Annotated in this window: 34 protein-coding genes and 1 riboswitch (1 of these 35 only partly in view); of the genes, 15 read left to right on the plus strand and 19 right to left on the minus strand. The window is 35.5% G+C overall.

Annotation, left to right across the window (positions count from 1 at the left end; translation table 11 throughout):
• On the plus strand, positions 1–1,187 hold the 3' portion of the coding sequence (locus tag C1X07_RS22075; RefSeq protein ID WP_103072220.1) for a glutamate synthase subunit beta. 277 nt of this gene lie to the left of the window's left edge; 1,187 of the gene's 1,464 nt are visible here — the last part of the coding sequence; the start codon falls outside the window, past its left edge; it ends in the stop codon at positions 1,185–1,187.
• Between the two features lie 115 nt (positions 1,188–1,302).
• Here the strand turns inward: C1X07_RS22075 and C1X07_RS22080 are convergent, their stop codons facing one another.
• The 15 genes from C1X07_RS22080 to C1X07_RS22150 form a co-directional block, all read right to left on the minus strand.
• Entirely contained in the window at positions 1,303–2,238 is a 936-nt protein-coding gene (locus C1X07_RS22080) for a threonine ammonia-lyase (protein ID WP_103072221.1), read from the minus strand.
• 71 nt (positions 2,239–2,309) lie between these two features.
• On the minus strand, positions 2,310–2,960 hold the full coding sequence (locus C1X07_RS22085; RefSeq protein WP_103072222.1) for a spermine/spermidine synthase domain-containing protein: 651 nt from the start codon (positions 2,958–2,960) through the stop codon (positions 2,310–2,312).
• A gap of 20 nt (positions 2,961–2,980) precedes the next feature.
• Complete coding sequence (locus C1X07_RS22090) at positions 2,981–3,940, minus strand: aldo/keto reductase (RefSeq protein WP_103072223.1); 960 nt, start codon at positions 3,938–3,940, stop codon at positions 2,981–2,983.
• Positions 3,941–3,961: 21 nt separating this feature from the next.
• A complete protein-coding gene (locus C1X07_RS22095; protein ID WP_103072224.1) occupies positions 3,962–4,810 on the minus strand; it encodes an alpha/beta hydrolase family protein in 849 nt (282 codons plus the stop codon).
• Between the two features lie 26 nt (positions 4,811–4,836).
• On the minus strand, positions 4,837–6,354 hold the full coding sequence (locus tag C1X07_RS22100) for a M20/M25/M40 family metallo-hydrolase (RefSeq protein WP_103072225.1): 1,518 nt from the start codon (positions 6,352–6,354) through the stop codon (positions 4,837–4,839).
• A gap of 109 nt (positions 6,355–6,463) precedes the next feature.
• Complete coding sequence (locus C1X07_RS22105) at positions 6,464–7,687, minus strand: pentapeptide repeat-containing protein (RefSeq protein WP_103072226.1); 1,224 nt, start codon at positions 7,685–7,687, stop codon at positions 6,464–6,466.
• A 165-nt stretch (positions 7,688–7,852) separates the two neighbouring features.
• Positions 7,853–8,971, minus strand: a complete 1,119-nt coding sequence (gene dnaN / locus C1X07_RS22110; protein ID WP_103072227.1) for a DNA polymerase III subunit beta — start codon at positions 8,969–8,971, stop codon at positions 7,853–7,855.
• Positions 8,972–9,102: 131 nt separating this feature from the next.
• Positions 9,103–9,678, minus strand: a complete 576-nt coding sequence (locus C1X07_RS22115; RefSeq protein WP_103072228.1) for a DUF1572 family protein — start codon at positions 9,676–9,678, stop codon at positions 9,103–9,105.
• Positions 9,679–9,774: 96 nt separating this feature from the next.
• Complete coding sequence (locus C1X07_RS22120; RefSeq protein WP_103072229.1) at positions 9,775–10,806, minus strand: FecCD family ABC transporter permease; 1,032 nt, start codon at positions 10,804–10,806, stop codon at positions 9,775–9,777.
• Entirely contained in the window at positions 10,807–11,946 is a 1,140-nt protein-coding gene (locus C1X07_RS22125; RefSeq protein WP_103072230.1) for an ABC transporter substrate-binding protein, read from the minus strand.
• Positions 11,947–12,356: 410 nt separating this feature from the next.
• Positions 12,357–12,875 (minus strand): alpha-ribazole phosphatase, encoded by a 519-nt coding sequence (gene cobC, locus C1X07_RS22130; protein ID WP_103072231.1) that lies wholly within the window; start codon positions 12,873–12,875, stop codon positions 12,357–12,359.
• Positions 12,857–13,621 (minus strand): adenosylcobinamide-GDP ribazoletransferase, encoded by a 765-nt coding sequence (locus C1X07_RS22135; protein ID WP_103072232.1) that lies wholly within the window; start codon positions 13,619–13,621, stop codon positions 12,857–12,859. The genes cobC and C1X07_RS22135 overlap by 19 nt, the downstream gene beginning before the upstream one ends.
• A gap of 3 nt (positions 13,622–13,624) precedes the next feature.
• Complete coding sequence (locus tag C1X07_RS22140) at positions 13,625–13,963, minus strand: hypothetical protein (RefSeq protein ID WP_103072233.1); 339 nt, start codon at positions 13,961–13,963, stop codon at positions 13,625–13,627.
• 9 nt (positions 13,964–13,972) lie between these two features.
• The gene (gene cobT / locus C1X07_RS22145) at positions 13,973–15,010 is read right to left on the minus strand and encodes a nicotinate-nucleotide--dimethylbenzimidazole phosphoribosyltransferase (RefSeq protein ID WP_103072234.1); all 1,038 of its coding nucleotides are present in this window, start codon (positions 15,008–15,010) and stop codon (positions 13,973–13,975) included.
• A gap of 11 nt (positions 15,011–15,021) precedes the next feature.
• Complete coding sequence (locus C1X07_RS22150; RefSeq protein WP_103072235.1) at positions 15,022–15,534, minus strand: bifunctional adenosylcobinamide kinase/adenosylcobinamide-phosphate guanylyltransferase; 513 nt, start codon at positions 15,532–15,534, stop codon at positions 15,022–15,024.
• A gap of 84 nt (positions 15,535–15,618) precedes the next feature.
• A riboswitch (cobalamin riboswitch) is annotated at positions 15,619–15,927 on the plus strand.
• 78 nt (positions 15,928–16,005) lie between these two features.
• Between C1X07_RS22150 and C1X07_RS22155 the strand changes: the two genes are divergently transcribed.
• Positions 16,006–17,949: a TonB-dependent receptor plug domain-containing protein gene (locus C1X07_RS22155; RefSeq protein ID WP_103072236.1), complete on the plus strand. Its 1,944-nt coding sequence runs from the start codon at positions 16,006–16,008 to the stop codon at positions 17,947–17,949.
• A gap of 97 nt (positions 17,950–18,046) precedes the next feature.
• Here C1X07_RS22155 and C1X07_RS22160 read toward each other — a convergent pair whose 3' ends face one another.
• The gene (locus tag C1X07_RS22160; protein WP_103072237.1) at positions 18,047–19,495 is read right to left on the minus strand and encodes a S41 family peptidase; all 1,449 of its coding nucleotides are present in this window, start codon (positions 19,493–19,495) and stop codon (positions 18,047–18,049) included.
• A 215-nt stretch (positions 19,496–19,710) separates the two neighbouring features.
• Between C1X07_RS22160 and C1X07_RS22165 the strand changes: the two genes are divergently transcribed.
• The 4 genes from C1X07_RS22165 (at position 19,711) to C1X07_RS22180 (ending at position 21,901) form a co-directional block, all read left to right on the plus strand.
• Positions 19,711–20,220, plus strand: coding sequence for an RNA polymerase sigma factor (locus tag C1X07_RS22165; protein ID WP_103072238.1), 510 nt, complete (start codon positions 19,711–19,713; stop codon positions 20,218–20,220).
• Positions 20,207–20,638, plus strand: a complete 432-nt coding sequence (locus C1X07_RS22170) for a hypothetical protein (RefSeq protein ID WP_103072239.1) — start codon at positions 20,207–20,209, stop codon at positions 20,636–20,638. The genes C1X07_RS22165 and C1X07_RS22170 overlap by 14 nt, the downstream gene beginning before the upstream one ends.
• 68 nt (positions 20,639–20,706) lie before the next feature.
• A complete protein-coding gene (locus C1X07_RS22175) occupies positions 20,707–21,249 on the plus strand; it encodes a DUF4252 domain-containing protein (protein ID WP_103072240.1) in 543 nt (180 codons plus the stop codon).
• Positions 21,250–21,358: 109 nt separating this feature from the next.
• Positions 21,359–21,901, plus strand: a complete 543-nt coding sequence (locus tag C1X07_RS22180; protein ID WP_164914232.1) for a DUF4252 domain-containing protein — start codon at positions 21,359–21,361, stop codon at positions 21,899–21,901.
• Positions 21,902–21,991: 90 nt separating this feature from the next.
• Here C1X07_RS22180 and purB read toward each other — a convergent pair whose 3' ends face one another.
• The 3 genes from purB to C1X07_RS22200 form a co-directional block, all read right to left on the minus strand.
• Positions 21,992–23,335, minus strand: coding sequence for an adenylosuccinate lyase (gene purB / locus C1X07_RS22185; protein WP_103072242.1), 1,344 nt, complete (start codon positions 23,333–23,335; stop codon positions 21,992–21,994).
• 651 nt (positions 23,336–23,986) lie between these two features.
• Entirely contained in the window at positions 23,987–24,541 is a 555-nt protein-coding gene (locus C1X07_RS22195; RefSeq protein WP_103072243.1) for an adenylosuccinate lyase, read from the minus strand.
• A 16-nt stretch (positions 24,542–24,557) separates the two neighbouring features.
• Positions 24,558–25,244, minus strand: coding sequence for an SIR2 family NAD-dependent protein deacylase (locus tag C1X07_RS22200; protein ID WP_103072244.1), 687 nt, complete (start codon positions 25,242–25,244; stop codon positions 24,558–24,560).
• An 800-nt stretch (positions 25,245–26,044) separates the two neighbouring features.
• On the opposite strand from C1X07_RS22200, the gene C1X07_RS22205 reads away from it, so the two are divergent.
• From C1X07_RS22205 to C1X07_RS22235, 9 genes are all read left to right on the plus strand, one after another.
• Positions 26,045–26,782: a LytR/AlgR family response regulator transcription factor gene (locus C1X07_RS22205; RefSeq protein WP_164914233.1), complete on the plus strand. Its 738-nt coding sequence runs from the start codon at positions 26,045–26,047 to the stop codon at positions 26,780–26,782.
• Positions 26,783–27,213: 431 nt separating this feature from the next.
• A complete protein-coding gene (locus C1X07_RS24805) occupies positions 27,214–27,423 on the plus strand; it encodes a hypothetical protein (RefSeq protein ID WP_128755360.1) in 210 nt (69 codons plus the stop codon).
• A 72-nt stretch (positions 27,424–27,495) separates the two neighbouring features.
• Positions 27,496–27,645, plus strand: a complete 150-nt coding sequence (locus C1X07_RS25135; RefSeq protein WP_164914234.1) for a hypothetical protein — start codon at positions 27,496–27,498, stop codon at positions 27,643–27,645.
• 131 nt (positions 27,646–27,776) lie between these two features.
• On the plus strand, positions 27,777–29,852 hold the full coding sequence (locus C1X07_RS22210) for a tetratricopeptide repeat-containing sensor histidine kinase (protein ID WP_103072246.1): 2,076 nt from the start codon (positions 27,777–27,779) through the stop codon (positions 29,850–29,852).
• 90 nt (positions 29,853–29,942) lie between these two features.
• On the plus strand, positions 29,943–30,614 hold the full coding sequence (locus C1X07_RS22215) for a response regulator (RefSeq protein WP_103072247.1): 672 nt from the start codon (positions 29,943–29,945) through the stop codon (positions 30,612–30,614).
• Positions 30,615–30,891: 277 nt separating this feature from the next.
• Positions 30,892–31,167: a hypothetical protein gene (locus C1X07_RS22220; protein ID WP_128755361.1), complete on the plus strand. Its 276-nt coding sequence runs from the start codon at positions 30,892–30,894 to the stop codon at positions 31,165–31,167.
• A 770-nt stretch (positions 31,168–31,937) separates the two neighbouring features.
• Positions 31,938–35,000, plus strand: a complete 3,063-nt coding sequence (locus C1X07_RS22225; protein WP_103072249.1) for a sulfatase-like hydrolase/transferase — start codon at positions 31,938–31,940, stop codon at positions 34,998–35,000.
• A 756-nt stretch (positions 35,001–35,756) separates the two neighbouring features.
• Positions 35,757–36,263 carry a hypothetical protein gene (locus C1X07_RS22230; protein WP_103072250.1) on the plus strand — a complete coding sequence of 169 codons (507 nt, stop codon included), beginning with the start codon at positions 35,757–35,759 and terminating at the stop codon, positions 36,261–36,263.
• 6 nt (positions 36,264–36,269) lie between these two features.
• Positions 36,270–42,190: DUF6923 family protein (locus C1X07_RS22235; protein ID WP_103072251.1), on the plus strand; the 5,921-nt coding region annotated here is incomplete at its 3' end.

A 42,190-nucleotide genomic window follows, 5' to 3' on the forward strand; every position in this document is an offset into this window, starting at 1 on the left:
CAGGGAGATTATGCCCTGCTCCTTGTGAAGAAGCCTGTGTGTTAGGAATAAATGAAAACCCTATTACCATTGAGAATATAGAAAAAAATATAGTAGAGCAAGCTTTTAAGAATGGTTGGATAACTGCAAATCCACCAAAAGAAAGAACGGGAAAAACAGTAGCAATTATAGGATCAGGACCAGCAGGTTTAGCCACAGCACAACAATTAAATCGTGTAGGGCATTTGGTAACTGTTTTTGAGAGAGATGAAAAAGTAGGTGGGTTACTGCGTTATGGGATACCTGATTTTAAGTTAGAAAAACAAGTAATCGACCGTAGAGTTGCAGTTTTAGAGGAAGAAGGAATCATATTTAAGACTAAAACAGCAATAGGTAAAGATATTAAAGCAGACCAACTCAAAGCTGATTTTGATGCGGTAGTATTGTGTACAGGAGCCACGGTTCGTCGTAATTTACCGGTTAAAGGATCCGATCTCAAAGGTGTAGTACAAGCCATGGATTTTTTACCTCAAAATAATAGGAGAGTTGATGGAGTCAAGGATTTAGGAGAAGAAATACTAGCGACTAACAAGGATGTTATAGTTATTGGTGGAGGAGATACAGGATCTGATTGTATAGGGACTTCCGTTCGTCATGGAGCAACTTCTGTCACTAATTTTGAAATTATGGGCAAAGGAACCCTAGCACGTCCTGCGCATCAACCTTGGCCATTCTGGCCAATGAGATTACGTACAAGTTCATCTCATCAAGAAGGAGTAGATCGTAATTGGAGTATCTCTACCAAAGAATTTTTGGGAGACAAAAATGGTAATCTTATAGGATTGATAACTATAGAAGTAGAATGGGTCAAAGAAAATGGTCGTTTTACTTTAAAAGAAATAGAAGGTACCGAGAAAGAATGGAAATGTGAGTTGGCATTATTGGCATTAGGGTTTACGGGATCAGAAACTACCATTGCAGAGCAACTTGGTATTGATATGGACGCCAGAACAAATATAAAAGCAACAGAAGAAAACTATAAGACCAATATCAAAGGTGTTTTTGCTGCGGGAGATACTCGTAGAGGACAGTCTCTAATTGTTTGGGCTATAGCAGAAGGTAGGCAAGCGGCACACCATGTGGATACTTACTTAATGGGAGCTTCTAATTTGCCACTTAAAGGAGAAGGAGATTTGCCAAGAATATAAAAACATACTACCAAGGTTATGCTGTAAGTGATTTCAGCATCTAAAATCTTGTGAGTTTTTTTGTTAGGAAGAGAGAGCTACTTTTTTAAGTGGCTCTTTCGATTATTGATCGTCTTTAAAAAGGTAGTTTTTTTAAATCTACATTTCCTCCTGAAATAACAATCCCAACTTTTTTATTTTTAAATTGTTCTTTATCTTTTAACAAAGCGGCAAAGGCTACTGCAGATGAGGGTTCTATAACTATTTTCAAGCGTTCCCAAACTAACTGCATTGCAGCAATAATTTCTTGCTCTTCTACTCTAATGATTTGATAAATATGTTTTTGTATGATAGGAAAATTAATATCGCCTAATTGTGTTTTTAATCCATCCGCAATAGTGTTAGCGGTTTTATTAGTTTCTATAACTCCACTGCGTAATGAGCGATATGCATCATCAGCCTCATAGGGTTCTCCTCCTATAACTTTACAGTCATTTCCATAAAAATGAGCAGCTAGTGCCGTTCCGGCTATAAGCCCGCCGCCTCCAACAGGAGTAAAAATATAGTCAAGGGCTGTATAATCCTGAAGTAACTCAATGGCAGCGGTTCCTTGTCCAAGAATAACATCAAGATCGTTTGATGGATGTATAAAAGTAGCTCCTTTTTCTTTTTGAATGAGAGTAGCGGTTTGTACTCGATCTTTTAGAGTTGGGGGGCATTCAATAATTTCTCCCTCATATTCTTTTACCGCTTCTTTTTTAACTTGTGGAGCATCAGAAGGCATTACGATATACGCTTTTACTCCTAAGCTTTTGGCAGCCAAAGATAATGCCTGAGCAAAATTACCCGAAGAGTGTGTAACCACACCTTTAGATTTCTGAATTTCGGATAGTTTCAAGATAGCGCTAGTGGCTCCTCTCATTTTAAACGCGCCCATTCGCTGAAAGTTTTCGCACTTAAAAAAAAGTTGAGCCCCAGAAATTTTGTTAAGTAAATTAGAAGTTAGTATAGGAGTTCTGTGTATGTATGGTATGATACTTTGATGACAATTTTGAAGCTCTTGAATAGTCATTATTGGAGAGGTATTAATGAGTGATTAAAAATAAATAGAAAATAGATGTACTGAAAGATATGCTAGTTTTTTTAACTTTCACTACCTTTTTTTCCTATCAATAATGTATTTGTACCCTGAACGTTATTGTATTGTGTAAATTCAACATTAGGATTATCCATAGATTTTATGAGTTCTATATTTGTATTTTCTTTTAGGTTGATACCAGCATTAAATAGTACATATCCCGTAGGACGTATGAGAGACATGATTTTTGCCCAGAATGTTAGGTCATAAAACTGCTGTGGTACCTTATTATCTATAAAGATATCTATGATGATAATATCGAATTGGGTAATGCATTGATCTATAAAACCATACGCATCATCACAGATGATTCTTAGATCACTTGTGTTTTTGATACCAAATTCATTCTTTGCAATCTCAATAATTATTTCATCGATTTCTACAGCAGTAATACTTCCAGAAAAACTAGTACTATTCCGAAGCGTCTGTATTATACTTCCTCCTCCCAGACCTAATAATAATATTTCTCCTTTAGGGGGAATACGTATTTGAGAGAGACCATAGTTGAGCAATTTTTGTAATGTCCCGTACGAATGATTAGCATTCTGACTATCTAATACTTTTTTACCATTCATCCAGGTAAGCTCTAATGTTCCATTAATTTTGGAAGGAATCTCTTTGGTAAATGGCCATAGATAACTTAGCAATTTTTTCATAAATTATTTAGGGTACTATTTTAATTCCAGCCTAATTTTTTTCGCTCCTCCCAATACTCAGAGGGTTTTGATCTGAAAGATTTTAGGATTTCAATTTCATTAGTGTTTAATGTAAAATTTGATACTTTAAGATTATCAGTTATATGATCAGAGTTTGCTGCCCCACTGAGAACTTTGTAGGGTTGTATACTATCTATACAGAATCGTAAAGCAATTGCATCGATACCCACTTTATATTTGTCTGCTAGCTTTTGTAAAATTTGGTAAAGGGGTTGGTAGGTAAGGTAGTTATCATTAGGAAATAAACGTCCATTAGCAAGAGCCTCTTTAATGATTACTTTATTGTGTTGCTCCTTTAGTGTATCCATTATATCGTTTAGGCTCTGATCAAGGACGTTATAAGTAACCTGAAATGCATCAAATAGTGAATTACCTTCTATAACAATATTTAATGTTTTTTTTATGACTTCTATTTGATTATCCCCTGTTGTGGTTATTCCCATAATCAAATTGTGTTTTGATTTTAATTCGTATAATCGTTTTAAGATTTCTTCATTTTCTAAAATACCAGAATCAAAGGTGGCAGAATGAACCTGATAGATCTTCAAATAAGGTAATAATTTTTGTGACTGTAACCATTGCTCATTAAGTTTAGTGAGGCTATGTTCTTTTATTTCATGAGTGGTGGCAGTTGGATCAAAATTTGCCACATACGTATATCCCCACTTTGTTGCCACTTCAATATCAGGGTCTTGTTTTGTTTTTACCCAATCTAGCAGCAATTCCTCTGCCAGACCATATCCAGGGGCAGTATCAAAATAACGAATACCATTTTGATATGCATATTCTAAAGTATCTCTGCCCTTATTACGAAACTCTTCAAGAGAAATTGATGCTCCTTCTTCTTGCCTAACATTAATATACTGAGGGCGTCCTATGGCTGCTGTACCTAATCCAATCAGAGGTTTTACTGTATTCATATTATCTTGTAGTGTCCAGTTTTATATAGTATCGTACCAAGTTAATGTTTTTGCCCAAAGAGTATGCTTAAACTTTCTGCTAAAAAAACCAAAATGCCCAATTTTTGTAGTTTCTACTTCACTTAGTTGTATTATTTTAAATTCCTTATCTGATTTCTTAAACAAATCATGAATTCTCATGATAGCTGGTTTTGTTCCGATTGGATCATCTTCAACCCCAAGTGTAAGAAGTTTTGACTCACATACATCATAATAAAAGGTAATACCAATAGCTTCCATCTGTTTTTGCATATTAGCATGTTTTCTTCTATTGTTCCATTGTTTGATTACACCTTTGGGAACATCTTCTAGTAATCCTAATCTTTTACCGGGGAAATAGCCAAATAGATTCGTTATCATAGGAAATACAATATGCCACAAAATATAGATTTTTGTTCTTTGTTCTTTTGCCCAGTCCTTATAATAGGCTGTTTGTGCACCAATATTGATAATACCACTGATTTCTGTGCTTTTTGGTGTCATTCCAATAATGGTTCCGCCAATACTATGACCTAGTATCACTATTTTATGATTAGGAAATTTACTTTTTGTATAACTGATAACTCCTGAAAAATCTTTTTGTCCCCAATCCGTAAATGATGCTTTAAAGCCTCTGAGTTTTTTGGGTCGTGAATCTGCGATACCTCTATAATCATAAGTCACCACATTATATCCATTTTCAGCCATATAGGACGCATAATGATGATACAATTTTTTTTCTACTGCTGTTGCGGAATTAATGATCAGGACCTTGTTTTTATCAATAGATTTATCACACGGATAAATTTTTCCTGATAAAAGAAAGCTATCTATAGCCGGGATATTTACCATGTAGAGATTTGTTTTGGATATAAATTCTATAATTCTTGAGTTAATATGGCAGTAATCGTTTTTATCCCTTCAATATAATTTCCAAGTCTTATGTTTTCATTGGGGCTATGTTGATTATTATCCTTGTTAACTGTAGGAACAATAACCGCCGGAATGTTTAGGGTATTCACAAAAGGCGAGATTGGAATTGATCCTCCACCAGTTCTTATCTGTATTGGAGTTTTACCAAAGGCTCTTATCATTGCCTTGCGAAGCCATTTGCCAATTTCAGTATCAAAATCAGTTCTAAAAGCATCATATGCAATCTGGTAATTAAACCGAATGATCTTTGGGTATTTCAAACGCTCTTCTTCAGTAGGAGTCTTATCTACAATATGGTATCCTTGCTCTATAATATGTTGCTTTACCAGATTAACCATATGTTCTGCATTGGTTTCTTTTACTAATCTAATATTCATTTCGGCAATGGCACTGGATGGTATTATTGTTCTTGTTTTGGTACCTGTCCATCCAGATTGGATGCCTAAAATTCCTAAAGAAGGGTACTGTATTGCTTCTTGGTAGGTGTCTGCGATATTATCTATAGATGCAATGCCTAGTTTTTTTCTCATTGTTATTTCATCATCAGGAACTTCATTTAAAATCTTTTTGGTCTCATCGGATAGCTTGATGCCATCATACCAACCAGGAATCGCTACTTTACCATCATCTTGCATCATAGAACTTAATAGTTGCGAGAGACGTAATGCAGGGTTAGGAATATAATTACCATAATGTCCGCTGTGCTGTGGTGCTCTTGGTCCAAAAACTTCTAATGACAAAGTGGTTATTCCTCTGGCTCCATATGCCAGAGTTGGTTGATTAGAAATATGTCGCGGACCATCAAAAATGACAAGCATATCTGATGCCAATTCTTCTTTATAATCTATTACGGCTTTGGGTAAGCGAGGTGAGCTAATTTCTTCTTCAAAATCCATGATAACTTTGATATTATAGTTAGGTTCATAGTTGTTGTCGATGATAATATCAATTGCTTTTAAAAACATAACGACAGGTCCTTTTGCATCAGAGGCAGATCTGGCAAAAAACCTCCAGTCAGGATTAATTTCACCCGTTAATTTATCTAAGGATATTGTATTCCACTGTCCGGTATTGTCTTTTTCTTTTAAAGTAGTTTGGTATGGGTTTTTCTGAAACCATTTTGTTGTATCTACTGGTTGCCCATCTATTTGAAGATAAATTAAAACTGTTTTCTTTGCGTTTTTATGTGTTCTGCTGGCTAATAATAAAGGTATTTTTTCAGTTTTGAGGTGTTTGGTAGTAAACCCACGATTTTTAAAAGCTTTTTCACACCACTCTATATTCTTTTTGATATCCTTAGGGAAATGAGCATCATTAGGTAAGCTTAAGAGGTCAATTAATTCATTAAATGAAGCTTTGGCATAGGTGAGTGAAAGATGATCAAGATTAGTGTCTTGTATTTTTTGAGCAGAAGAAAAGAATGTAAAAAGAAGAGAAGCAACTAGAGTTATATATCTATTCATAATTCAATATGTTGATGATTGTATAGTGTGAAATATGGTAAATGTATATAAAAGATTAAAAATGAATTTTTTATTTTGAAAAACCTTAACAGGTTTAAGAGTAAAGAGGTCATTGTTTTTTTAGGATCATTGGCATTTTTATTATAGATTTTTTTGAATAGTATACACTGTCAATTCTATATGCATTAAAAATTTGATCAGCTCCTTTTAGTTGTAAGCTGTCTTTTATGTAATCGATCCAGTCATATCGGTGTACTTTTGCACTGTCTAGTGATTTGATATTAGTTAAATCAGCAAAAGTCAATATGGTATGATGAAGATTGGCACGACTAAGATTAGCATAATTTAAATTTGTATCGTCCAAATTGGTGCCTTCTAAATTGGCGTTACTTAAATTAGTATAAGCCAAATTTGCATGATTTAGATCTGACCCGCTTAGATCTGCATTTCTTAAACTAGCTCCTCCCAGGCTTGCATTCTCTAAGTTAACACGTTCTAATTCGGCAGAAGCAAAATAGGAGTCTGATAAAATTTCTTCTTCCAAAAAAGTTCCATCTATTTTACTTTTTAGTAGAGAAATAAGTAATTGCCCTCTTTCTGGGCTTGAAGGTAAATCTATTAGAGTATCATTTACCAAATACCGATAAGGTTTCATCGCTCGACTAAGACTAATAATACGACCAGTGAGGGTACTGGATAGTACTTTTTTTTTGTTTTTAGAGTCTTTGAGTTCGGCATTAAGATCACTTAGCACTTCTCCCATGATAAACATTTGCGAAGATCGTCTTGAAGCTTCTGCAAGATGGGTTTGTTGTTCTATTCGTTTATTTTGATCTTGTATTTTTTGATTTTGCGTTTCGAATAATTTGTTTTGATTTAATACCAATATTGTGGTTACAATACCACCCAGACCCAAAACAAAGGAGCTCATTATTTTTAAGCCCCAATTTCTAAAATTAGACCAAAGAATATAATTTACTAATCGAGGACCAAAGAATTTGATTTTCTCTTTCTTATCATTTTCTATTGGCAATTGATCCGTAGCATGTTCTGCAACAAGCTGAATGGTTTGTTGTGTTTCTTTAAGCAGGGTTTCGAATTCTATTTCTTTCCCAAAGAAGCGTTTTATAATTCGTTTTCTAAACCACACTAGAATTACAAAAATTAGCGCTATTACTACTGCAACGGTAACCAGAATAAGAAATATAGTTTCAGAAAAGCCGCTAATTATGTCTAATGACCAGTATATAAGAAAACCAACTATAGCTCCAATGACAAGACCTAAGATTAATTTTTCATTATTACTTTTTACCCCTTTATTTTTGTGTGTCATTACTGTAGTATAGTTTTACTCTAAAATACACAAAATTGGTTAAGGATTATACAATTTCTATACGTGTAAAGTCTTTATATAGAAAGAAATGTAAGTTTAAGGAGAAAAAAAATCCCACTACAGATAAATGTAGTGGGATTTTTTATAAAAGTATTGTTGTATCGTCTAGTTATTGAGCATTACCGGCATTACTAACATCGTTACGTGTTCTCCTTCATCTAATCCATCAATAGGAGTAAGGATTCCTGCTCTGTTTGGCAGTGACATCTCTAGCTGTACATCATCTGCATTGAGATTGTTTAGCATCTCACTTAAGAAACGAGAGTTAAACCCAATTTGCATATCGTCTCCTTGATAATCACAAGTTAATCGCTCTTCTGCTTTGTTAGAGTAGTCAATATCTTCGGCAGAAATATTAAGTTCTGCTCCTGCAATTTTTAATCTAATCTGATGAGTAGTTTTGTTAGAGAATATAGATACTCGACGAACAGAGTTTAAAAACTGTGTACGGGCAATGGTTAACTTATTGGGGTTCTCTTTAGGGATTACCGCTTCATAGTTAGGATATTTACCATCGATTAGCCTACAGATTAATTGTGTCTCATCAAAAGTAAACTTGGCATTAGATTCATTATATTCAATCAATACTTCACTATCGCTTCCTGCCAAAATCCCTTTGAGTAAGTTCAACGGTTTTTTGGGCATAATAAATTCTGCTGATTGCGAAGCTTTAATATCTTCTCTGGTATATTTAACCAGTTTATGTGCATCTGTAGCAACAAATGTTAATCCTTCTGTAGAGAACTGAAAAAAGACTCCGCTCATTACTGGTCTAAGATCATCATTACCAGTTGCAAAAATTGTTTTGCTTACTGCGGTAGCAAGAACATCTCCCAATATGTTGGTGGCACTGGGATCTTCTAGTTCTACAGCTTTAGGAAACTCTTCACCATCGGCATATGCTAGGGCATATTTACCGTGATTAGAGCTTATCTCTACTGTGTTGTTGTCTGCTGCAACAAATGTTAATGGTTGTTCTGGAAAGGTTTTAAGGGTTTCTAACAATAATTTGGCAGGTACAGCGATTGTACCTTGATCAGAAGATTCTACTTCTAGTTTTGCAGACATGGTAGTTTCTAGATCAGATGCAGAAACAGCCAATGTGTTATTGTCTAATTCGAATAAAAAGTTATCTAAAATCGGGAGGGTGTTACTATTACTGATTACCCCGCCTAATACCTGTAGCTGCTTAAGTAAGTAAGAACTGGATACTATAAATTTCATATATACGTGTGACTAGTTATGTACAGTTTTACGCAAATATAATTGTAATCTTACTGGATTACGGTATCCTGAAAACCATAGTTATTAACAAACCAAGGGGAGTTATTGACTATTTTGTCAACTACTAATTCTTAATTGGTTTTATCTTTCATAAGCTTATCGGTGTAATGTGCTTTGTGTTTGGGTGTAGCAAATCGTTTTTTGTTGTAAGCAGATGATTCTCCTTTTGGGATCGACAAGCTTTTCCATTCATTACTTGCGATCATTTTTCCAAGAAATACTATTTGTCCAATATGATAGGAGTAATGTGCTAATTGACGATTGATAGCCTCTGTAATACTGTGCTCTATATTTCTAATGTAAATAGGTTGGTCAAAATTGTCTTCATCAACACTGTTTAGTGCATCAAAGAGGCATTGCCACCCTTCATCCCATTTGGATAAAAGCTCTTCTTTACTTTTGATATCATTCTCAAATTCTGCATCGCGTTGTCTCCATTCTTTTTCGCCATCTGTAGTTAAGAAGTCTGTCCATCGGGATTTCATATTTCCCCAAAGATGTTTTACAATAATAGCTATACTATTACTAGTTTCATTGTATTGCCACCAAAATTGATCCTCTGGGATTTGAGAAATTGTCTTTTCTCCAAGCGATTTATAGTATTTGAATTGTTTTTGAATTCCTTCGAGATATCCTGATGAGTTCATGATAATGTGCTTTTCTTCTAAAGATAAGATTTTTATGTTATTATAAAAGAAAGAACAATAGATGTGCTATTCCGTTTTATGAATATATGGATAGCATTAGAACAACATTTTTCGCTTTCTAACTAATAACCAAATAACCACAGGAGCACCTATTAACGAAGTAATAGCATTGATAGGAAGGGTGTATTCACTAGATGGTAATTGGGCTATACCATCGCATATTAGCATAATGATGCTTCCTAGAAGTATCACGGCAGGGATTAATGTTTTATGATCAGAAGTATGAAATAGTTGTCTGGTGAGATGAGGCACTGCTAATCCGATAAAGGCAATGGGACCGGCAAAGGCAGTACTACTACCAGCCAATAACCCTGTAGCGGTGATAATCAAAATACGACTGGTTTTTATATTAAGCCCTAGGCTTCGAGCATAGTTTTCTCCTAGAAGTAATGTGTTAAGTGGTTTTATAGAAAGAATTGCCATTAATAATCCTACTACGGATACCCCTGAGAAAACAATAACATCGAACCAAGACAGATTGCCTAAGCTGCCAAACTCCCAAAAGATATATTGCTGTAATTGATGGGCAGGAGCAAAGTAAGAAAGTACACTAACTATGGCTGTAGTGATACTACCAAACATAAGTCCAATAATAAGAATTGCCATGGTATCTCTTACTCGTATGGATACAATCATAACGGCAAATAGAACCAATACACTACCTAAGCTGGCAGCAATTACTAATCCCCATTTTGAAATCAAAAATGTAGAAACTGCCGCTACGGTAAATGTGCTGCTTAATATTAGTATTGCCACACCAAGTGTTGCCCCAGAGCTAATTCCTAACACAAAAGGCCCGGCCAGAGGGTTTCTAAACAATGTTTGCATTAGTAGACCTGCCACTCCCAAACCACTACCTACAATTATAGCGGTAACGGCTTTTGGTAATCGGTAATCTATAATGATATGTCTCCAGGATTCTTTTTCTACAGAGCCACCTACTAAGCTGTTAAGGGTGTCTAGCCAAGGGATAAATACCGAGCCTAAGCTAATGTTTGCTATAAAACAAATCACTAATACTATGGTGATACTTATAAAAACACGTTTGTATGATTTATTTGGGGTCAATCAGTTGAGTTTTTTAAAAAAATAAGGTTCGTAATTGGTTAATAGTTCGGGATGAGCAATTTTGATGATATCTTTTAGAATTAAATCGGGCCGCATAGGTCCTAATTCATAATAGATTAATCCTCCTTCGCTACCCGTCTTTAACGATGAAGAATATACGGCTTTATTTTTAAATGCGCTAAAAAGTGGATATTGATGGTTGTTTTCTTTGAGCTCACTTAATGATTTAGAAGAGCCAGAATCTATCCATAACTCTGCATTTTTTGCTTTTTCTAAAACACTTTCAAAGCTTAGTGCCATACTGCCTGCTTTTTTTGTGTCTGCCCATAGGTAAGTAGTATGTGCATCCTTTAAAAATCTTGCAATAAAACTATCACCTCCAGGAACATGCCATACATCTTTAAACATACTACCTGATAATACAGTGGGAGATGTGGTTGTATTTTGAGCAAGAGTGGTCGCTTCAAGGTATTCTTTTTTGATATTCTGAAATACATCTTCAGCTATTTTTTCTTTACCAAAAAATGCAGCAATAAATTTTATCCATTCTGCTCTTCCCAGAGGATGTTTTTCCATCCATGAACCATTCATAACAACAGGTATTCCTGTTTTTTGAATGAGATCAAATGCTTTGGTATCACCATTGGGAGTGAACCCTATTACAAGCTCTGGAGAAAGTTCAAGAACCACTTCTGTATTCAGGTTATATTCTTTTCCAAGTTCTTTGATAGCCCCATTATCAATTAGCGCACGAGTTTTTTCTGAAGAAATATAGCCTGTATTCGGAAACCCAACCAATTTTTGTTCAAGATTCATATACTCCAGCATAGGGATATCTGTGGTAGAAGTAACAACAACTCTTTCTATTGGTACTTCTATAAAAATAGCATTAGAGGATACGGCAGGTTTTGGGGTTCCTTTAGGGTGTAGTATGTAAACAAGCTCTTCTTTTGCATCTGGCCATGGGGTAGTAACCTTAATTTCTTTATACTCTCTTTTATTCTGAATCGTAAATCCAGATGCGTATTCAATCTTTTGAGGAGCAAGATACATTACCGTAAGTGGTGTGGTATCTTTTGAAGCTTTTTTGCATGAAATACTTATTAAGAGAATAAATAAAACGATAAGGGGACTACGCATAGCTATTTTTTTTTGTAAAAATAGTAAATCGAGGTAAGTTTAATGATTATAACTTTTGTTAAGTATGTCTTGTCCTGAAATAGGTTTACACTAACAGTGTAAACCTATTTCAGGACAAGACAGGGGGTAGAGCCCTCTTAGGAGGGGGGTAGCCCCCTTAGTTAGGTAGTTCGAACTGGTTAGATACCCTTTTGATCTGGTTCGTTACCGCTTCGAAGTGGTAGTTTAGCCCCTTGTTTCTGGTTATTTAGCCTTTCGATGTGGTTGATTACCGCTTCGAAATGGTATTTTGGGTGGTACTGGGGCTAAGAATGGAGGTTGGTATCGGTTATTTACCACTTCGTATCACCTCAGAACCGCTTCGAATAGTTATTTGAGTAGAAACTGTGGGTTTATAGGTAAGTTATCCTCTAGATTGTAAACACTTCTCCATACGAAACCTTGATATCAAAAGAATCTTTGAGATCGACTTGCTGTATATGTGCAAGCAATGCTCTTATGGGACCAGCATGAGTTACAATGATAATTTTTTCTTCAGAGGGATGATCTAGAGAGTTGTAGAAATCCAGAATTCTTTGTTGTAACATAATATATGACTCTCCATTAGGAACTTGTATTGTAACAAAGTCTTCCATCCAGGGATCGAGTTCTTTCTGATCTATCTCATTCCAGGCTCTTAACTCCCAGTCTCCAAAATCCATTTCTTTAAGCCTACGATCAAATATAACAGGCATGTCAAATGTTTTGGCTAATAGTTTACATCGTTGCAATGGGCTGCTATACACCTTAGAGATTTCAGAAACGGGGATATGTTGATGTATTTTTTTTACTTCATCAGAAAAAGTGTCTGTTATACCTATATCGCTTTGCCCATAGCAGATTCCTTTTTCGATATTGGGAGTTGTATGTCTTACCAGATATATTTCCATAGGGCTACCATTGATAGATAAAATATAACTTCACTTAGTTGTTGTACTGCTCCAGCACAATCCCCTGTTTGCCCGCCAATCCATTTTTTAAATTTAACTCCCAAGAATATTTTTGACAAATACATAGGGATCAAGGTAATGAATATCCAGGGGTTTTTGAAAAATAGTAAAGGGGCAATGCCTAACACCCCACTTATTAGTAACGAGTAGATACTCATACTTTTTGCAGCAGGTTTGGCTTTGCTATCATCTGTATCTCTTACATAAGGATGGGTATAGATTAATGTAGTGGCTATAAAACGACTTAGGCTATGTCCAGAGATTAATACTAAAGGAATATAAGATATTTCAGTTTCTCTTAGAGATGCAAACTTAATAGCTAATAGTAGTACTAACCCGATGGTACCATAGGTACCTAATCGAGAATCTTTCATGATAAGAAGTATTTTTTCTTTGGTCCATCCTCCTCCAAAACCATCACATACATCGGCAAAGCCATCTTCGTGAAATGCTCCTGTGATATAAATTGTAGCAGCCATGGATAACAAAAGAGAGAGCTCTACAGAAAACACAAAAGAAGCTCCGTAAAAAACAAGTGCCCCAATACCACCAACAAGAATACCAACAAGAGAGAAATATCTAGTACTAAGTTTTAAATATTCGGGATCATGATCTACCCATTTTGGACAAGGGATACGGGTAAAAAACATCAATGCTGTAAAAAAGATATGGATTTCTCTTTTCATGAGTTACTTAAAATTAATGTCTAGGGCAGAATCCTCAACGAGATACTGCCACCACGGAATCAAAGAACCTATAATAAGTATAATTGCCAGAATTATCCCGATACCTCCGACTTTATTCTTTTTTAGAAATGAAATAATTCCAAAATACAGGCTTAGTAGCCCAATACAAACTGAAACCATTCTAAAGGTTTTGGCAATTGTAAAGATATACGAATTTAATTCTGAAATGTTTTTTGACAATTCGTTTGATGCTTGGTATTGCCTGGATAAATCTATACTAAACCAATACACAAAGTATATTCCGATTATAGCGATAACAATAGATAAGATCCCTTTTTGCATGGTAGTATATTATTTATTACCAGAGACTCCGGCACTTTCAAAACTAGCCATATTATTTAAGAACGCCACTGCAGATTCTATAATTGGATACGCTACAGCTATTCCTGTTCCTTCTCCTAGGCGCATGCCGAGGTTAATCAGCGGCTTTTTGCCTAGGAAATCATGCATCTTATGATGTCCTTGTTCTTCAGAGGTATGTGCAAAAATGCAATAATCTAATACATTTTTGTTTATAGCATGTGCAGCTAATAGAGCGGCAGTAACGATAAACCCATCGATAACAATTGTCATCCTAAGTTCAGCAGCTTTTAGGATAGCTCCGGTAATCATAGCAATCTCAAACCCACCATATGTTGCTAATGCTTCAAGTGGCGAGGCAGGATTATAGTTTTGATACACCTCTGATAAGATATGTTGCTTAGTTTTAATTGCTTCGGTATCAAGTCCTGTCCCAGAACCTACACATTCTGTTATTGGTGTATTCGTATAGTAACTCATCAGTAAAGACGCAGAAGAAGTATTACCTATTCCCATTTCACCAAAGCCTATAATATTGCTGCCTTTTTGATACGTTTTGACAACAAGATTAGCCCCTTGATCAATAGCCTTGTTACACTGTGCTATGGTCATAGCGGGTTGTTCCTGATAATTTTGTGTTCCATAATCAATTTTGGCATCAATTATGCCCGATATACCTTCAAAATTATGATTTACTCCGGCATCTACAATGGTAAGCCCAATATTGTGTTGTTTGCAAAAAACATTGATCGCTGCACCCTGATTTACAAAATTGTATACCATCTGCGCTGTAACTTCTTGAGGATAAGGGTTGACTTCTCCTTTTTTTGCAATACCGTGATCACCCGCAAAAACAAAAATCGTAGGTTGTTGCAGGCTAGGTTGATCTGTATTTTGAATCATACCTATTTGCAAAGCTATTTTTTCTAGAGTGCCCAATGCACCAATGGGCTTGGTTTTATTATCAATCTTGGATTGAATGGTTTCTTTTAGGGTTTTGTCTAAAACAGCTTGTATAGTAAAGTTCATCGGGTTGTTAGTTATTTTGTGTTTTTGATTTCTACCGGAATACCAGAAACCATGAGAGTTGCTCTATCCGCATGTTTGGCAATATGCTGATTCATCCACCCTTGTAGTTCTGTGAATTTTCTACCTACTTCAGTAGTGGCATGAACTCCCATTCCTATTTCATTAGAAATGATAATTAATGTAGCATTAATGGTAAGTAGTTTGTCAAATTCTTCTTTAGCTTGTGATAATGAAGCTTTAATATCATTTTTGGTATCTACAAAATAATTAGTAAGCCAAAGGGTAACACAATCTATAACCACTACAGTATGATCAGGGATTACTTTTGAAATTTCTTTTTCTTCTTCAATAGAAGTCCATCTCTTATCGCGTTCGGCAATATGCCTGTCAATACGTTGCCGGTGATTATCATCCCATACGCGAGAAGTTGCCAAATAATAAGGTGAGTCAGAAAGCTGCAATGCCAGATCCTGAGCATAGCTACTTTTACCAGACCGTTCTCCTCCTGTTATATAATACAACATCCAAATTGTTTTTTAAAAGAAGACAAAGGTAATTGTATAAATCTTTTTTTTGTTAAAGTAAACTCAAATTACTTAAAATATAATACATTCGCGCTGAATTTTGGTTTTGATATTCCCCTCAGGGAGTAGAGGATTAAAAGGGAATCAGGTGAAATGAAGTGTAATAGTAAAGATTTAGATTTTTTCTTTTATAAGGTGCTTTAATATTCCTGAGCTGTTCCCGCAACTGTAAGCTTAGCTTATTCTGTATTGATGTGTAAGAACATTAGTATTATAAGTGTTTGCCGTTACTACTTTAATAAACCACTATACGATAGAAACAAGAATTTTATCTTATGGGAAGGTAAACGACAAGACGCAAGCCAGGAGACCTGCCATTATTCGATGAAGTCAAACTTTCGGGACAAGGGTTTGGGTATGGGTAAACTACATACTTTTTTCCGGTAACTGTAAAAAATAAGTATTTAAGTAATGAACAAAAAAGTATTTTTTGGAGCAACATTTTTGATGTTGGGGTCTTCTTTTGTATTTGGACAGGAAATTCAAATAGACGAGAAGGTTAATGAACTTGATGAAGTGGTTATATCTGATTCTAAGTTTAAACTAAAACGTGAGCAAAGCGGTAAGGTAATTACCAAAATTACTGCCGAAGAACTAGAACGTAGCCAGGGATTATCAGTGGCAACGGTATTAACAAGGTCGGCAGGACTATTTATCAATGGTAGTGGTAGTGCTGCAGGACAGAACCTTGGTGTTTATGTACGTGGGGGGCGCAATCGCCAGGTAGTAATTAGAATAGATGGGGTAACTGTTAGTGATCCTTCGTCTTCTGCCGGGGATTTTGATTTAAGATTATTATCAGTAAATCAAATAAAGGAAATCGAAATCCTTAAAGGAGCATCGAGTACCTTATATGGATCTGGAGCCGCCGCTGCCGTAATTAACATTACGACAAAGGCAGAGAGTAAAAACAAAATATCAGCCAATTTTCAATCGAGTATCGGAACTAACCAGTCTCAGGAAGATCAAGATTATGATGTGAACGAGTTTGTAAACCTGGCTTCTATAAATGGAACCCTGGGTAAAGTAAGTTACCTGGCTAGTGTTGGAAATCAATTTAGTGACGGGTTGTCGGCAGCAGAAGCTGAAGGAGCAGAGAGTGACGCGTTTTCAAAATTTAATGTATACGCCAAGCTTGGGTATAAATGGAATTCGAATTTTAAGTTTCATGTTTTTGGAAATATAGATCAGTTTAAAAATGACTTTGATGCAGGAGCAGGAGTAGATGGTGATAATCAATTCGACAGCCAACAACTTCGGGTTGGATCTTTCTGGGAAATGAAATATCCTAATGGTAGTTTTATATTTACCAATAGTTATGCATCTATAGAAAGAGATCTTACTCAGTCTAGTTTTCCTTCAAAATATGAAGGAAAGGTACATACCTTTGATGCGTATAATAAATACACGTTTAATAATACATTGCATACTGTTATAGGGGCTAATGGCTCGTATAGTGATTTTAGCCTTCAAAATATTCCTTTTGGTGGTATTCGTTTGCAAGAAGCTATTAGTGATAATGATGCAGAGTTTGATATTATAGATCCTTATGTAAATCTTGTATATGCTTCAGACTTTGGGTTAAATATTAATGCCGGTGCGAGATTAAACATTCATAGTGTTTATGATAATCAAATGGTATATAACATAAACCCATCTTATACCTATACCTTTGATAATAGTTATATTAAGGGGTTAGCTTCTTATAGTACAGCCTATATTACTCCATCTTTGTTCCAATTGTATGACACAGCCTTCTTTTCTGGTAATCCTGATTTGGAGCCAGAAGAAAGTACTACTATAGAAGGAGGAGTTGAATTCTCACATCAAAAGAACGCAACAGTAAGTATAGTATATTTTAACAGGAAATCAGAAAACTTCATCACCTTTGATCCTACTACTTTTGTAAATGTAAATTCAATCAATGATATCGAAGTAGATGGAGTAGAACTAGAGGCTTCTGCAAAACTATTAGATGACAAACTATCGGTTAGCGGAAACTATACCTATACTAATATTCATAAATTAGATGATAATATTAGAATTCCGGAGCATATGATTAATGCTAGTGTAGGATATCAATTAGGAGAAAAAACATATACATCTGTAAGTTATCAGTATAATACAGAGCGAGGAGATAATGATTTTTCAAACCTCGATCCTGTTACTTTTGCCCCAACCAGAGTTTCTTTGGATGGTTATGGATTACTTGATTTTTATATTAGCCATCAGCTATTAAAAAATCTTAGCGTTTATGCTTCAATGAATAATATTACTAACGAAGATTATCAGGAGATCTTTGGATTTAGTACCAGAGGAAGAAATGCTCGAATAGGGTTTAACTTAGAGTTCTAATAATTAAAACATATTACCTCTTACTAATACGTAAAAGAGGCTATCTAAAAATCAATTTTTTAGATAGCCTCTTTTTGTTTTAAAGAACGTATTTTATTTATTGTATAGAAAGATCTGTATCCTGATCATGATACATGCGCTCATAATTAGGATTAAACATTTTACTGTTTCCTATACTTTCAAGTTGTACTGTGTTATAATTTTTAGAAGTTCTGGTTCCTAGTATATTATCTAAGGCAGCTTTGAGGACAGGTTCGTTCTCATCTCCAAGTGTTCCTAGATTAGAGTAGTCTTCTTCAATTTCTATATCTGGAGCAAATCCATCAAAATAATCTGTAGCACCAGCAGAGTTTATTGATTTTAATACTAATGGCTGCATAGCATATGTATGTCCGGGATCAGCATTTTGTCTTCCAAAATTGTCAGAATCATATAACGTAATAGATGCCTGAAATTTTCCTCTTGTTGTAGAACCTACCTGTATGATGTTTATATAAGGATCGAGCCCGCTAATAACTAATTCACTGGCAGAAGCAGAACTTCTCGTAGTTAAAATATACACTCTGGTTAAATTTAGATTATTGATAGCTTCACCTGTTCTTATTTTATCATCAAAATGATTGGTTCCTCCAAATTGTTCCTGTCGATCAGCATTCCATTGTTCTGTAGTAAACACTTGCCCATTATATTGTCCTGTTATCATACTGGATAGATCAATTGCAGTAGTAACAGATCCACCACCATTATATCGCACATCCAATACCAGATCGGTTACACCATCAGATTTAAATTTTGCGAAAGCTGCATTAAGTTGTGCATCAAAATCAGCAGTAAAAGAGTTATACATTAAGTACCCAACAGGGCTACCTCCCACATCAATAGTCTTTGATACAAAAACAGGGTTTTCTGTATATTGTACTTTGGTAAGCGCTACAGAAGATCCCGTAGCCGTAACATTGGTGCCATCAAAAGTGGCTAGTCCTATTGTATAACTATCAGGAGCCAAGAGTTGACTAAAGTTTTGATCTGTGATCTGTGTGCCATCAATTGTACTAAAAATATCACCTCTTTTGATCCCTTTGGAGGCTGCATCTGTATTTGGCAGTACATATCTCACATATCCAAATACCAAAGATTCGTTATTAGGATAGCGTACTAGACCATACTCCATACCATTATTTCTGGTAATCCCATCAAAGGCTTGTTCTAATGCGATGTAATCATCTACTATCCAGCTAAACTGATCAACTTTGACTGTCCCCGATCCCGAAGAAACAGTCTCTTGGGTCAGTAATTTGTTAAACATATCTTCTGGTGTAGCCGAGGCATTAAGAAAATTGGTGAAGTCCTGATTTGTTGCAAAACGATTATCTGCCAGGTCAGGAACATCAGCTTTATACAAGTAGAAAGTATTTAATCCTTTCCATATAAAGTCATTAATCTCGGTAGTGCCAGAAACACGTACAACATCATCGCTATCATCAAAACAAGAGGTGAACATACCACCAACAAAAAGGAATAATGCAAAATACTTTAGGTATTTCATAGGCTTAATTTTTTTTGTATTTATGTGTTATTATGAAATGCACCAATAATCATTCCAGTTACAATTAATATAATATTATTGGGTTACTCCGTTAGTATAAAGCGATAAATGTAACTACTTTATTATAATTTTAAAAAAGAATGTAACAAATTATATAGGTAGTCGTCTCCCTTATATAAAGCTGACATAAAGTTTTATAAAACCACCAATCAAAAATGAAAGAACGAGCATTTATAACGCTTACAAACGGATTTAAAGATAAGCTTTTTAGACTAGCCAAACGTTTGCTTGTAAGTAATGAAGAAGCAGAAGACGCTACACAAGAGGTGTTGTTGAAACTGTGGAGGAATAAAAAGAAAATGGCAGAATACAAAAACGTAGAGGCTTTTGCCATGACAATGACCAAAAATTATTGTTATGATAAGCTTAAAGCAAAGGATTCTGGAAACCTAAAAATTGTACATAGCAATTATAAGGATGAGCGACCTTCGCTACAAAGAGAAGTAGAAGCCAAAGATAGTTTGGATTGGGTAGGCAAGATTATGAATGATCTGCCAGAACAACAACGAACAGTTATCCAGCTTAGGGATATCGAACAATATAACAACGCAGAGATTGCTGATATGCTCGGACTTAATGAAACATCAGTTAGAGTAGCATTATCAAGAGGAAGAAAAAAAATTAGAGAAGAATTATTAAAAAAACACAATTATGGAATTGTCTAATATTGAAAAATTACTAGAAAAGTATTTCGAAGGCGAAACGACCATTTCTGAAGAAAAAGAATTAAAGGTTTATTTTACCAGAGAAACTGTGCCGGCACACCTAGAGAGATACAAAAGTCTGTTTGAGTATTTTTCTGAAGAAAGTACCATAACAGCTACCAGAGATCTAAAGTTAGAAACCAAAAGAAAACCTAGACTAGCCTGGATTGGTGTTGCTGCATCAGTTGCTTTGATCGCAGGAATATTCTTAACAAGAACCACTCCGGCTGAACCTAAAGACACTTTTGAAGATCCCGAAATAGCACTTCAGGAAACCAAAAAAATCCTCAATATGGTTTCTCAATTAATGAACGGAGGTAAAAAAGAGTTGAAATACTTGAACGAGTTCGAGAATACAACCAATAGATTATTAAAATAAAAAATTAACAACAAACTCTGAAAAACTGTTTCTAAAACAGGTCTAGTAGGGTATTAAATTTAAATATCATGAAAAAAATAGCATTTATTTTAGCCTTTGCAGTATTACCATATGTATCAATGGCACAAAGTAACTTTGATAAGTATGAAAACATGAAAGATGTGTCTTCTGTAGTGGTAACGAGCAAAATGTTTAAGCTATTAAGCAAATTAGAATTAGATAGTGATGATGCCGAAGTAAAAGAATATATGAATCTTGTAGAAAATATAAAGAACATTAAAGTATTTGCTACAGAAAATAAAGGAGTAGGACAAAAGATGAAAGCAGATGTAACTGCTTATCTTAAGAAAAATTCTTCTATGGAAGAGCTAATGAGAATAAATAGCGATGGGAAAAATGTTAGATTTTATTCTAAGCCCGGTAGAGATGATGATCATGTAAGCGAGTTGTTTATGTTTCTGGATGGAGTAAAAGAACGTGGTGATGGTCCAAACACAGTAGTGCTTACCATTACAGGAGATATTGATCTAAAGCAAGTTTCTAAAATCGCTGACCACCTTAATGTACCAGGAGGCGAAGAACTAAAAAATGTAAAGAAGAAAGGAAACTAATATCATATTAGTAGACCCGAAAACAAACATCTTCTTGCTAATCAACAAGAAGATGTTTGTTACAAATCATCAATCAAAATCAATCAAAATCAACCAAAAAATAAAAGAAATGAAAAATGTATTTAAAATTATAGGTATACTCTGTATATCATTATTGATAAGCTGTAATAGCGAACCCTCATTACAACAATATTTTGTAGATCATCAGGGAGATGCCGATTTTATAGCCGTAGATGTACCTTCCAGTCTTCTGGATAAAGAAACCATAGAGCTTAATAAAGAAGAACAAGAAGCATTAGAAAGTGTTAAGAAAGTTAATTTTCTGGCGTTACAGCTTAAAGAAGATAATAAAAGTAGATTTGAAGAAGAGCGGACAGCTATAAAAAAGATCTTGGACTCTGATAAGTATGAAACTTTATTACGATTTGGAACCAACGGAACCAGAGCTGTTCTAAAATATCAAGGAGAAGATGACGATATCGATGAGGTAATTGTTTTTGCCACCAATGAAGAAAAAGGGCTAGCACTGGTACGTGTACTTGGTGATAATATGAGACCAGAAAAAATGGCAGTTTTAATGCAATCTGTAGAAAAAGGAAAAATAGATATCAATGCTTTTAAAGAAATAGCAAATACAATTGATATAGATTAAAGTATTAAAGAGGTATAGTATTACCCCTTAAAAAAAAGAGGTCTAAATTTTTTTTAGACCTCTTTTTAGTATGCAAAATATCCTTGGTTATTATATTCCGGTATAATTAGAAGGAGTAATTTGTTTTAGCTCAGATTTTATGGCGTCAGAGACATCTAGGGTTTCTATAAAATCGGCAATAGAATTTTGATTTATTTTTTCATTGGTTCTGGTTAGTCCTTTTAGCGCTTCATAAGGATTAGGATACGCTTCTCTTCTTAGGATTGTTTGTATCGCTTCTGCTACCACAGGCCAGTTATTTTCTAGATCTTCAGCAAACTTATCTTCGTTTAACAAAAGCTTGTTTAATCCTTTTAATGTAGCCTGAAAAGCAATAAGTGTATGACCAAAAGGCACTCCGATATTTCTTAGTACAGTACTATCTGTAAGATCACGTTGCAATCTACTTACCGGCAATTTTGCAGCTAGATGCTCAAATAATGCATTGGCAATACCCAGGTTACCTTCACTGTTTTCAAAATCGATAGGATTTACTTTATGTGGCATAGCCGAAGAACCTACTTCTCCTTTTTTGATTTTTTGTTTAAAATAATCCATAGATACATACGTCCATACATCACGATCCAGATCTAGTATAATCGTATTGATTCGCTTAAGACCATCAAACAATGCAGCCATATGATCATAATGCTCAATCTGTGTGGTAGGAAAAGAATGGTGTAAACCTAATTTTTCTTGTACAAAATGAGTTCCAAAAGCTTTCCAGTCAATATCAGGATATGCTACTTTGTGCGCATTATAGTTTCCTGTAGCTCCTCCAAATTTTGCCGCACTAGGGATATCTTTAAGCAAATCGAATTGCGCTTCTAATCGTGTTACATATACCTGAAACTCTTTTCCTAATCTGGTAGGAGAGGCAGGCTGACCATGTGTACGAGCCAGCATCGGTATAGCAGCCCACTCTGTAACCAAAGATTTTAGTTTTTCTAAAAGAGCAGTATATTCAGGGATATATACAGTACTAATCGCCTCTTTAATACTTAGTGGCACAGCCGTATTATTAATATCCTGAGAGGTTAATCCAAAATGGATAAACTCCTTGTATTGTTGTAATCCAAGGGTGTCAAATTTTTCTTTGATAAAGTACTCTACCGCTTTTACATCGTGGTTAGTAACTTTTTCGATGTCTTTTATAGCCTGTGCATCCTCACTAGAAAAAGAAGTGTATATTTTTCTTAATTGATCGAATATAGAAGTATCAATATCCTGTAGCTGAGGTAAAGGTTGCTCACACAGCGCAATAAAATACTCTATTTCTACAAGCACTCGATATTTGATCAGTGCTTCTTCACTAAAAAATGGACTAAGAGATTCGGTCTTTGATGCATAACGCCCATCTATAGGTGAGATCGCTTGCAGAGGAGATAATGACATAGTTTTATTTTTTTGAAGCTGCAAAGATAATTTAATTAATAACCAATACCGAAAGGCAGCTGATGAATTTTGAAAGTCTTAGGATCTTTGTGTATTTCAATCTTGGAATTCGAGATGTAGAGAAAATAAGAATCAGAGAATCAGAGAATCAGAGAATCAGAGAATCAGAGAATCAGAGAATCAGAGAATCAGAGAATCAGAGAATCAGAGAATCAGAGAATCAGAGAATCAGAGAATCAGAGGATCAGAGGATCAGAGAATCAGAGGATCAGAGGATCAGAGGATCAGAGGATCAGAGAATCAGAGAATCAAAGGATCAGAGAATCAGAGGATCAGAGGATTTCACATCTTTACATCTTTACATCTTTACATCTTTACATCTTTACATCTTTACATCTTTACATCTTTACATCTTTACATCTTTACATCTTTACATCTTTACATCTTTGCATCTTTGCATCTTTGCATCTTTGCATCTTTGCATCTTTGCATCTTCACATCTTTGCATCTTCACATCTTTGCATCTTCACATCTTTGCATCTTTGCATCTTTGCATCTTCACATCTTTGCATCTTTGCATCTTTGCATCTTTGCATCTTTGCATCTTTGCATCTTTGCATCTTTGCATCTTTGCATCTTTGCATCTCCGAACTAACCTAATCGTTTCAACACCATTCGGGATCTTGCTTTGTATGCAGCACTGCCAGTATTGTAATTGTTTTCTAGTGTTATTTTGAGCTCAGGATGCACCCATCCAAATTCGGTTCCTAATAAGTATAGTGAAGTCATCGAATATGCTTTTGGAGCTACCTTTTGATCAGTAATAAGCCAGTCAAAACAAATCTCTGTGATTTTCTCTCGATGAGCGGTGGTAAGGGATTGTTTTATAACAGGAACCTTTTTTTGGTAATAAGCTATAATAAGGTATTCGAATATCTTTGCCATAGGGCGTACTGCCGAATGTTTATATACTTTTGAGGCTATATGTATAAGGTAATCCAGATGAGGCATAATAGCTTCTAGATTGTTTTTACAAAAAAACTCTAAGCCCCACGAAGCTCTGCACGAGATCTCATCATCTACTTGTGCACAGATGGCAAGTAGCTCTGGTAGTAATGCAGGATTATCGAGAATCAAATTAGCAAAAGAGCTCCTTTTTTCTCGCGAATGATTTATGGCTGTTAGTATATCCTTAAGAGAAGGCATAGTACTCAAAACTAGATTATTGTTTCACGTTCATCAACTCATCTACTACTTTGGCAACCCCTGTTGTTGCCTTTTCTGGTAGTATAGTAAGATTTTTTGTTGGCGATATTGCGGGATTAGGATCAATAAAATAGATAGGTGTCTGCGGCGGGGCATATTGTACTAATCCAGCAGCGGGGTATACCTGCATCGAGGTACCTATAATAATAAGAACATCTGCCTGCTCTGTAATAGTTATGGCGGTATCCAGCATGGGTACTGCCTCACCAAACCATACAATATGGGGGCGTAGTTGAGAATTACGCTCGCATCGATCTCCCAGATTAAGATCTTCTGTCCAGTCCAACACTATTCGCTCATCAAACTGGCTTCTTACTTTTAGTAGCTCGCCATGCAGGTGTACTACATTAGTACTACCAGCGCGCTCATGTAGATCATCTACGTTTTGGGTAATAATTGTTACCTTATATTGTTTCTCTAGCGTTACCAGATCAAGATGTGCAGTATTGGGGGTTACCGTATGCAGCTGGCTACGCCTTTTGTTATAAAAATCCAATACAAGCTCAGGGTCATTCTTCCATCCTTGTGGAGAGGCTACCTCCATGATATCATGCCCCTCCCATAGCCCATCTGCATCTCTAAAGGTGTTAATACCACTTTCTGCGCTTATTCCTGCTCCTGTGAGTACTACTATATTTTGCATGCTTTTAAACTGTTCTAATTGGTTTAATAAATTAAGTCTTCGGTCTTCCGTCCCCACCTTAGCGTAACAACACCGATAATCAAGGTTAAAAGTATAAGATTTTGATATGATATAATATAGAAACCAACTTTTTTTTGTGAACACCCAAAAGTTTTTGCTTTCTTTCTTCTTAGGCTATTTTCGACATGTATATAGAGACTCTTTGATACTAGGGGCAATCTTGAAAATAGAAGTTATGATATAAAAATAAAACCACCTCACACAGATGTTAACGATCACATGCTAAGTTGTTTATACTGTTTTGATGTCGATTTTATACAAACTAGTAGAGGTTTATGACTTTTTTTGATTGTATTACAAAATGTACAATAGAATTGGTTTGATGTCGTTTTTTCTTACTACGGGATTAACGTTATGCATGGATTGAAAATCCAAATCAATTCAAAGCGGTTAAATCTGCAAATTCAAAACTGGACATTTTTCACAAATTTAAATACAACAAAAAAAGGAAATAACCACTATTTTTTTTCATTTTTTTGGTAGCCAAAATGCATTTTTAGCATTTTTTAACAAACTGACATACGTATTGTTAAAGTTATCCGTTATAGCTATAAACGTAAAAACATCGATAAACGACATGTAATAATCGACGATCTGCAAAATATAACTATCTGATAATGAATACTTACCGTACTAATATTACGGTTTTGCCGTACTGAAAAAAAGCATAAATGCCCTATCTTGTAAATAGAATAACTCAACATTTAACAACCGACACTAATTTCTTAAACATTTACCCTATGAAGTATCCTTATGTAATTATAGACAATGATCAGAAAATTGCTGATTCTATTCAGATTTCGTTAGAAGAACAAACTGATTATATCTGTACGGGGATCGCAAAAGATGAGCAAGATGCGTTGGATATCATTTTAGAAAGAAAACCCCGCATTGTTTTTTTAGAACCCGAAGTACCGGGCTTACATAGCGACAAAACAAAATACTCGTTGATGACAGAGTTGTCCAAATACATGTCGCGTTTACCAGAGTTTATTGTAGTTACCAGGACATCAGATTATGCCATAGAGGGCATACGCAACAGGATTCTGGATTATATTATAAAACCTTTTAACAAGGGACAAATCAACAGAACCCTTATGAGGTTCGAAAAAGATTTTGACCAGGGAGGAGACAATACCTTATGTTTTAAGTCTTATGGCGACTATAAATTTGTTGATGTCGATGAGATCCTGTATCTCAAGGCAGATAATAATACCACAGATTTTATAATGAGCAATGGTAATAAGGTAGAAGCCTTTAAGACCCTTAAGCATTTTCAGCATTTGTTACCCGATCATTTTGTGCGAATCCACAACAGTTATATCATTAATACCCATTATGTATCCCGGATACATTTTGGCAAAGCCAAGTGTGCTATTAAGAATACAGATGATATGATTCCCTTTTCAAAATCGTATAAAAACAATGTCGAGGAGATCAAAGATAGTTTGGCAAAAAAGAGTTTAATCTATATATAATCCAAGCTATATGACCATAAAAAAGACCAACCGATAAATCCACTGATTTATCGGTTTTTTTGTAATAACGGCAGTGTATGTCAGCCTAAAAAAAGGAGTGCATAGTTTCCTACAAATACTACCGATTTTGTAAAATATGACCATCTACTCGTATAATCGGTATAAGTACTATTAGCAGGGGGCTAACCACTAAAGACACCTTAATATATTAGGCGCGAGGGAATTATCCCCATACATTTGTAGTGTACAATTAGAGATACAAAATCAAAAATAAGATATCTGAGATGATGTGATCTAATAAAACAATCGTAGCGCGACGATAAAGACCCAAAATAAAAAAATAAAATATTACAAAATAAACAGACCCCAAGAAGATGTAAAAGTCTTTAAGTAAATAAAAAAAATACGTAAAACTAATAAAACTAAAAGATATGAAAACTATAAAAACACTATTCGCTATATTAACCCTAAGTATTATGTTTATCGCTTGTGAAGCTGAAGCTGTGAATGATGAAGTTGGAATTGAGTTGAATGATCAGTTTGCTGGTGAGGAAGATGAAGAGGCAATTCCTCCTGGGAATAATACAATGTCTACAGAAGAAGATGAGGAAGATATCCAGCCTTCAAACGGAAATAATTAATTTAAGATTTTTTAAATTTTATGCAGATAATACTTTAAAAATATAAAATTGACAAAACTAAAAACCCAAGCTATGAAAACTATAAAAACATTATTTACTATTCTATTCTTAACTACAATGTTTATTGCTTGCGAAGCAGATACTATAAATGACGAAGTAGGTATAGAAATTGATGATCAATTTGGAGAAGAGATAGATGAAGAAGTAATTACGCCAGGTTAGTAAGAAATCTCATAATATATGTATATAACGAAATAAATAGAATCAATTATACAACAAAAAAGTTCTAATTGTAGTTAGAACTTTTTTGTTGTATACAAATTGATTATTTTTAATAACAAATTTATTTTACGATGCTTAGATCTTTTTTCTTCATTATTATAATTATTTCTTCTTTAATACTTAATAGCTGTTATAATAACCCTGATAAAGCTATTGAAAGTGAAGAATTGAAATTAAATCTAATACAATCGTATATTGAAATAGCTAAAGATAGACAAAACTCTGAAGCAGAAAGGAGAACTAATTTAGAAAAAGCATATAGTATATGTTCTACACTCAATAACAACACTTCGAAAATAAATAAAATTCAAAATATATCATTCATATACTATGAACTTAAGGATTTTGATAAGTATAAGGATATGAATGAAAGGGCTTTAAGGTTATCAAATTCAATTAATGATTCATTGAATATGGCTAGATCTTATGCATATTTGGGAATTTATTATAGACCAACAAAATTAGATGTTGCCTATGAAAATTTTTATGAGGCAGATAAAATTTATTCGTCTTTGGATTATCAAAAACATGATCCTAAAAAGTATGCTTTTGATCATGGTAAAGTATTGGCGGATTTGGCACAAATATTACGAAAGACTAAAGATTATAGTAAAAGTGAATCCTTGACAATAAAAGCTATCCAAAGCTTTGAGCTTGCTGAGAATGGTTTATATATACCTATGTGTTATACTAATTTAGGGAATCTTGCAAAATCTTTAGGACATTATGATGAGGCGATAGAATATCAGCAGAAAGCAATAGATTATGCAAAAGGAACTAAAAAAGAGATTTTACAAACTTTAATATCTCTTAATAATATGGGGACTGTCTATAAGTCACAACAAAAATATAAGGAAGCAAAAGAATCGTATAATAAAGCACTATCATATACTGATTTTTTGAGTAAAAACCCTAAAAGACATGCTTTATATTTAGATAACCTGGCATATGTTAATTTTTTATCCAATGATACAAGTGATATTCCAGATTTGTTTTACAAAGCTCTTAAGATAAGGGATAGTATTGACGATAAGAATGGTATTGCGACTAACACTTTACATTTAGCAGAATATTATCAATCAATAGAGAAAGATAGTATAGCAAGGATGTATGCTAAACAATCACGAGATATATCACTGCAACTGCATAACAATGTTGAGTTATTACAGGCGTACCGGTTATTGTCTAAAATTTCGGATAGTGAAGAAGGATTAGAGTATGCTAATAATTACATCGCATTAAATGATAGTCTAGTTAAAGAAGAAAGAGCATTCAGAGACAAATTCGCTCGTATACGCTTTGAGACCGATGAGATCAAAGATGAAAACCTAAAAATGACCCGAGAAAATGAAATTTTGATCATTGCCATCCTGGGGTTAACCGCTTTATTTTTATTAGGATATATTATCTTTAGACAACAGCAGAGTAATAAAGAACTACTGTTTGCACAGACGCAGCAAGAGTCTAATGAAGAGATTTACCGATTATTACTTAATCAGCAAATCAAACTTGAAGAAGGTAGACAGATGGAGCAGCAACGTATGTCTGAGGAGTTACACGATGGAGTACTGGGTAGACTGTTTGGAGTGCGGCTTAGTCTCGATGGGATTAACCAGCGTGCCAATGATGGGTTTACAGAAACCAGAAATAAATATATAGACGAGCTCAAAGCGATAGAAAAAGAAATACGCCTCATCTCTCATGATCTGGGAGCAGAGACCTTGCCATCTGATGTGGCCTATATCGATGCGGTAGAAAACCTGATCGGTGATCTGTGCGAAGCACACAAAATAAAATTCGATTTTCATAATGATGAAGATATCGATTGGGAGAGTGTAGATGACCAGAAAAAAGTAAACCTGTTCAGGATTTTGCAAGAGTCAATGCAGAATATTTTTAAGCATGCCCATGCAGATTTGATAAAAATAAATTTTGAATATGCCGATGGTAACATAAATCTTACTATTTTAGATGATGGAATCGGATTTGTAAGCTCAAAGGTTAAAAAAGGAATTGGTTTAAAGAATATTACATCGAGAGTTAGTCAGATGAACGGTGAAGTTCAATTCATTAGTGATAACAATTCGGGAACCACGGTGTCGGTAAGTGTCCCGATTGATACAGTACGAGTTGAAGAAATATATTAAAAAAATACGCAGATACTATTTTGCTGATAACCAGGTTATATATAGTATGTGTTTTTAAAACCTAGAAAACCTAAACAATAAATTTTTAAGATGAAGAAAAAGCTAAAAGTTCTTATGATAGATGATCATCCAATGATTATTGAAGGATATAAGAATACCTTATTAGGGGAAAACCAAAAAGAATATCAGATTAAGATAGATATTGCATCTAATTGCGATGATGCTTATGCTAATATTGTAAAATCTTCAGAAGGGAACGAATATGATATGCTTTTTGTAGATATAAAATTACCACCATCTTCTGATGGATCTATTACTTCTGGAGAAGATTTGGCCAAGCATGCAAAAGAGTTGTTGCCAAAAGCAAAAATAATTATCTTAACCATGCATAGAGAGGATCATAGAATACATAATATCCTCAAAAATATCAACCCTGCAGGGTTCTTAATCAAAAGTGATCTTACCTCTAGCGAGTTGTTATTAGCTTTTAATAATATTATCAAAGGTAAAGCATACTATAGTGCTACGGTAAATGACCATTTTAGAAAGATGATGACCAATAAGTTCTCTCTGGATGAGAAAAACCTAAAGATCCTATATCATCTCTCTCGTGGTGTTAAGACAAAGAACCTACCCAACTATGTGAGTTTATCACTTAGTGCGATCGAGAAAAGAAAGAATCAAATCAAAGAAATGTTTTCTATTGCCAAAGCAGACGATCAAATGCTATTGGAAGAAGCAAGAAAAAGAGGATTTATATAAAACTATTGTATCGTATGGTACTCATCTTGGTCATACTTGCTGACGAGTATTGTATAACCAAGTTCTAATGCGCTTAGTACAAACAATTCATAAAAGGCTATCACATTGTGGTAGCCTTTTTGTTTGGAGTGGTGTGGTTTAAGAAGTCGGAAGTCAGATGTCAGAAGTCGGAAGTCGGAAGTCAGATCTCGAAGTGATCGTAACGTCAGGCTGAGCCTGTTGAAGCATTTTGGAAACGGTTGATTTTGATGGTTTTTCTGGAAAAGTCAGATATCAGATGTCAGAAGACCGAAGCTCGACTTCTTGCAGCGATGTAAATGCACCTTGCAGTAATGTAGATGCTTCTTGCAACGATGTAAGTGTATCTTGCAGTAATGTAGATACTCATTTCTTTAATGTAAGTACGTATTTCTTTAGTGTAGATGCCTATTTCTTCAATGTAAGTGCGTATTTCTTTAGTGTAGATGCTCATTTCTTTAATGTAAGTGTGTATTTCTTTACTGCAGATACCTATTTCTTTACTATAAGTACTCAACCTATTGATAGTCAGTAGGGATTTCTACTTATTAATACTTGTTTTTTTACGCAATTACCATCGTTTTTGAGGGATTGATGGCTTATTTACGGTTTGTACGTATTTATTTTGATGGTTAAAATACTTACAATCAAAGTTTTATATATAAATTTATAATGTTAAGGTTCTTAACATAGTATCTGAATATCTAATACAAATACACAAAAGCAATATATCTTACCCCGGATTAAAAGTGTTTTTAGGATTACCTATTCATCTTTATACCAAATACTCTTGTCATCATGTAATTCTAATATATGTTCTAAACATATATAGAGTATCGAACTACTAGTATTACACTAACTTATATAGTATTTGCCTATGACAAATTTTACCTTTTTCTTAATCTCAAAAAGTACACGATTATTTTATTCTAATCAAAGTAGAGACACTTCTTTTTTTAGCCTGAATTCTATAAGAAAGATTGCAGTATAATCAATACAGTCTTCTCATAGTAGATACAATGCTATAGATGCATTATTAAAAATATGATCTGGCTATGTTGTTAGATAATACTATATAAAACAGCATGGCAACTGTAAAACTTTGGCGAGCCAACAAAATGCAAAATCTGAAAAAAGATGAGCTATCAAAATGTATTTATACAAAACAGTTGAATCCACATAACTTTTTGGATATAGCATTTCTTGATTAGTGAAATCATTATCCTCCCAAAGATCAGTACACTATAAAACGATACAGTAAACAAAGTTAAACAGTAATCTTTGTAAATAATAAACCATTAATATATGAAAACGAAAACTAAATTTTTACTACTCCTGCTAATGCTTGGAGCGGGGAGTATCATCCATGCGCAATCCCCAAACATTGTGGTAATAATCGCCGACGACATGGGATGGTCGCAAGTAAGTACAGGGGCTACAAATAGTAATAATCCCAGTGATTTTTATGAGACACCTATTCTAGAGACCTTAGCGACTCAAGGTATTGCTTTTCCGCAGGCCTATGTAAATGGAGCCAATTGCGCACCCACCAGAGCAGCAATATTAAGTGGTCAATATGCATCGAGACCTGCAAATAATGTATTTGCCGTAAATGGGTTAAACAGAGGCGGTAGTTCTACATTACTCATAGGACCAGATCAGGGGCTGTCTAATGGCGAGGATGAAATTCCTGCCAGTGCTATCACCATTGCCGAAACCATTAAAACAAGTGGATATACCACAGCACATTTTGGTAAATACCACTCTGGTGGTAGTATGAGTAACGCACCTACTGATCAGGGATTTGATTTTAATTATGGAGGAGGATCTCCTGGAAGCCCCGGAAGCTATTTTGCTTCTGGATCAGGTAGTAGCTGGAGTTTTCATGCCAATATAGGACCAGAGCTGGATCCATATGCAGATCCATATACCTTGGCAGAATCAATGGCATTGGCAGGTGATAGTTCTTTGGATGGTACTCCAAAACATGTAACCGATGCTATGGCGGATGCAGCAATAGATTTTATGAATGCCAATAACGCTTCTCCGTTTTTTATGCATTTTAGTAACTATGCAATACATGGACCATGGGGGCAGGCAAATGCACGCCCGGATTTGTATGCAAAATATGTCGCAAAGAATACCAGCAATCCAAGCCAGATGGGACACACCAATATTGCACAAGCAGCAATTGCAGAAGGAATGGATCAAACTATAGGTAGACTTATTGATTATCTAAAAACGACAGCAGATCCCAGAAACCCTGGTCATATGCTCTCAGAAAATACACTGGTCTATTTTATCTCTGATAATGGTGGCGCCATAGGAACCGATGATAATGGACCCCTACGCGGTATGAAAGGGGAACATTATGAAGGGGGAGTACGATCGGTAACCATAGTTTGGTCAGAAGGGCTATTGGCAAATACAGGAACCATAAATAATACACCTATCGTTGCTTTTGACCTTTATCCAACTCTGGTAGAAGTGGCAGGAGGAACATTGCCCACAGGATATGATATCGACGGAGTTAGCCAATGGTCGATGCTAAACGGAACCAACCCTAACTTGGGTAGAGATGCTATTTACTGGCACTTTCCTGGATATTTGATAGATTCTAATAGAGATCAAAGACCGGTTTCGATAATACGAAAAGGAGATTACAAATTAATCTATAACTATGAAACCGAATCCTACGAAATGTATAATCTGATAACAGATATTAGTGAAGCAACAAACTTATTGTCGGGTAGCCCAGATACGGCAACCTTAACTATAGCAAATGATCTTAGTACAGATCTTCGTAATTACCTGGTAAATATTTCAGCTCCCTTACCAACATATCGAAGTAGTGGACTTACGGTTCCTTTACCAGAAATCATAGATATAAACCCTCCGGTTACTTCTTGCGTAGAGCCGACTTCATATTTGGCACTCTGGAATTTTGATACAGGAGTAGATATTGATGATGTATCCACAAATAATAATGATTCAATCTCTACCGTTGGTACATTAACATATGATGCTGTTGATTATAAAGAAGGAGATCGCTCCTTTGTTTTTGATGGAGCTACCAAAATACAATATAGTGAGAACCCCGGTCCATTTCTGATATCATCAATGTCACAACGAAGTGTCGCTATGTGGATAAAGCCTACTGCTTTATCCGGCATTCAAAACCTTTTTGAAGAAGGAGGTGGAGTGAGTGGAGTAGTACTAAGATTAAATGGTGCTAATCTAGAGTCAATCGTTAGAAATAGTTCTACGGTCTCCGATAGCCTAACTGCAACTTATCCTAATGACGGAGCATGGCATCACGTTGCCGTTGTATATAATGGTGGAAGCACCAGTCATACACTTTATATAGATGGTAGTATTGTAGCGTCTAGTACCGTTGCTCCATCTTCGGTGCCCACACATATCGGATCAGGGGGGATTGGCGGAGTACAGAAAAAAGACAGTTTTGGCGAAATAACAGATAATTTTTATACTGGAAAAATGGATGCTGTCGTTGTCTATGATTTTGCGTTGTCTACAGGGCAGGTATTTACTGCTGGATGTTTACCTAACCCATCAACATGTACATATTCGATCATTGATTCTGAAGATTTTGAATCAGGATGGGGCATATGGATCGACGGAGGAGCAGATGCAAGAAGAAATGTTAATGATGCGGCTTATGCCAATTCAGGAACCTACTGTATCCGATTGCAGGATAATACCTCTACATCAGTCATGACCACGACTAATATGGATCTGTCATCATATGATGAGTTAACAATTGATTTCTCATACTATTGCAGAAGTATGGATAATAGCAATGAAGATTTTTGGCTTCAGATATCTACCGATGGAGGAACCAACTTTATCACCGCAGAAGAATGGAACTTAACAGATGAGTTTGTCAATGATCAACGCTACAATGACCAGGTAATCATCACAGGACCTTTTACCACAACTACACAAATCCGATTTAGAGCAGATGCCTCGGGCAATTCTGATTGGGTGTATATCGATGATGTAGTAATTAATGGATGTACTGCAGCAGCTGCCAAAACAAGCGAGCAATTGGTAAATAATCAAAGTATTGAAGCAGAAGTTCTAAATGAAGAAATTACAACCGAAGAAACTAACTATTCTATTTACCCAAATCCATTTGGTAATCAATTGCATATTACGATAGAAAAAGGCAGCTATCAGAATGCTGTGATAGAAATATTTAACAACCTGGGGCAATCTATGTTTTCAAGGGTATATCAAAATGTAGACAGAATTAAAATACCCACTCAGGATTTATCAGTAGGACAATATTTTATAAAAATAAGTATTGATGATAAAATGGCTACAAAACGACTAATTAAAATGTAGTATAATATTATTATCGAGACAGAATATGATTAGACAAAAAAGAGGTGCCAAAACACCTCTTTTTTTATGTTCTTACTATTTTTTGAAAGATAAGGAAGTAACTTTTGTCTATTAAAATGGTTGTTTAACGATGATGTGAAGTGCCGATACTAGAATTACGAAAAGCGAATTTATGTTAAAAACTAGTGATTTTTGAGGTTTTTTATGGTAATACCATAGTTATTAGGATGTTTTAGTGGATTATTAATCAAAGTTTTATGTATAAATTTATATTGTTGATATGAATATTGAGTACACTCCGGTAATTAAAAATAGTATTACTTACAAAGAAGGTGGTGTATTACAAACTTATTTTAAGATCTTATACCCTAAAGGATTAATTTTTGTAATCTGTTTTTGGTCAAAATAGTATGAGATCGATAAAACAATTTATACTGCCTATGTGCCCAGAGGTGTTATAATTAATGAACTTTAATCAATAAATTAAATTGCGTATGGATAACACCTGATTTTTTTTTTCTTCATAGAGGGTGTGATGGTATGTATACCGTCCTATTGTTTCATACAGAGTATAAATAAGTTGTTTTTTGAATTACTTGGTTGCTCAGTGATTTTAAAACCTGTGATAGCACCATAATTTTGGTGTAAAAAGATAGAATAGAATAAATAAAAGCAATTCTGCAATTGTAAAACTTTTGGCGAGCCAGCAATAGCAAGAATCTGAATAACGATCATTTTAATAATAAATTAACCACTATGAGGTGTAGCTCCAATACATCAAAAGATGCACAAAGATCTTCTTCTACAAAGGATCTAAAAAGGGATATTGATCTAAGAAATATCCATAAAGAAAATAGCATTATATCCTACTACAGACAAGTGATTTTAATAGGTGCTATGACCTTTTTGTTAGGGATATATACTTTTATTGCATATTCTTTTTTAAAAACTTCTTCAACGCTTTTATTTAATGAATATTACCATACAGAAATAGATCATAAAGAAAGCCATACTATAGATAGAGATAGTATGGATATGCATACTTTTTCAGCATTTAGCGATAGAAGTATTATATGTAATGCACTCTTCAAACCATTGGTTAAAAGACAGATCTCAACTCATAAGTTTTTTCAGAATTATCTAGAACTAATTAGAAAAAATGATAAGAGAATAGATAAAAGTATGCTTTGCTTTTCTAGAAAAGTAAAACACTTGCATTCCTTCCGGTTTTCCAAAAAAACTAAAAACACAATTTTATCATAGGCGCTTATGAATAGTAATACACTTTTCTTAGTAGGGATACAATGTAGACAAAACTTAATACGTCCGATAGTAGGTTTTTATCGAGCGATAAGGAACTATTTTTCAGTTAAAAATGATTCTAACCTATACAGTAGAAATAAGAAATTTGTCTTCTTATGTAGTTTACCCCTCTTATTAGTATGCTTTGCAGGGTATGGTCAGTTTAGTTGTCCTTCTACATTTTACCAAGTCATTAATGGAGACCTAAAGAGCTATGACCCCGTAACAGGAGAATATTCTGCCCCAATCAGTTCATCAGATTTGTACAATGCAGCCGGTTATAATAGGATTGATGATTATGTATATGCAGTAGGAAAAGCTGGTGCCATAAATAATCATTTGATTCGTATAGATGCAGATGGATCTATTAGTGACCTGGGGGCTCTAACTAATCTGGGAACAGGAGCAATATCTGGTGATGTAGATGATAGTGATAACTTATGGATTAACAGAGGTAAACATTATGATAAGATCGAAAACTTATCTACCCTTCCCGTTGCCGGATCACCTGCAGTAGTTACTGTTACTTTTACCGGAGGGTCAACAAAAAACACCAATGATGTAGCTTTTATTAATGGCAAATTATATGGGGTAAGCAATACTGCAAATCTAATTGTATGGGATCTTACAACATTAACAAAAACAGATGTACCTGGGCTTTCTACTCCAACAGCGACTAATTTTGGAGCAGCATTTACAGATGATCAGAATCGATTGTATGTATCCTATAATAACGGAGGCTTATATTTAATAGAAGATTATACAACTCCTACACCCACAGTGTCCTATCTTAATTCTACTATGGCTACCACCAGTAATGATGGTTTCTCGTGCCCTTTGGCATCTTCGGCAATTGATCAGGATGGAGATAACAATTTAGATCCTACAGATTTGGATCTGGATGGAGACGGACTTACAAATATAGATGAATCTCCATCAGATCCATTTGCAGACGGTGATTCGGATTTGGTGTTTGCCTATCTAGATGATGATGATGCCTCTGCAGGAACAGGAAATGCTGATGGGAAGGTAGAAGCAGCTTTTGATACCGATGGCGATGGAGTACCAGATTTTTTTGATCTGGATAGCGATAACGATGGTATCTATGATGTAGAAGAAGCCGGACACGGTTTAGCACATGCAAATGGAAAAATAATAGGACAAGACACAGGATCTGGAGCCAATGGACTATATGATGGTGTAGAAACCGTAGCAGAATCAGGAATAATTAATTATACCATAACAGATACAGATGCTTTAGGAGCTCCTAATTTTCAATCCTCAGATAGCGATGGCGATACCTGTAGTGACGTACTAGAAGCAGGATTTACAGATGAAAGTAGTGATGGTATTCTAGGTCCTTATGTCGTAACTGTCAATAAAGATGGAGTCGTAACTAGTGGAGTAGATGGGTATACAACTCCCAACGCAGATTATTTAAATAATGGAGTGGTCTCTACAGCATGTTCATTGACACCATTCGGATGCCCACAAAACTTTTTTCAAATAATTAATGGAGAACTAAAGAGCTACAATCCTATAACCGGTGAATATTCTGATCCAATTGCAGTTTCTCAATTATATAACGCTACCGGATATAATAGAATTGATGACTATGTGTATGCAATTGGTAAAGGAGGAAGTGGTACAAGTCCGATTCATAATCATTTACTACGTATAGGGGCAGATGGAGCCTTTCAGGATCTCGGGGAGCTAACCAATATGGGAGCAGGAGGAATATCAGGCGATGTTGATTCGAGTGATAATTTATGGATAAATAGAGATGGACATTATGATAAAATAGAAAACATATCTACACTTCCGGTAGGAGGGGCACCAGCAGTGGTTACTGTAACTTTTACAGGGGGTACTACTAAAAATACCAACGACGTAGTTTTTATTAATGGAAAACTTTATGGGATTACTGATACAGACATGTTAATCAGTTGGGATCTAACGACCTTGGTGAAAACCGAAATTTCAGGGATTGGTACTCCAACAGCAACCAATTTTGGAGCAACATTTACAGATGCAGAAAATCGATTTTATGCATCATATAATGATGGAGGAATGTATTTAATCAATGATTATACAACAGGAACACCAACAGCTTCATTTTTAAATTCTACTATTGCTACAACCAGTAATGATGGATTTTCATGTCCTACCGCATCCTCTGCCTTTGATGATGATCAGGATTTAGTACTTGATCCATTAGATGTTGATGTTGATAATGATGGAATTCCTAACATAGATGAATCCCCTTCAGATCCCTATGCCGATGTAGATGCTGATAGTGTTTTTGCATATCTTGATGATGATGATACTGCACCCGGAATTGGTAATGTAGATGGAGCAATCCAGGCTGTTTTTGATACCGATGGAGACGGGATACCCGATTTTTTTGATCTGGATAGTGATAATGATGGTATCTATGATGCTGTAGAAGCTGGGCATGGACTACCTAATACAAATGGAAGAATTACAGGAGCAGTTACAGGCTCGGGAGCTAATGGATTGTTTGATGGAGTAGAAACCGTAGCTGAATCAGGTGTTATAAATTATACTATAACCGATACAGATGTAGCGGGTAATCCTGATTTTCAATCAACAGATAGCGATGCAGATGGCTGTAGTGATGCAAACGAAGCTTATAATGATTGGAATGCCGATGGAGCTGATGGTGGAGTTTATAACCCTAGTAATGCAGCAACAGAACCACTTAGTGTGGTGGACAATACAGTAAATACTCATGGGGTAGTGATAGCGGCTGCTTATAATACAGGAGCAGTGGCTGCAGTAACAAATAGTGCTATAACTACTGGTTGTGAAGATGGAGATGGAGTATCTGGAACAATAGAGGATGAAGGACCAAATGGAGGTGATGGCAATGGAGATGGGATTTTGGATTCTGTGCAAGGAAATGTTGTTTCCATACCAATTGCCGATGGTACGGGGTATGTAACAATAGAAACTACTGGAGTGTGCTATCAGATTTCAAGTATTAGTACGGTACTAGAAGCAGAATTAGCAACTAGTGATGCTACGTACCATTATCCATATGGACTGGTGGATTTTACACTAGATTGTGTTACCCCGGGAGATGATGTTACTGTAACCTATTACTGGCATATTACTAATTCCTTGGCTGCATTTACTTATCGTAAATATGGACCAAATACTCCAGGAGGAACTACAGATATCTATCAAGATTTTACCACTACACTAAATACTTCGTTAATAGGAGGCAGAACTGTAGCTACAGCTTCATACAACCTTACAGATGGTGTGTTTGGTGATGATACCGTATCAGATGGGCAGATTGTTGATCCAGCAGGACCAGCCCTTTTAACGGTTAATACTGATGGAGACGGTATTATGGATACCATTGATTTAGATGATGATAATGATGGGATTTTAGATAGAGATGAATGTGATCTGGGAGGGGGAACATTTGGTGTAGAATTAGTGGATGATGCTAATTCTGTTTTTGAAATCACAGCAGAAAGTAATGCCAATACGCTAGCCAATTTGTTATTTGCACCTAATTCTGATCTTACTCTCGTATCTGCTAATGTTAATATGGGAAGTGGGGCAGTAACCCAAATAGGAACTTTTAATGATGGGGATCAGGTAACAAGTAGTGGGGGAGCTTTGAATGCTTTTCTGGGATTTGACCTGGGGATTGTGTTTTCATCAGGTAATGTACTCGAACTAGATGATAATTTGTCGAATCTGTTCTCTAACCCTTCAGCATTGGGTGATGGTATTAACGGTACTGGTGTCGGAGGTGGTGGAACAGACGCTGATTTTGGTGGAGGTAGTACTGAGTTTGATGTTGCTAGCCTCGAAATAGTTATTAATGTACCAGCAGAAACAACAATTACTGGACAGTTCGTTTTTGCTTCCGAAGAATATAATGATTATGTGAATTCTGGAGTAAATGATGCTCCCAAAATATTTGTAAATGGAACCAATTTGGCATTAACTCCTTCTGGTGCGCAGTTAAGTATTGATACAGTAAATAATACTATTGATAGCGGATCCTATGTGGATAACGAAACAGACCCAATGGCTATTAATGTAGAAGCAGATGGTTTTACCGAAACTATAACTTTTTCGGCTGTATTAAATGCAGGAAATAATACCATAAAAATTGGAGTAGCCGATAATGGAGATAATCTTTATGATTCCTGGTTGGCTTTTAAAGCGAATTCTTTTTCCTTATGTTTTGATAGAGATACTGATGGGGATAACATTCCAGATCGCTTGGATTTGGATAGTGATAATGATGGAATTTATGACGCTGTAGAAGCAGGACATAATCAAGCACATGTGGGTGGAGTTGTAACAGGCGCTGTAAGTGGAGATGGAGTGCCAGATACGGTTCAAGGAGCTGGAAATGAAAGTAGCGGAACTATCAATTACACTGTTGCAGATAGTGATACAGATAGCAATTATAATTTCTTAGAATTAGATAGTGATAATGACGGTTGTAATGATGTGATAGAAGCAGGGTTTACAGATGGAGATAGCAATGGATTGTTAGGTAGCGGTACTTTTGGTTCAGGTCTTACTGTTGATGCAAATGGTGTAGTTACATCAGGAAGTGATGGCTATACAGGAACAAATGCTAATGTCGTAACCGCGGGTGTAGCCCCTTCAATTACTACACAACCCTCAAATTCATCTATATGTACAGGAGGAAATACCACGTTTTCCGTTGTAACTTCTAATGCAGATACATATCAATGGCAATTGTTTAATGGTTCTACATGGGATGATTTAACAGATATTGGAATTCATAGTACTACCACTTCGGCAACACTAACAATTACAAATGCGTTGGTTGCAGACAATGGAAACCAATATAGAGTTATTGTCTCTAGTTCAACATATGTATGTAATCCAGTAACTTCTGAAACAAGAACACTTACAGTAAACAGTCTACCAACTGCCGCAGCCATTACTGGAGCGACTGCTGTTTGTATGGGATCGACCATTGATTTAACCGAAGGTACTGCCGGTACTATTGTTTGGAGTTCCTCTAACCTTGCTGTAGCTACCATTGATGGTTCAGGAGTAGTAACACCAGTAAGTGCAGGTACTACAGATATTACATACACTGTTACTGATGGTAATGGATGTACCTCTGCTTCTTCAGCAGTACATACGGTTACTGTAAACAGTCTACCGACTGCCGCTGCCATTACAGGAGCAACAGCTGTTTGTATGGGAGATACCATTGATTTAACCGAAGGTACTGCGGGTACTATTGTTTGGAGTTCCTCCAACCTTGCTGTAGCTACCATTGATGGAGCAGGAGTAGTGACTCCAGTCTCAGCAGGTACTACTGATATTACATACACTGTTACTGATGGTAATGGATGTACCTCTGCTTCTTCAGCTATACATACGGTTACTGTAAACAGTCTACCCACAGCTGCAGCCATTACCGGAGCAACAGCTGTTTGTATGGGATCGACCATTGATTTAACCGAAGGTACTGCGGGTACTATTGTTTGGAGTTCCTCTAACCTTGCTGTAGCTACCATTGATGGAGCAGGAGTAGTGACTCCAGTAAGTGCCGGAACCACTGATATTACATACACTGTTACTGATGGTAATGGGTGTACTTCTGCTTCTTCAGCCATACATACCGTTACCGTAAACAGTCTACCCACAGCTGCAGCTATTACTGGAGCAACTGCTGTTTGTATGGGATCGACCATTGATTTAACCGAAGGTACTGCGGGTACTATTGTTTGGAGTTCTTCTAACCTTGCTATCGCGACTATAGATGGTTCAGGAGTAGTAACACCAGTAAGTGCAGGTACTACTGATATTACTTATACTGTTACCGATGGAAATGGATGTACCTCTGCTTC

Source organism: Aquimarina sediminis (assembly GCF_002895435.1).
GTDB classification, from domain to species: domain Bacteria; phylum Bacteroidota; class Bacteroidia; order Flavobacteriales; family Flavobacteriaceae; genus Aquimarina; species Aquimarina sediminis.

Bases quoted from the DNA above. Each gene is read 5' to 3' on its own strand.
- C1X07_RS25135 (WP_164914234.1), top strand. From the start codon at position 27,496: ATGAAAACTATAAAAACATTATTTACTATTCTATTCTTAACTACAATG.
- C1X07_RS22140 (WP_103072233.1), bottom strand. From the start codon at position 13,963: ATGCAAAAAGGGATCTTATCTATTGTTATCGCTATAATCGGAATATAC.
- C1X07_RS22160 (WP_103072237.1), bottom strand. From the start codon at position 19,495: ATGAAATACCTAAAGTATTTTGCATTATTCCTTTTTGTTGGTGGTATG.
- C1X07_RS24805 (WP_128755360.1), top strand. From the start codon at position 27,214: ATGAAAACTATAAAAACACTATTCGCTATATTAACCCTAAGTATTATG.
- C1X07_RS22165 (WP_103072238.1), top strand. From the start codon at position 19,711: ATGAAAGAACGAGCATTTATAACGCTTACAAACGGATTTAAAGATAAG.
- cobC (WP_103072231.1), bottom strand. From the start codon at position 12,875: ATGGAAATATATCTGGTAAGACATACAACTCCCAATATCGAAAAAGGA.
- C1X07_RS22150 (WP_103072235.1), bottom strand. From the start codon at position 15,534: ATGTTGTATTATATAACAGGAGGAGAACGGTCTGGTAAAAGTAGCTAT.
- C1X07_RS22105 (WP_103072226.1), bottom strand. From the start codon at position 7,687: ATGACACACAAAAATAAAGGGGTAAAAAGTAATAATGAAAAATTAATC.
- C1X07_RS22090 (WP_103072223.1), bottom strand. From the start codon at position 3,940: ATGAATACAGTAAAACCTCTGATTGGATTAGGTACAGCAGCCATAGGA.
- C1X07_RS22125 (WP_103072230.1), bottom strand. From the start codon at position 11,946: ATGCGTAGTCCCCTTATCGTTTTATTTATTCTCTTAATAAGTATTTCA.
- C1X07_RS22215 (WP_103072247.1), top strand. From the start codon at position 29,943: ATGAAGAAAAAGCTAAAAGTTCTTATGATAGATGATCATCCAATGATT.
- C1X07_RS22180 (WP_164914232.1), top strand. From the start codon at position 21,359: ATGAAAAATGTATTTAAAATTATAGGTATACTCTGTATATCATTATTG.
- C1X07_RS22095 (WP_103072224.1), bottom strand. From the start codon at position 4,810: ATGGTAAATATCCCGGCTATAGATAGCTTTCTTTTATCAGGAAAAATT.
- cobT (WP_103072234.1), bottom strand. From the start codon at position 15,010: ATGAACTTTACTATACAAGCTGTTTTAGACAAAACCCTAAAAGAAACC.
- C1X07_RS22225 (WP_103072249.1), top strand. From the start codon at position 31,938: ATGAAAACGAAAACTAAATTTTTACTACTCCTGCTAATGCTTGGAGCG.
- C1X07_RS22205 (WP_164914233.1), top strand. From the start codon at position 26,045: ATGAAGTATCCTTATGTAATTATAGACAATGATCAGAAAATTGCTGAT.
- C1X07_RS22100 (WP_103072225.1), bottom strand. From the start codon at position 6,354: ATGAATAGATATATAACTCTAGTTGCTTCTCTTCTTTTTACATTCTTT.
- C1X07_RS22200 (WP_103072244.1), bottom strand. From the start codon at position 25,244: ATGCAAAATATAGTAGTACTCACAGGAGCAGGAATAAGCGCAGAAAGT.
- C1X07_RS22155 (WP_103072236.1), top strand. From the start codon at position 16,006: ATGAACAAAAAAGTATTTTTTGGAGCAACATTTTTGATGTTGGGGTCT.
- C1X07_RS22220 (WP_128755361.1), top strand. From the start codon at position 30,892: ATGTCAGAAGACCGAAGCTCGACTTCTTGCAGCGATGTAAATGCACCT.
- C1X07_RS22080 (WP_103072221.1), bottom strand. From the start codon at position 2,238: ATGACTATTCAAGAGCTTCAAAATTGTCATCAAAGTATCATACCATAC.
- C1X07_RS22170 (WP_103072239.1), top strand. From the start codon at position 20,207: ATGGAATTGTCTAATATTGAAAAATTACTAGAAAAGTATTTCGAAGGC.
- C1X07_RS22175 (WP_103072240.1), top strand. From the start codon at position 20,707: ATGAAAAAAATAGCATTTATTTTAGCCTTTGCAGTATTACCATATGTA.
- dnaN (WP_103072227.1), bottom strand. From the start codon at position 8,971: ATGAAATTTATAGTATCCAGTTCTTACTTACTTAAGCAGCTACAGGTA.
- C1X07_RS22230 (WP_103072250.1), top strand. From the start codon at position 35,757: ATGAGGTGTAGCTCCAATACATCAAAAGATGCACAAAGATCTTCTTCT.
- C1X07_RS22195 (WP_103072243.1), bottom strand. From the start codon at position 24,541: ATGCCTTCTCTTAAGGATATACTAACAGCCATAAATCATTCGCGAGAA.
- C1X07_RS22085 (WP_103072222.1), bottom strand. From the start codon at position 2,960: ATGAAAAAATTGCTAAGTTATCTATGGCCATTTACCAAAGAGATTCCT.
- C1X07_RS22210 (WP_103072246.1), top strand. From the start codon at position 27,777: ATGCTTAGATCTTTTTTCTTCATTATTATAATTATTTCTTCTTTAATA.
- C1X07_RS22135 (WP_103072232.1), bottom strand. From the start codon at position 13,621: ATGAAAAGAGAAATCCATATCTTTTTTACAGCATTGATGTTTTTTACC.
- purB (WP_103072242.1), bottom strand. From the start codon at position 23,335: ATGTCATTATCTCCTCTGCAAGCGATCTCACCTATAGATGGGCGTTAT.
- C1X07_RS22115 (WP_103072228.1), bottom strand. From the start codon at position 9,678: ATGAACTCATCAGGATATCTCGAAGGAATTCAAAAACAATTCAAATAC.